30 protein-coding genes and 2 pseudogenes are annotated in these 40,839 nt (G+C 44.6%); 21 read left to right on the top strand and 11 right to left on the bottom strand.

The genetic code is table 11. The features are described from left to right. The first annotated feature begins 972 nt into the window (after window positions 1-972). The 10 genes from V7K97_RS27870 (at window position 973) to V7K97_RS27825 (ending at window position 15,548) form a co-directional block, all read left to right on the top strand. Window positions 973-2,337 carry an LLM class flavin-dependent oxidoreductase gene (locus V7K97_RS27870; protein WP_334804213.1) on the top strand — a complete coding sequence of 455 codons (1,365 nt, stop codon included), beginning with the start codon at window positions 973-975 and terminating at the stop codon, window positions 2,335-2,337. Window positions 2,338-2,733: 396 nt separating this feature from the next. Continuing rightward, a complete protein-coding gene (locus tag V7K97_RS27865) occupies window positions 2,734-4,272 on the top strand; it encodes an amidohydrolase family protein (RefSeq protein ID WP_334804212.1) in 1,539 nt (512 codons plus the stop codon). Between the two features lie 125 nt (window positions 4,273-4,397). After that, the gene (locus V7K97_RS27860; RefSeq protein ID WP_334804211.1) at window positions 4,398-5,840 is read left to right on the top strand and encodes an FAD-dependent oxidoreductase; all 1,443 of its coding nucleotides are present in this window, start codon (window positions 4,398-4,400) and stop codon (window positions 5,838-5,840) included. 152 nt (window positions 5,841-5,992) lie between these two features. Continuing rightward, complete coding sequence (locus V7K97_RS27855; RefSeq protein WP_334804210.1) at window positions 5,993-6,661, top strand: dienelactone hydrolase family protein; 669 nt, start codon at window positions 5,993-5,995, stop codon at window positions 6,659-6,661. A 374-nt stretch (window positions 6,662-7,035) separates the two neighbouring features. Continuing rightward, window positions 7,036-7,656 (top strand): GDSL-type esterase/lipase family protein, encoded by a 621-nt coding sequence (locus V7K97_RS27850; protein WP_334804209.1) that lies wholly within the window; start codon window positions 7,036-7,038, stop codon window positions 7,654-7,656. A gap of 349 nt (window positions 7,657-8,005) precedes the next feature. Continuing rightward, window positions 8,006-9,004, top strand: a complete 999-nt coding sequence (locus tag V7K97_RS27845; protein ID WP_334804208.1) for an aldo/keto reductase — start codon at window positions 8,006-8,008, stop codon at window positions 9,002-9,004. An 89-nt stretch (window positions 9,005-9,093) separates the two neighbouring features. Continuing rightward, the gene (locus V7K97_RS27840) at window positions 9,094-10,974 is read left to right on the top strand and encodes an ABC transporter ATP-binding protein (protein ID WP_334804207.1); all 1,881 of its coding nucleotides are present in this window, start codon (window positions 9,094-9,096) and stop codon (window positions 10,972-10,974) included. Between the two features lie 770 nt (window positions 10,975-11,744). Next, complete coding sequence (locus tag V7K97_RS27835; protein ID WP_334804206.1) at window positions 11,745-12,368, top strand: (2Fe-2S)-binding protein; 624 nt, start codon at window positions 11,745-11,747, stop codon at window positions 12,366-12,368. Continuing rightward, window positions 12,355-13,338, top strand: coding sequence for an FAD binding domain-containing protein (locus tag V7K97_RS27830; protein WP_334804205.1), 984 nt, complete (start codon window positions 12,355-12,357; stop codon window positions 13,336-13,338). The genes V7K97_RS27835 and V7K97_RS27830 overlap by 14 nt, the downstream gene beginning before the upstream one ends. Continuing rightward, the gene (locus V7K97_RS27825; RefSeq protein ID WP_334804204.1) at window positions 13,335-15,548 is read left to right on the top strand and encodes a xanthine dehydrogenase family protein molybdopterin-binding subunit; all 2,214 of its coding nucleotides are present in this window, start codon (window positions 13,335-13,337) and stop codon (window positions 15,546-15,548) included. Before V7K97_RS27830 ends, V7K97_RS27825 begins: the two co-directional genes overlap by 4 nt. Window positions 15,549-15,972: 424 nt before the next feature. Here the strand turns inward: V7K97_RS27825 and V7K97_RS27820 are convergent, their stop codons facing one another. Next, complete coding sequence (locus V7K97_RS27820; protein WP_334804203.1) at window positions 15,973-16,332, bottom strand: hypothetical protein; 360 nt, start codon at window positions 16,330-16,332, stop codon at window positions 15,973-15,975. A 116-nt stretch (window positions 16,333-16,448) separates the two neighbouring features. Here V7K97_RS27820 and V7K97_RS27815 point away from each other — a divergent pair, with 116 nt between their 5' ends. The 6 genes from V7K97_RS27815 to V7K97_RS27790 all read left to right on the top strand — a co-directional run bounded on the left by V7K97_RS27815 (window position 16,449) and on the right by V7K97_RS27790 (window position 23,940). Next, window positions 16,449-17,519 carry an aldo/keto reductase gene (locus V7K97_RS27815; RefSeq protein WP_334804202.1) on the top strand — a complete coding sequence of 357 codons (1,071 nt, stop codon included), beginning with the start codon at window positions 16,449-16,451 and terminating at the stop codon, window positions 17,517-17,519. A 45-nt stretch (window positions 17,520-17,564) separates the two neighbouring features. Next, a complete protein-coding gene (locus tag V7K97_RS27810) occupies window positions 17,565-18,455 on the top strand; it encodes an NAD(P)-dependent oxidoreductase (RefSeq protein ID WP_334804201.1) in 891 nt (296 codons plus the stop codon). 586 nt (window positions 18,456-19,041) lie between these two features. Beyond that, window positions 19,042-20,358 carry a Gfo/Idh/MocA family protein gene (locus V7K97_RS27805; protein WP_334804200.1) on the top strand — a complete coding sequence of 439 codons (1,317 nt, stop codon included), beginning with the start codon at window positions 19,042-19,044 and terminating at the stop codon, window positions 20,356-20,358. 19 nt (window positions 20,359-20,377) lie between these two features. After that, window positions 20,378-21,955, top strand: a complete 1,578-nt coding sequence (locus V7K97_RS27800; RefSeq protein WP_334804199.1) for an MFS transporter — start codon at window positions 20,378-20,380, stop codon at window positions 21,953-21,955. Between the two features lie 89 nt (window positions 21,956-22,044). Beyond that, complete coding sequence (locus V7K97_RS27795; RefSeq protein WP_334804198.1) at window positions 22,045-23,202, top strand: XdhC family protein; 1,158 nt, start codon at window positions 22,045-22,047, stop codon at window positions 23,200-23,202. Window positions 23,203-23,214: 12 nt separating this feature from the next. Beyond that, a complete protein-coding gene (locus V7K97_RS27790) occupies window positions 23,215-23,940 on the top strand; it encodes a nucleotidyltransferase family protein (protein ID WP_334804197.1) in 726 nt (241 codons plus the stop codon). Between the two features lie 177 nt (window positions 23,941-24,117). Here V7K97_RS27790 and V7K97_RS27785 read toward each other — a convergent pair whose 3' ends face one another. Next, window positions 24,118-24,672 (bottom strand): Uma2 family endonuclease, encoded by a 555-nt coding sequence (locus tag V7K97_RS27785; protein WP_334804196.1) that lies wholly within the window; start codon window positions 24,670-24,672, stop codon window positions 24,118-24,120. Window positions 24,673-24,774: 102 nt separating this feature from the next. On the opposite strand from V7K97_RS27785, the pseudogene V7K97_RS27780 reads away from it, so the two are divergent. Further along, window positions 24,775-24,870 (top strand): annotated as a pseudogene (locus V7K97_RS27780) (glutaredoxin domain-containing protein); the annotation flags it as partial. A 41-nt stretch (window positions 24,871-24,911) separates the two neighbouring features. On the opposite strand, the gene V7K97_RS27775 reads toward V7K97_RS27780, so the two are convergent. From V7K97_RS27775 to V7K97_RS27765, 3 genes are all read right to left on the bottom strand, one after another. Continuing rightward, the gene (locus V7K97_RS27775) at window positions 24,912-26,804 is read right to left on the bottom strand and encodes a glycoside hydrolase family 15 protein (protein WP_334804195.1); all 1,893 of its coding nucleotides are present in this window, start codon (window positions 26,802-26,804) and stop codon (window positions 24,912-24,914) included. 417 nt (window positions 26,805-27,221) lie between these two features. Further along, on the bottom strand, window positions 27,222-28,088 hold the full coding sequence (locus V7K97_RS27770; RefSeq protein WP_334804194.1) for a DUF4435 domain-containing protein: 867 nt from the start codon (window positions 28,086-28,088) through the stop codon (window positions 27,222-27,224). Continuing rightward, entirely contained in the window at window positions 28,085-29,434 is a 1,350-nt protein-coding gene (locus V7K97_RS27765) for an AAA family ATPase (RefSeq protein WP_334804193.1), read from the bottom strand. The genes V7K97_RS27770 and V7K97_RS27765 overlap by 4 nt, the downstream gene beginning before the upstream one ends. Before the next feature lie 312 nt (window positions 29,435-29,746). Between V7K97_RS27765 and topA the strand changes: the two genes are divergently transcribed. Continuing rightward, window positions 29,747-31,915: a type I DNA topoisomerase gene (gene topA / locus V7K97_RS27760; protein WP_334804215.1), complete on the top strand. Its 2,169-nt coding sequence runs from the start codon at window positions 29,747-29,749 to the stop codon at window positions 31,913-31,915. Between the two features lie 36 nt (window positions 31,916-31,951). Here the strand turns inward: topA and V7K97_RS27755 are convergent, their stop codons facing one another. The 3 genes from V7K97_RS27755 to V7K97_RS27745 all read right to left on the bottom strand — a co-directional run bounded on the left by V7K97_RS27755 (window position 31,952) and on the right by V7K97_RS27745 (window position 34,899). Continuing rightward, window positions 31,952-33,580 carry a DNA sulfur modification protein DndB gene (locus tag V7K97_RS27755; protein ID WP_334804192.1) on the bottom strand — a complete coding sequence of 543 codons (1,629 nt, stop codon included), beginning with the start codon at window positions 33,578-33,580 and terminating at the stop codon, window positions 31,952-31,954. A gap of 2 nt (window positions 33,581-33,582) precedes the next feature. Then, window positions 33,583-34,137 (bottom strand): GIY-YIG nuclease family protein, encoded by a 555-nt coding sequence (locus V7K97_RS27750; RefSeq protein WP_334804191.1) that lies wholly within the window; start codon window positions 34,135-34,137, stop codon window positions 33,583-33,585. A gap of 243 nt (window positions 34,138-34,380) precedes the next feature. Then, on the bottom strand, window positions 34,381-34,899 hold the full coding sequence (locus V7K97_RS27745) for a phosphoribosyltransferase (RefSeq protein WP_334804190.1): 519 nt from the start codon (window positions 34,897-34,899) through the stop codon (window positions 34,381-34,383). 77 nt (window positions 34,900-34,976) lie between these two features. Here V7K97_RS27745 and V7K97_RS27740 point away from each other — a divergent pair, with 77 nt between their 5' ends. Next, a complete protein-coding gene (locus tag V7K97_RS27740; protein WP_334804189.1) occupies window positions 34,977-36,428 on the top strand; it encodes an MFS transporter in 1,452 nt (483 codons plus the stop codon). An 89-nt stretch (window positions 36,429-36,517) separates the two neighbouring features. Here V7K97_RS27740 and V7K97_RS27735 read toward each other — a convergent pair whose 3' ends face one another. Beyond that, a complete protein-coding gene (locus V7K97_RS27735) occupies window positions 36,518-37,330 on the bottom strand; it encodes a class I SAM-dependent methyltransferase (RefSeq protein WP_334804188.1) in 813 nt (270 codons plus the stop codon). Between the two features lie 989 nt (window positions 37,331-38,319). Then, complete coding sequence (locus tag V7K97_RS27730) at window positions 38,320-39,096, bottom strand: response regulator (protein WP_334804214.1); 777 nt, start codon at window positions 39,094-39,096, stop codon at window positions 38,320-38,322. A gap of 246 nt (window positions 39,097-39,342) precedes the next feature. Here V7K97_RS27730 and V7K97_RS27725 point away from each other — a divergent pair. Beyond that, window positions 39,343-39,867, top strand: a pseudogene (locus V7K97_RS27725) (transposase); the annotation flags it as partial. Window positions 39,868-40,102: 235 nt separating this feature from the next. Beyond that, window positions 40,103-40,255: a hypothetical protein gene (locus V7K97_RS27720; protein ID WP_334804186.1), complete on the top strand. Its 153-nt coding sequence runs from the start codon at window positions 40,103-40,105 to the stop codon at window positions 40,253-40,255. 112 nt (window positions 40,256-40,367) lie between these two features. Here V7K97_RS27720 and V7K97_RS27715 read toward each other — a convergent pair whose 3' ends face one another. Next, on the bottom strand, window positions 40,368-40,652 hold the full coding sequence (locus tag V7K97_RS27715; protein WP_334804185.1) for a ribbon-helix-helix domain-containing protein: 285 nt from the start codon (window positions 40,650-40,652) through the stop codon (window positions 40,368-40,370). Between the last annotated feature and the right edge of the window lie 187 nt (window positions 40,653-40,839).

The raw sequence follows: 40,839 nt of genomic DNA, 5'->3' as shown, positions 1-40,839 counted from the left end.
TTGGAGTTTGGAGTTTGGAGTTTGGAGTTTGGAGTTTGGAGTTTGGAGTTTGGAGTTTGGAGTTTGGAGTTTGGAGTTTGGAGTTTGGAGTTTGGGACTTCCAAAGAATAAATCATTCCAAAAAAAAACAAGAGACAGGATTTTTCAAGAATGATAATCATTTTTAGGAGGGAGAAAAGAGAGTTCAGCCATCAACTCACCCTCGTAAATTGGCAAAGGTATTGAGTAATTATTGGTCAAACCTGGAAAGCTCGCCAATCCTAGCTTCTACGTTAAGTTGACACCAATGGGCAGTGCCGTGCCCCTACGGGTACCTGACGTAAACGAGAACCGCTATATATACACCGTAGATATCTAAAGCCAGGGGCTTCCCTACCCTTGATAATGCGGTTAGCAATCAATCAGTTTGCAATACTTAATGTTCGAGAAACTAATAATTAGTTTCTCATGATATTGTGATTTCCAACACTTATTTTTTTGTATCCATCGTGTAAACTCTATCTGCGGAGTAAGATTACTAGATAAATTTATGGTGATTCGAGCGCCAAGCAGCAGCATCCCTAGTTCTGCCGTGGTATTAACCTTACTTACATTTCGGTTATTTCATTCCTTGTAGAACAATTAGTAGGCAACGGAAGCACAAGTTTAGTTGCTGCCAAAGTATTCCATTATTACATTCAGTGTCTAGCAAGAGGTGAACACCTGAGAGCCAGACACGAGTACCTTAAAGCTATATGGGGAAAGGATTCTATCGCTCTGTCATCCGAGTAATTTTTGGGCGGATGTCGGCCAGTGAAAGCAAACATACTGTTGTTTTCTTATAAGTCACTTACCAAGGTGTGTCAGGCATTTGAGCAGTTAGAAATTAGCCAACCGATGACAGTAGCAGTCCAATTATAACTGACGCAGCTATACGCAAATTAACGATACCGACCCTAGAGCTACCGCTAACACACTATAGAAAAGAAAAAAATGAGTAAAATACGCAAGTTTCGTTTAGGTGCATTTATTCAAGCCACCGGACATCATGTTTCTGCTTGGCGACACCCGGATTCACAAGCTGATGCTGGTCTGAATTTCGAGCATTACAAGGAAATTACCCAGACAGCCCAACGCGGCTTGTTCGATGCAGTTTTCCTCGCAGATAGCCCAGGAGTCTGGGGCGGCGCTCCAGAAACTCAGCATCGCAACGGTAAAATCGCTCATTTCGAGCCTGTTACCCTCTTCTCGGCCTTGTCCTCTGTAACCCAAAATATCGGCTTCATTTCCACCGCCTCGACCACTTATGAAGAACCGTACACCTTGGCACGTAAGTTTGCTTCCTTGGACTATTTGAGTAAAGGCCGGGCGGGGTGGAATGTAGTCACTACAGGCAATGAGAATGCTGCACGTAATTTCGGCCTTGAGCATCACCCAGAACACAGCCAGCGTTATGAGCGAGCTGAAGAGTTTGTGGAAGTGGTGAAAGGACTATGGGATAGCTGGGAAGACGATGCCTTCATCCGTGACAAAGAATCTGGTATCTATTTCGATCCAGATAAACTGCATACACTCAACCACAAGGGCAAATATTTTTCTGTAAAAGGCCCTTTGAACGTCGCTCGTCCGCCCCAAGGCTATCCCGTGATTGTTCAGGCTGGAGCCTCCGAATCTGGACGGGACTTGGCTGCACGCACTGCCGAGGTGATTTTCACCGCCAATCAAACCCTAGCCGATGCACAGGAATTTTATGCTGATGTCAAAAGTAGGCTAGCACAATATGGGCGATCGCCAGACGAGCTCAAAATCATGCCTGGTGCTTTCCCCATCATTGGCCGTACCGAATCAGAAGCTCAAGAGAAGTACGAATTCCTGCAATCGCTAATCCATCCCGATGTCGCCTGGGGGATTTTAAAGAACTATTACAAAGGTGTAGATTTATCAAAATATTCTTTAGATGATCAGGCTCCTGAACTACCCAGCGACACCAACACTAACAAAAGTCGTCTCAAACTAGTTAGAGATTTGACGACTCGTAGCACTCTGACACTGCGCCAGTTGTATCTTTCTCTTGCTACCGCACGAGGACATCGGACTATACTTGGTACTCCCGAAACCATTGCCGACCAGCTAGAAGAATGGTTCAACAACGGTGCCGCAGATGGCTTTAATATCATGCCGCCAATCCTCCCCACAGGATTAGATGACTTCGTTAACCTAGTCGTTCCCGTCTTACAAAAACGCGGACTGTTCCGTACCAAATATGAGGGTAGTACCTTGCGTGAAAACCTTGGTCTACATCGTCCGGGTAATCGTCTTGCCGCTAAACAAGTGGATGAGAGATTGGTGTTGGCATAAAAGATTTTTCATCTCTGCACTGTGCTTATATAAATTTTTCACAGATGCTTAAACCATACTTTTTAAACAGCAACTTCTGTAGATCACCACCCTACAGAACTCTATAAAGGAATGGCACTAAGAAAAGCCTAAAGGCTTGTGTAGCCTCGTTCTCAGCCTCCAGGCTGGGAACTGATTCTGAATGGGCTGCTGCCTCTGGTCAAGAAAGAGGAGGCGGCAGCCCTTCGGGAATGGGTTCCCAGCCTGGGGGCTGGGAACCAGTTAGGGTAAGGGCTGTATCTTAACTTAGTGCCATTCCTCTATAAAGTTTGTTTGGCGAACTACTACCAGCATTGGATGCTGAGAAAAACCTGTAATTTTTTGTTTGGATAATGTGCCCTAGGCAAGGAAAAAAACATGACTGAATATAGCCGATTAAAGACCTCACGCTCCGCCGCCATCAGAGCAACCCTTGATTATCCAGTAATCGACACCGACGTTCACACCAATGATTTCACCCCAGCTTTTGAAGATTACATCGCTAAGTATGGCGGCGTGAAACTTGTAGATGAGTTACGTAAAACTGAAGCTTCTCGTCTCAACTCTAAGAGCAACGGTAAAGACTGGTATCAACAAACCCCAGAAGAACGTCAGTACAACCGCACAATTCGATCGCCTTGGTGGGCCAGAGTGACCAAAAACACACTGGATCTCGCTACTTACACCCTCCCCGAATTACTCTATGAGCGTCAGGCGGAGCAAGGGTCAGACTATTCGGTGCTGTTTCCCAACAATGTGCTGGCACCGGCTGGAGCTAGTGCAGAGAACCGTCAGGCGCTGCAACGTGCAGTCAATCACTATCATGCTGATATTTACCGGAAATATAGCGATCGCTTGACACCGGTAGCTGGCATTCCCTTGACCAATCCCCAAGAAGGCATTGAGGAGCTAGAGTTTGCCGTTAAAACACTGGGTTTAAAGGTGATTAATATCACTGGCGGGGTGAAACGTCCGGTAAAAGCGATCGCTGATAAATATCCAGCCGATCAATTCCCCGAAATCGCCAAATATGCTTCTTATATCGACTTCTACGGATTAGATAGTGAATACGACTACGATCCTTTCTGGGCGAAAGTCGTGGAACTGGGTGTACCCGTCACCACCCATTACGGCAGTCAGGGTTGGACTGGACGCTCCTCAATTAGTAACTACATGAACAACCATATCGGCCACTTTGCCGATGGTTCAGAAGCATTTGCTAAGGCGTTGTTCTTCGGTGGTGTTACCAAGCGTTTTCCACAGTTGCGAGTAGCTATGCTCGAAGGTGGTGCAGCTTGGGGTGCCAACGTCTACATTCATTTGGTAGATCGTTTCTCCAAGCGCAATCTGAAGGCACTGCAAAACTACAATCCAGCACTGACCAATGCCGATGAGCTATTTGAGATATTTGAGCAATATGGGGCTGAAATTACTCAAGGGCATTCCCTCGATAAGGATGAATTGACCAAGACAGTACTCGGAGCTTCATTCAGTCGTCATAGTCGGGCACCCATTGGTAGCGAACTAGAGGATTTTGCAGCAGCAGGAATTGAATCAACTGAAGACATCCGCGATCGCTGGGTGAACAGTTTCTTCTTTGGTTCCGAGTCCGACGATCGCACCATCGCTACGGCATTCAATGACAAAGCCAATCCCTTGGGAGTCAAAATCAACGCGATTTATTCTTCCGATGTTGGTCACTGGGATGTACCAGACCTGACTTCCCCCTTGGCTGAAAGCTGGGATTTGGTTCAAGAAGGCGTTATTACCGAAGCCGACTTTAAATCCTATGTATTCGCTAATCCCTACAAGTTTTACACCCAAGCTAACCCCGAATTTTTCAAGGGTACAGCGATCCAATCTAAGGTAGGTAACACCGAATTTAACCAATTGGACAAGAGCCTAGTGGTGGCGTAAAAGGCGAGATGAGGGAGTGGGGGGAGATGATCATCCCCGTCTGAAATGTCTTTAATTTTGAATGCGTGAATTGTTAATCTTCCTCATTACCCTCATTCTCATAGTGTTTCACCCTGGAGATCGATATGACGATAACGACTGACCCTGATGTTGGGCCCCGCGAGGCGCTACGCTTAATCGGCCCCGATCCCGATAACTGGATACCCGATCGCGAAGGTGTCGATCACAACGTAACGGTTGTGGGTGGTAGCGGTAGCGGCAGCACCTTTGCATTTGCCCTGCGACGCGCCGGCATCGGCCGCGTGACGGTAATTGATGCCGCCGATGATGAGGCTCATGCTGGCGTGTGGCTCAATCGAGCGCGAATGAATAAGCTACGCACGCCAAAGAACTTGCCAGGCCCTGAATTGGGCATCCCCGCGTTGTCATTCCAGTCCTGGTACGAGGCGCGGCACGGTGCCGATGCATACGCAGCATTCGACCGTATACCAAGGTTGTTATGGGCTGAGTACCTTAACTGGTATCGGCAGTTTTTGGGCATCCAGGTTCGCTACCGGACGCGGTTGGTGCGGATCGAGCCAGTGGAAGGTTTCTTTCGCCTGCACCTGGAGGTGAACGGTTTCCCCCAGGTGGAAACTACGCGCAAGATCATCTTCGCCAACGGTGTGGCTGGCACTGGTGGTCCCTACGTGCCCCCAGTGTTAGATGGTCTGTCACCCACGCTGTATGCTCATACCGCCGAAGCCATCAATTTCGCCGCATTGCGCGGTAAGACCGTAGCGGTGCTAGGCGCTGCGGCCTCAGCCTTCGATGCCGCAGGAGTGGCGCTGGAATCGGGAGCAAAGGCGGTGCATCTGTTCGCGCGGCGGTCGGCGATCGCATCGCTGCCGATAAATCGCGTGCGCGGGTATCCTGGAGCTTACTACAACTATCCAGAATTGCCCGATGCAGCCCGATGGTTCCAGGCTTGGCGTTTTCGCCAAGTTGGTTCTACACCCCCAGCCGATGCGATTGAAAGGGCGATCGCATTCCCGAACTTCCACCTCCACCTGTCTGCAAACTGGAGATCGGCGCACGAGCAGGGCGGCCGCATCGTCGCGCAGGTGAACGACGATGTATTCGAGTTCGATTTTGCGATCGCAGGCACCGGCTACTTCGTTGACCCGACAAAGCGGCCGGAACTGGCTGACTTTGCACAGCATATTGCACTTTGGCGCGATCGCTACCAGCCACCATCTGACCAACGCGCCGACGATCTGGGCACACACCCCTACCTCGGCAGTGCCCACGAATACCAGGAGAAAGTACCCGGTAGCGCACCTTACCTGAAGGATATCCACGTCTTCAACCCAGCCGGTTTTGTGAGCTTCGGTCTGCCCATCGGCGACGTACCCAGCATTCGGCGCGACGTGCCGGCAGTGGTGACACGCATCACCCACGACTTATTCTTCGCCGACTGGGTACTGCACGAGACACGCATCACAGGCGATAACATCGCGCCAGACTTCGATGCTTCACTGTACGCAGCCGCAGTGTGGAAACAGCCTGTCAAGGCGGCAGTTAGCTAGTACACAGGGGATGGGGACTGGGGTATGAGGAAGCAAGGGATAAGGGAAGCAGCAAGGGAGAATTATTGAACAAATTTCTTTCTTGTCTCTTCCCAATGCCCAATGCCCCAGGCCCCATCCCCCATCCCCAAATCAAATTAGGAGTCACAACAATGCCTGTGGAACAACGCTCTTACAACACCAAGAATGGTTCCTTGCCTTATCTTTTCTCGCCTGTTTCTGACAATGCCAAACAACCTGCAACTCTTGTGCTGTTTCTGCATGGAGGACGCGATCGCGGGACGGATTTGAATGTGCTACTAAAATGGGGTTTACCTCGTTTCGTGGATTCATCTAACTCCTTACCTTATGTCTTCGCCGCACCCCAGATTCCGGCTGAACAGACTTGGGCAGATCGAGCCGATGATGTGCTTGCTTTGCTTGATGAACTGATCGTTTCCCAACCCGTCGATCCAGCGCGGGTGATCTTAGCTGGGTTCAGCTTAGGCTCGGCGGGGATTTGGCATATCGCGGCTTTGCATCCCCATCGCTTCGCAGGTTTAGTACCTGTGTCTGGACGTGTACCCAAGACATTAGAAGAAAGCGAACTAGCTGCACTCAAAGACATTCCTGTTCAGATATTCCAAGGTGGACAGGACAAAAATCTGCCGCTTGAGGATACAGAGCATTTTGTTGAGCGCCTACGCAAAGTCGGTGGGAAAGTTGATTTGACAGTGCTGCCGGAAGGCGATCATTTTATTGCAGATGAGGTATACGGCGATCCCAAGTTGCAACAGTGGTTAATTTCACAAAGCCGTCGTGAAATTTCTGTAGTCGCTTGAGGCGAAATGTCCAAAAACTAACTTTGTAATATTCTGTTAGGTAGGCATCTTGCCTGCCTAGTATATTGTGAAAATTACTATTTTTAACGAACCACAGAGGCGCAGAGAACACAGAGAGAAGAATTAATAGAAATTTTCACGAATGATTTAGGACTGCTATAACAATATATTAATATCTTCGGGAGATGGCAAATAGAATCATGAACGAATGGCACTAAGTTAAGATACAGCACAGCCCCCAATTGGTTCCCAGCCTGGAGGCTGGGAACGAGGTTACATAATTTTTTGGGCTTTTTTTAGTGCCATTCAATCATGAACATAATGCTTCTTTCCAAGTCAAAACCGAACTTTTTCACCAAAACTTCAGTTGACTTATGTCAGACTCTCGCAAAGAAATCAGAATTTGTTTTATTGGTGAATCCTTTGTCAATGGCACAGGTGATCCAGAGTTTCTGGGTTGGACAGGTAGAGTGTGCCGCAATGCTGAGTCAAGAGGATACGCTATCACCCATTACAATTTGGGGGTGCGGGCAGAGACGAGTCGGTATCTCAAACAACGTTGGTACTCAGAAGTCTCCTATCGTCTCCCAAGAGAATCCGATGGTCGAGTAGTGTTTTCCTTTGGGGCAAATGATTCAGGATGGGCGGGTAAACAGCAAGGAATCGAACTATCAGAGTCGATCGCAAATGCTCGCAGTATCTTAAGCCAAGCAAAACAACTCTATCCGAGCTTAATGGTTAGTCCGCCACCTTGTGGTGATGTCGCTCAAGAAAAAAGAAATCAAATTCTTGCAAATCTGTCACAAGAATTCGCATTGGTTTGCGATCAACTAGATGTTCCATATCTTGATGTATTTTCCAGTTTGGTAAAGTCACCAATCTGGCTAGCAGAAGCAAAAGCCAATGACGGCGCTCACCCAAAAGCAGAAGGTTATGCAGAATTTGCTGCCATCGTACAAAACTGGCAAGGTTGGTTAAATTGGTTCACGCCTTAAAAAATATCTATCCTATTGGCTATGTGTCGAATGGCACCAAGAAAAGCCTAAAGGCTTGTGTAGCCTCGTTCCCAGGCTGGGAACGGATTCTGAGGGGCTGCTGCCTCTGGTCAAGAAAGAGGAGGCGGCAGCCCTTCGGGAATGGTTTCCCAGCCTGGAGGCTGGGAACCAGTCAGGGTAAGGGCTGTATCTTAACTTAGTGCCATTCAGCTATGTGTCCTATAGGCTTTTTGTTCTGCGTTAGCGTTCGCGTAGCGTCTCGTAGAGAAGCGGGGCGGAACGCACGTCGCATTCTATTTAAAAATTTCAACCCTTTCTCAATCAACTACTTTCAATCAACAACATATCTATGACTTTACCAACTACCAATTTCGGCAAAACTGGATTGACCGTTTCGCGCCTTTGTCTCGGCACCATGACCTTTGGATTGCAGACCGACGAAGAAACTTCCAGGCACATCCTCGACACCGCCGCCGATGGCGGAATCAATTTTTTGGATACAGCCGACGTTTATCCCCTTGGTGGCGGACTTACCACTGCTGGACGCACTGAAGAAATCCTTGGACGCTGGCTCAAAGGCAAACGCGAACATTTTATCTTGGCTACTAAGTGTGTCGGTCGGGTTGGCCCTGCACCTTGGGATCAAGGGGCTTCCCGTAAACATATTTTGGATGCGATCGATGCTTCCCTACGACGGCTAGGAACAGATTATATCGATTTGTACCAGTTGCACTCCGACGATGCTTCAACCCCTCTCGATGAGACTCTGGAAGCGCTGGATGTGGTGGTTCGTGCTGGCAAGGTGCGCTACATCGGGGTTTCCAACTTCTTAGCCTACCGACTCGCCCGCGCATTGGGTCGGGCCCAAACGCGCAATTTAACCAGGTTTATCTCAATTCAGCCCCGCTACAACCTGTTATTCCGCGAAATAGAGCGAGAACTATTGCCCCTAGCGAAAGAAGAAGGACTCGGTGTAATTTCTTATAATCCTTTGGCGGGCGGTTTGCTGACTGGCAAACACATTCTCGCTCAAGGTCCCACCTCAGGCACCCGTTTCACGCTAGGTGCTGCCGCAGAACGTTATCAAGATCGCTACTGGCACGATCGCGAGTTTAATACTGTTGAGGAATTACGCACAGTCGCGGATCTCGCCGGATTGTCTCTCACTACCCTAGCAGTAGCTTGGGTTTTATCTAATCCGATTATCACTGCGCCCATCATTGGCGCTAGTCGCCCAGAACAACTTGCTGACAATCTCAAGGCAGTAGAACTAAAACTCGACGACAGTTTGAAACAAAAGTTAGACGACTTAACTGCCGAATATCGAAGAGGAGATTCTCTTCGTTAGGAATGATTTTATTTAACACCACCGGACGGCTAAATTAAGCCGTCCATTTTTATTTTACAGAAGAGCTTAATGCTACGAGATCGACTTTCATGAAGAAAAAGACCAGCCAATCCAAATCCTTTCAACGTGCTGCCGATGCACCAGATTTGCCATCAACTCCATTCAGGTTCATTTGCTATTTCGTTAACCAGTTTCGCTGGTGGTATGTGTTAGCGGTGATCCTGGAAATCATCCACGCAACCTGTGGCATTATGTTGCCCTATGCCATTGGCCAGATCATCCGGGGCGTAACGGGATCGGCGGGACACAGCCAGCCCATTTTTGATGCCATGAAGCAACCCCTGATGCTGTTCATCGGCTTGAGTGTGGGTGAAGTGGTATTCGGGCGATCGGCTGGACTCTTGCAAACTATTCTCCATCCAATCCATCGACAGCATATTGTGCGATCGCTATATGCCTACTTGCAACACCATTCGCATCGCTACTTGAGTAGCAGTTTTTCTGGAGCATTGGCACATCGAATTAGCGAAACTTCTCTGGGTGTTACCCAAACGATGCAAATGATGATTACTGAATTTATGCCAGTAATCGTTGTGTATAGCGTCGCTACAACGATACTATATCGCGCCTATCCTCCCCTAGCTGCACTCGTGGGAATATGGGCAGTTCTCTTCATCAGTATTTCCTTCTGGCTGGCAACTCGCTGCCGATTTTACTCTCGGAAAGCCGCAGCCGCTAGAAGTGAGACAACTGGTATCATCGTAGATGCGGTAACAAATCTCACTAGTAGCCGACTATTTGCTCGCTTTGGTTTTGAACGACGCTATTTAAATGAGCAATTAAGGCGGGAAATCAAACACGTGAGAGAGTCCAACTGGTACTCGGAGCGAATTCGCTGGTTTCAGTTTATCTCAGCAGCCATTCTAAAAATCAGCACCCTGTATTACTCGCTCTCTCTCTGGAGTCAAGGAAAGATCGGTACTGCTGACTTTGTTGTAGCAACCAGTCTTTCGCTGTTGATCATCAGTGAAGCCCGCAATTTGAGCCGCCGCTTTCTGGAATTTTTTGAACACGTCGGTAATGTCGCCAATGGTGTCTTCACCATCATTCAACCGCACGAGTTAGTTGATCGCGATCAAGCGATCGCCCACTCAATCACCCAAGGTAAGATTGAGTTTCGGCGGGTGAATTTCAACTACACAGATGAGAAGAAAGTTTTCAACAACCTTTCTGTCACCATCCAACCGGGACAGCGTGTAGGACTGGTGGGCTTCTCCGGTTCTGGAAAATCCAGTTTCGTGAATCTGATTCTGCGTTTGTTTGACCCCCAATCTGGACAGATTATCATTGATGGGGTCGATATTCGAGATATGACTCAGGATGCACTACACGCTCAGATCAGCTTGATTCCCCAAGATCCGTCTCTGTTTCATCGCACTTTGCTAGAAAATATTCGTTACGGACGTTTGGATGCAACCGATGAGGAAGTGATTGAGGCATCACGAAAGGCTCATGCTCACGATTTCATCATCCAAAGTCAGGATGGTTACGATTCTCTGGTGGGCGAACGTGGTGTCAAGTTGTCTGGAGGGCAGAGACAACGCATTGTGATCGCGCGGGTAATCCTCAAAGACGCGCCGATCCTGATCTTAGATGAAGCCACCTCTAGCCTCGATTCAATCACCGAAAAAGCGATTCAGGATACTCTCGACTTAGCAATGAATGGGAAAACGGTCATTGTGGTAGCTCATCGGCTATCTACCATCGTCCATCTAGACCGGATTTTGGTGTTCGACAAAGGTCGCATTATCGAAGATGGTTCTCACGCCAAACTACTGGCACTTGGTGGCGCTTACTATAGATTATGGAAAATGCAAGCAGGTGGATTTTTACCAGAAAATCTCGACGAGGAACGGATACGTGAGGTTCGCACTGGCACAGATAACATCGAAGAAGGAATGATCGCTTAACAGTTCGTAGTAAGGACTAAAGTCCTTACTACGAACTTCCTTACCCATAAAACAAAGGTAGAGAAAGAGTAGGTTAAGTTATGCAAGCCGATGCATTCACAATGCAAGTAGAAGTAGGGTGTGTTATGCCGGCGGCTAACCAGGGGAAACGCATCTTATTTAGCTATAGCAAATAGTGCGCTCGCTCAATACTTATGGCATAAATCTTCTGATAGAGACACCATAACAAGATGAAATTGTATTCTATTAACAATGTAATTTTGAAGAAAACGCCTATAAAAAAAGTGGTTTTCTATAAAAAATTGAAATGTGGATTGGGCATTGGGGAATAGGGATTGGTGACTGGGAAGATTTGGATGCGGATTCAGACCCGAACCAAAACAATCAAGAAATTTATTGCTCAGTACCCAGGTACCAATCCCCAGTCCGGGATGGGAGCAACGCGAAAAAGTGAGATCATCGTGAAAAGAGCTTTCTTAGGCAGGGGGAGCAGGGGGAGTGAAGAGACAATTTTCGTATTTTTTACTACCGCGATAGCCCGGAATACACTTATTTCTTTGTCTCCCGTTGCCTCAAGAGCCTCCCCTGCTCCCCCTGCTCACTGTTAGAGCGTTGCTCCCGTCCGAGATCGTCTAGTATTCCCCAATTTCTCTACGAGACGCATTTATGAACAGGGCAGCAAGTTGGGCAATCGTGGGCGCGACCTGTTGAATTCTAGAGAATTACTCAATATTAATTATTACTCAACAAAAACAGAATGGAGTAAACAGATGAGGTTTGTCCTAAGACGCCGCAAGTTAGGTCAATTGATGATTATCAGCACAGTAGCAGCAACGATCAGTAATTTTGTAGAGAAAACTGTAGCACAAACTCAAGTCAGAAAAACTACTCCAATGCTGTCAACTTCGACACCTGAAACTGTGAAGGTGACGCTGCAAGTGAACGGAACAGCACATAGTTTGCAGATTGAACCACGTGTTACTTTACTTGATGCGCTTCGGGAATACATAGGACTAATTGGGACTAAAAAAGGTTGCGATCATGGACAATGCGGTGCTTGCACGGTGCTGATTGATGGAAAACGGATTAATTCATGCCTGACATTTGCGATTATGCACACCGACGCAAAAATCACAACTATTGAAGGGCTGGAGCAAGGAAACAATTTGCACCCGATGCAAGCCGCCTTTGTAGCCCATGATGCATTTCAGTGCGGCTACTGCACACCGGGACAGATTTGCTCGGCGGTGGGTTTGGTAAACGAGGGACACGCTAAATCAGATGCCGACATTCGGGAACTGATGAGCGGGAATATCTGTCGTTGTGGCGCTTATCCAAATATCGTGGCTGCTGTCCGCGATGTCTTAGAGGGAAAAAAAGATGCAGCCGTTTAATTATAAAAAAGCAGGACAAGTGGACAATGCTGTGGCGTTGGTTACTCCAGAGGTGCAAGCTGCTTACTTAGCAGGGGGTACAAGCTTAATTGATTTAATGAAGTTGAATGTCCAAACGCCAACACAGGTAGTTGACATTAACCCACTACCGCTAACCAAGATAGAAATACAGGGTAATGGTGTGCGGATTGGAGCAACGGCAAGCAATAGCGATGTTGCTTATAATCCGATCATTCAAGAACGTTACCCTATGCTGTCAGAGGCGTTGCTGTCTGGGGCATCACCGCAACTGCGAAATATGGCGACGGTGGGCGGAAATTTGCTGCAACGTACCCGGTGTTACTACTTCCGCGATACTTCGATGCCCTGTAACAAACGCGTTCCGGGTTCAGGTTGTGCGGCAATCGAGGGTTACAACCGGATTCACGCGATTCTCGGTGGTAGCGATCGCTGTATTGCCACCCATGCTTCTGATATGGCGGTGGCAATGGTAGCACTTGATGCCGTTGTGCAAACACGCGGTCCGAAAGGAGACCGCAGCATTCCCCTTGTAGATTTTCATCTTGTACCGGATAATACACCAGAAAGAGAGACGGTTTTAGAACACGGAGAGTTAATTGTTGCCGTTGACTTACCGGCTTCAACCTTTGGGAAGCGATCGCACTATTTAAAAGTCCGCGATCGTGCCTCCTATGCCTTTGCAATGACATCGGTTGCAGCGGCATTAGATATTCAAAATGGCATCATTCGCTCGGCACGCATTGCCCTTGGTGGCGTAGGAACAAAACCTTGGCGCACCTTTGAAGCGGAAAAAGTGCTTCTGAACAAGCCCGCAAACCAGGCAACATTTCAAGCCGCAGCCAATGCTGCGATCGCCGGAGCTAAACCTCAAAAATACAACGGGTTTAAGGTCGAACTGGCTAAACGCACAATTGTTAAGGCGCTGACAACGGTAGGAGGGATGGCATGAATACAGGGAACACAAATAGAGTTGTCGGCAAACCGCTCAATCGAGTTGATGGATACCTGAAGGTGACTGGTGGCGCACGTTACGCGGCTGAGTTTCCGGTAGCAAAAATGACTTATGGCGTGACAATTCAAAGCACGATCGCCAAAGGGAAGATAGCCCAAATCGATACAAAGGCGGCGGAGCGAGTACCAGGTGTATTAGCAGTTATTACCCACCTCAACGCGCCCAAAGCGTCTGGAGAAAAGGGCGGCGGTCGCAAGCTGCAAGTGCTGCAAGATAACATTGTCCTGTATAGTGGTCAGCATATTGGTGTCGTCGTTGCTGATACATTTGAACGAGCTATGTATGCTGCCTCACTCGTACAAGTTCGTTATGAAGAAGAGAAACCAACCATCAATATGCGGGAAAACCTCGCTAAGGCATACTTGCCTAAAGGAAAAATCCCCAAAGAGGAGCCGCCCGATTCAACTCATGGCAATGTCAACCAGGGACTAGCGGCGGCGGCTGTCCGCGTCGAGCAAACCTATACGACACCGATCGAAAATCACAATCCGATGGAGCCTCATGCCACAACAGCAGTTTGGCAAGGCGATCAACTGCTGCTCTATGACGCAACTCAGGGAATCTTTCAGGTTCAACAAAAAGTTGCGGGGGCATTGGGAATCGATCCAAAGAATGTCCGCATTATGTCTTACTTTGTGGGCGGTGGCTTCGGTTGTAAAGGATCGGCTTGGTCGCACGTGCCACTAGCTGCGATCGCCGCACGGCAGGTTAATCGCCCAGTAAAATTAGTTCTGGGACGGATACAGATGTATGGGCCTGTCGGCTTCCGACCAGAGACAATTCAACAAGTTTCTCTCGGTGCAACCCACGAAGGAAAATTGACTGCACTCCGACACGCTGGCACTTCCCAAACTTCAACTTTCGATGAATTTATCGAACCTGTTGGTAAAAGCGCCCGGATGATTTACGCTTGCCCGCACATCGAAACCAGCCACCGTTTGGTTCAGCTGGATCAGGGTACACCAACCTTTATGCGGGCACCAGGAGAAGCTTCTGGGTCATTCGCCTTAGAATCGGCAATGGATGAACTAGCTTATGCGCTCAATATCGATCCCATCGAGCTGCGTTTGCGTAACTATGCTGAAGTTGATCCTACTAAAAAACTCCCTTGGTCGAGTAAATCACTGAGAGAGTGTTACAAATTAGGGGCAGAAAAGTTTGGCTGGCAAAAGCGCAATCCCAAGCCCCGTTCGATGCGAGACGGTAATTATTTGATTGGTTGGGGTATGGCGACAGCAACTTATCCTACCAACCGTTCTCCGGCATCGGCGATCGCTCAGATTATGGCAGACGGTACAGCCGTTGTACTGAGCGGTTCGCAAGATATTGGCACAGGGACTTATACTGTAATGACTCAAGTTGCAGCCGAAGCACTTGGTTTACCAGTTAACAAAGTCCGCTTTGAACTAGGCGATACGAAGATGCCAGAAACCCCCGTTTCTGGTGGTTCGCAAACTGCCGCCAGTGTCAGTTCGGCGGTGTATTTAGCGGGAAATCAAGCTCGCAGTCAGCTTTTGCAACTAGCACTTGCCGATCAAAAATCGCCACTTTATAGTTCAAATCCTGAAGATGTGATTGCCCAAGATGGCAGCTTTTTCTTAAAAAATAAATCCTCTGCAACCGAAACATATCAGGCTATTTTGGCACGACATGGAATGAAAATGATCGAAGCGCGTGCAGATGCCAAGCCTGGAGAAGAACAAAAAAAGTTCTCAATGCACGCATTTGGAGCGCAGTTTGCCGAAGTTCGCGTTGAGCCTGATTTGGGTGAAGTGCGAGTATCGCGTTGGGTGGGAACTTTTGGGGTTGGACGCATCCTCAATGCTAAAACAGCCAACAGTCAACTGATTGGTGGGATTATTTATGGCATTGGTATGGCGTTAATGGAACATACGGTAATAGACCCCAATCTAGGACGCATTGTTAATCATGATTTAGCTGAGTATCACGTACCAGTAAATGCAGACGTTCCCGATATTCAGGTGTTGTTTGTCGATGAACACGATCCACATATCAACCCGCTTGGTGTCAAGGGAGTTGGTGAAATTGGCATTACCGGCACTGCGGCAGCGATCGCTAACGCTGTTTATCATGCCACAGGTAAGCGCGTCCGTGATTTGCCAATTACATTAGACAAACTGCTGTAGATATAGCGATCGCTACATTACCAGTATGAGCAAGAAGTTCATACGCGGCGATGATACCTGACTTTTCACGTTATGTACAAAAGTCCACCTAAAACCTAACCCCCTTCCCGATGCGGGAAGGGGGAAATTCAAAGTCTCTCTCCTTTTAGGAGAGAGATTTAGAGAGAAGTTTTCCAGATGCCGTGAAAAGTCAGCAATGATACACTTGTAGAGACGCGATTGATCGCGTCTTGGATTGATCGTGTCTTGAAATACCAATCAGTAGAAGTCTCAAGACTGATGACCACTCAAGTAAAATTTGGTACTCTTAGCTCGGAATCACTGTAATTACGTCCGTGACCGAGATGAGTAGTCCAACAGCCCGATCCTACGCTTTCTTGTCGATTGCAGCGGCAATCATCACTATTGCCCTAAAATTTGGCGCTTACCAGCTAACCGGGTCAGTAGGTTTGCGGTCTGATTTTTTCTTCAGTCCTACTGCTTGAGCTTGATCGCTATCTGAGCCATATTGTCCACGTACAACTTCTTTCATCGCTAATACAGCATTATGAAATTCCCACTCTGCTAATCGGGCAGCATCAGCAGCCGCTCGGTATAAAGCTAGTTTCTCGGTTTCGGTTTGCTGAGAAATCAACATCGCCTGATAAACTTCCTCTAAGTTTGCAGCTGAGGCATCAGCATGAGTTGTGTTATAGGTGCTGACGGTTTGCAAACCGTGGAATGAGTCAATATCTTGACTAATGGCTTGAGGACGCAAACGGCGTGTTGTGTCTTGGATAGTCATAGATGTCTAATGTATCTTGCGGAGTATATTTCAAAACACACCTTAGTTAGAGTCTCCATGTCAGATTGCCGTGATAGTATACGGCTCATTCCTGTTGTTGGTTGTAGGAGACAATTATGGAAATTAGTAGACGCAGCTTATTAAAAACTGCTTCTGCTTCGGGATTAGTGGCAGCAGGACTTGCAGTTTCGGAAGGATTTTTGCAACCGATTCTCGCTCAAACAAAAACTGTTGATGAAAATACTCAACTGTTAGCCCAAAGTTCAGCCACTCCAATTCGACGCGGCGAAATGTTGTATCGCCATCTCGGACGCACCGGAGAACAAGTATCTGTGATTGGCTTGGGGGGGTATCACATTGGAAAAATTCAAGAAGAGCAAGAAAGTATCAAGTTAATCCGCAGTGCGATCGATCGCGGCATCAACTTTATGGATAACTCTTGGGACTATCACAACGGACGTAGCCACCGTTGGATGGGAAACGCTCTTAAGGATGGTTATCGCCAAAAAGTTTTCCTGATGACAAAAATCGATGGTCGCACCAAAGACGCTGCCAAAATGCAGATTGATGAATCGCTTAAAGATTTGCAGGTCGATCACATTGATTTATTGCAGCATCATGAAATACTACGCTTTGAAGACCCCGATCGCGTCTTTGCTCCCGGTGGCGCAATGGAGGCAGTTGTTGAAGCCCAGAAAGCAGGTAAAATTCGCTATATCGGCTTCACAGGACATAAGAATCCCCAAATTCACCTGCAAATGCTGGAAACTGCGGCACAAAATGGTTTCCGTTTTGATACCGTGCAGATGCCTTTGAATGTGATGGATGCCCATTTTAGAAGTTTTGAACATCAGGTTTTACCTGTGTTAGTGAAAAACAATATTGGTGTGCTGGGAATGAAATCTATCGGGGAGTCTTACATTCTCAGAAGCAACACCGTCAGTGCAATCGAGTGTCTGCATTACGCAATGAATTTGCCAACGTCAGTGGTAATTACAGGCATCGACAGCATGGGAATTTTAGACCAGGCGTTTGAGGCAGTCCGCACCTTTAAGCCAATGGATCAAGCACAAGTTACAGCACTGTTAGCGCGGACTCGTGAGGCAGCAGCTAAAGGGCAGTACGAACGATATAAAACTACAACCCAAAATGATAGTACAGCCATGAATCCAGCTTTTCTTGGCTAAATATTAATCCGATTTTTTTGAAGTAAGACACTATACGAGAACATCATGAGCAAACGCATTGCATATTTAGGACTCGGCATCATGGGCAGTGGTATGGCAACCAACTTGCTCAAAGCTGGTTACGATCTACGGGTTTGGAATCGCAGCCCAGAGCCTTGTAAGCCTCTAGTAGAACAAGGTGCAACTCAAGCACAAACACCTGCACAAGCTGTAGAAAATGCCGAGGTGATTATGTACTCGCTAGCCAATGATAATGCTATTGAAGAGGTTGTCTTTGGCGAAGATGGCATTTTATCAAAGGTGCAATCGGGACAAATTGCGATCGACATGAGTACAGTTCATCCTGACACCTCCCGCAAAGAAGCCGCAGCTTATGCCCAAAAGCACGTTGAATTTCTTGATGCCCCTGTTTTCGGCAGCAAAAACGAATCTGCAAATGGGGGATTGTGGATTGTGGTTGGTGGCAAACAAGAGGTATTTGAGCAAGTCAAACCAATTTTAGAGCCGTTAAGCGAAACGATCCATTACCTGGGTGATACTGGCAAAGGCGCATCAATGAAACTCATTGGTAACTCTATAGTGGCAACCCAAATTGAAGCTTTAGGGGAAGCGTTGATTTTGGCAACCAAAGCCGGACTGAATCCACAAGACGTTCTTGATGTCCTGCACGTAGTAGATTTTCGCTCTCCGATTTTTGACGGTATGGGCAAGATGCTGTTGAATCGAGACTTTACACCGAGTTTTGCGTTAAAGCATCTGTTGAAAGATGCCAATTTGATCGCTAAATTTGCCCAAGATTTAAATTCTCCCACGCCTGCTGCGGCAATTGTCAGAGAAACCATTAAAACAGCAGTTAATCAAGGATGGGGGGAAGAAAATGCATCGGCATTAATCAAAGCTTTGGAGTTAGAAGCAGGAGTAACCATTAAATCATAAGTGTTTGTTTGTAGCTTACTTAACTGTGCTGATGGCACTTGTTTTTCATTCAACGTTTCAAAATATAGCTTTATCCAAGGAGAACACTAATTATATCCAATTTCAAAATATATTCTACTGGTTTAGTAGCGATCGCCTTATCTCTGGCGACTGGTTGCACACCAACTACTCCATGAAGAGTGCTGAGTTCCGAGTGCCTCGGCTTAGAGTTGAAAGACCGCCCACGTTCGCGCAGCGGACGCACCAGAGGGGCGGGGCTTTTACCATAGTGCGAAAGTCAGCCGTACTCAACTTCAAAACTCAGCACTCAGTACTGAGTATGGTAAAACAATACAGTTTAGTTGAGCATATCTTCTTTCCCTTTCACTGGTTCCCAGCCTGAAGGCTGGGAACACATTCTGGGAGGCTCCGCCTCCTATTTCTTGACAAGAGCTAGAACCTCTCGGAATACATTCCCAGCCTAGAGGCTGGGAACGAGGCGATTGCAAGTCGATGCATTGGCATTGCAGGATATTGCCAAATTTAATTTGCGACAAATTGCCCTACTAAGTCCAAAATTTGATCATTTCATCATTAAAAAACCACAATGCCTGAATTGTTTAAAGGAGAATTTTCTCGTCGCCAAATTCTGACTACTGCTGGCTTAGGAGCAATTTCAGCCGCCGCAATTGGTAGTATGGGCGAAGAAGTCGCTGCTCAACAGCCAACTGTGCAAGCCACTCCACGCGGAGGCGAGTTGCCACCTCAGATTCAGTTTCCGCCCATCTCGGAAAAGACAGAGGTTGATACAGGTGGGCCACCAACTGCATTACCCCCAGAGCGACGCTTAGGATTTGCGATCGTCGGACTGGGAAGACTAGCATTAGAAGAAATTATGCCTGCGTTTGCTGAATGTAAATTAGCAAAGCCAACTGCATTAGTTAGTGGTGATGCTGCCAAAGCAAATCTTGTTGCCCAGCAGTATGGCATCAAACCGCAGAACGTTTACAACTATCAGAATTACGACAATCTCCGCAACAATCCAGACGTTGATGTGATTTATATTGTACTGCCTAACAGTATGCACCGAGAATATACGGTGCGTGGTGCAAAAGCTGGGAAGCATATTCTTTGTGAGAAGCCAATGGCAACCACAGTAGAAGATTGTCAGCAGATGATCGATGCGTGTAAACAAGCCGATCGCAAGCTGATGATTGCTTATCGCTGCCAATATGAGCCGCACCATCGCGCCATGATTCAGATGATCCGCAGCAAAGAATTAGGAACTGTGAAAGTGATTCAGGCAGATAATGGACAAAATCAGGGAGGTGACTTAAACCAGTGGCGATTGAAACGCGCTTTAGCTGGAGGTGGTTCTTTACCAGATGTGGGAATTTATTGCTTGAATGCAACTCGCTATTTAACAGGAGAGGAACCGATCGCAATTAGCGCCCAAATCTTCAGCACTCCTGGCGATCCGCGCTTCAAAGAAGTAGAAGAAAGTGTCACCTTCCAGCTGCGGTTTCCCAGTGGAATACTAGGAATTTGCTCCAACAGCTACGGCTTTCACGAAGGGCGGCGGTTTCGCGTCTTTGGCTCTGATGCTTGGGGACAAATCGATCCAGCGTTCTCCTACAACGGTTTGCGGATGATGGTTTCACGCAAATCACCAACAAACAGCATGGCAGAAAACATTAGCGAAGTGCGGATAAGTGAGAAGAATCAGTTTGCTTTAGAAATCGATCACATGGCGGATTGTGTGATTCAGAACAAGCAACCCCATACCCCTGGGGAAGAAGGTTTACAAGACCAAAAACTGATCTCGTTGATTTACGAAGCCGCGCAAACAGGCAAAACGATCACTCTACCTCGTGTCTCAGGATTAGATACCACTCGTGGCCCCGCTCCCAGAATGCTGAAGTAAATATGTGCATACCGCAGTTATGACAACCTCTGCTTGGAGTCCGCTCCGTAAATCTTTGTTTCGCGATCGCTGGATTGCCTCAATTGTCTCCAACATTGGCGGTTGGATGGAGGACACGGCGGGAGCTTGGCTAATGACTTCTCTCACCACCTCTCCCCTATTGGTGGCACTTATGCAAACAGCCGCAACTTTGCCGGTGCTGCTGTTAGGATTACCAGCTGGAGCAACGGCAGATATTTTCGATCGCCGTCGGTTACTAATATTTTGGCAAGTTTGGATGCTGATTGCTGCACTCATGTTGAGTGGATTAATTTTTGCAGGTAGAATTACACCGTGGTCACTATTGGCGCTGACGTTTTTCCTTAACTTGGGAGCGGCAATGAATGGCCCAGCTTGGCAAGCTATTGTACCAGAATTAGTACCGCGATCGGAACTCATGGCTGCCATTGCTTTAAATAGTGCTGGGTTTAATATTGCCCGAGCAGTTGGCCCGGCGATCGCAGGTTTTATACTGGTGGCAGCTAATGCAGGAGTCGTCTTTTTGATTAATGCCCTCTCTTTTATTGGGGTAATTATCATCCTTTATCGTTGGCAACGCAAACCATTTTACGAAAGTGCCCTCCCCGCAGAGCGAGTATTAGGTTCTATGCGGGCTGGTATACGCTATGTCCGTTTCTCTTCAGCCCTGCAAGCCGTGTTAATTCGAGGCGGTGTTTTAACTAGTTGTACCAGTGCTTTGTTTGCATTGTTGCCTTTAGTGGCACAGCAGGATTTGCAACAAGGAGCAGGTGGCTATGGTTTATTACTCGGTAGTTTTGGATTTGGGGCGATTATCGGTGCGATTTTGATGCCACAAGTGCGTCAACATCTTACAGCCGATGGAGTTGTGATTGTAGCAACTCTGGTGTTTGCGATCGCTATATTAATTCTGGCATTCATTCACAACGTACCTTTGGTGTTGCTAGCTTTGGTGGCGGCTGGAATTGCTTGGACAAGTATGACATCCAGCTTGAATATTACAGTTCAGCTTGCTGTTCCGGCTTGGGTGCAGGCGCGGGCGCTAGGAACTTATCAAATGGTATTTCAAGGAGGTTCAGCAATTGGTAGCATTGTTTGGGGTGTAGCGGCGGAACATTGGGGAACGCCAAGTGCCTTATTCGTTGCTGCCCTTGGGTTAATTGGGGGAACTTTCACCGCGTGGCGTTACCCGTTGCTGTCAGGAAAACTTGATTTAGCTCCGGCATTACGGCGGGCGGAACCGCTAGTAGTAATTGAATTGCAACCAGAAGAAGGGCCAGTTTTAGTCACACTTGAATATTGTATTGACCCAGAGCAAGCTGAGGAATTTATAGCAGCAATTCATGTTCTGCGAGTGGTGCGGTTACGAGATGGTGCGATTCGCTGGGGCATCTTTCATGATACATTGCAGCCACATCGCTACTTAGAGACATTTATCGTCGAGTCTTGGGTGGATCATTTACGTCAGTATGAACGCTTTACAGTGGCAGATCGAGAGATTCGCAAAAAGGTTTTTGCCTTTCATCAAGGCGATGAACCCCCAGTTATTTCTCACATGATTTATGCTTACCAATCTTAAGAAGCGCGATCTGAGAAAAAACCATTGTTTTCATTGGGACTACTTGCTCAAATTGACAAACTGCTAGCAACAGGAAAATAAGCAATCAAATGAATGAATTACAAGCAATCTTAGAAGGCTTCGAGTCAAGTCAAAAAAATGGTGAAATCACTTTCCTGGCGACTGTAGTTAAAACTCAAGGTTCAACCTATCGCCGACCGGGTGCTAAAATGTTGATGACAAATACAGGTCGGATGGTCGGAACAATCAGCGCTGGTTGCTTAGAAAACGACGTATTTGAGCATACTCAACAACGAATGTCAGACGGCGAACCAATTGTTGTTACTTACGATAATACTGCTTCGGAAGATATTCTGTGGGGCTTTGGTTTGGGGTGCAATGGGATAGTGCAAGTTCTGATCGAACGTCTTGAGAGAGAAAGTACACCGAATGCGATCGCTTTTATACAGGAGTGTTTTCATCAAAAACATTTAGGTATTATTGCTACAGTCTTTGCCTTGGAAGGCGCAGTCAAGGTCAAACTTGGGTCGCGCTTACTGCTCTATCCTGATGGTAAATTTATCACTGACATCAAAGATGCCAATTTAATTCAATCTCTGATTGCAGATAGTCAAGCAGCCTTTGCTAATCAAAAGTCAAGGGTAAGTAACTATCAGTTACCTTTAGGCAATGTAGAAGTTTTCATCGAAGTTATTCAACCACCCATACATGCAGTAATATTTGGTGCAGGTTATGACGCTGTACCAGTAGCCCAGTTTGCTCAAGCATTAGGTTGGCAAGTTACTGTAGTCGATTGTCGAGCGAATGAGGCAACTAGAGCGCGATTTCCTCTGCCTTGTGATGTGATTCTTAGTCGGCGAGAAATTGTCCATAAACAGGTATTTATAAATGCCTATACAGTTGCTGTGGTTATGACGCATAATTACCTTGATGACAGGGAAATTTTGAAAATGTTGCTGCCATCTCCTGCACGTTACATAGGGGTTTTAGGGCCAAAGGTGCGTACTGAGAGATTGCTTGAAGATTTGCGCTTGCAAGGAATAGTTTATAATACTGAACAATTAAGAAGATTGCATAGCCCGATAGGGATTGATATCGGAGCAGATACACCTGAAGGAATAGCGATCGCCATTATTGCGGAAATTCAAGCAGTGCTAACAAACCGCAGTGGTAATTTTTTAAGAAATCGCAATCAACCAATTCATCAATGCGATGAAAGCAACTTAAAATTACTACTTACCACATAATTTTTGTCTGTTATGGAATTTAACACTGAGCAAATAGACAATGAAAAATCAACCATAGCCATTATGATTCTTGCTGCTGGTGCATCGACTCGGATGGGTACACCAAAACAACTACTGCTTTACCAAGGACGTAGCTTTTTGCAATACATTACAGAAATGGCGATCGCTTCAGTTTGTCAACCTGTGGTAGTAGTACTTGGAGCCAATGCAGAACAGATTCATCCCCAAATTAAACAACTTCCCGTTAAAGTAGTTAAAAACTTGGATTGGGCTTGTGGAATGAGTACTTCAATCAAGAGCGGTATTGAATTGTTAAATAATCTTCCGCAAAAATTAGAAGCAGTAGTTATTACACTTTGCGACCAGCCATTTGTTTCTCAGCAAATTATTAATCAACTTGTTGATACATATTATTCAACAAGAAAACAGATCATTGCTTGTGAATATGCGGGTACATTAGGTGTACCCGCTCTATTTGGTCAGAGATTTTTTTCAGAACTTGCTGCTTTGAAAAATGCTTCAGGAGCCAAAATAGTTATTAATAATAACCTGAATGAAGTGTTTTCCATTCCGTTTCCTCTAGGGGATATCGATGTTGACACACCAAAAGATTATGAACAATTGCTATCAATTACCAGAGCTACTGATTCTGCTCGTAGCGTAGCCACCGATTATTGTGCTCTACAGCAGTCAACCAAGGCCGATTTACCTTCCCCAAAGACTGCAACAGATTTTTGACTGTCTCCTCCAGTGAGTCTGAATACAGTTAGGTGCAACTAAACTCATTCACTGCACTAACAATCGCCCAGCACCCACCCTTGCCTCTGAGTTCCAGATTGTCCTTAACTAGGATTTGGCAGACTTCGCCGATTTGGTAGGTGTTTGGTACTTTCGTCCTTTCAATTATGCGCTGCACTACATCTTACTTATAAGGCGCTCAACTTGGACAGATACATCAGGAAAGGCTAGGGGTGAAATAGTACCTGTGGTTAGTGTCATCTCGGTTTTGTATTCCCCATTTTTTAGGTCACGAAATACTTTTAACTGCGGAGTCTTCAGGTTGACAACCCAGTATTCAACAATACCAGCCTCACCATAAATGTCTTTTTTGTCACCTAAATCTTTGCTCAGGGTGGCTTTGGAAAATTCAATTACCCAGAAGATATCTTCTGGGTAAGGATGGTGTTCTAAGTAGACCTCACCTAAAGGTTTGACAATCGCAACATCGGGAGCCGGTTCGGAATCGTTGGGTAAGGTAATGGGTTTGGCATCACGGATTTTTACCCGTTCACCGAGCAGTGTGCGAAGATAATCAGCTGCTTCTGTGTTGTAGTAGGCGTGAGGTTCTCGTTCTGGGGGCATAACAATCAGGTCGCCGCGCAATAGTTCAATGGACTGGTCGTCAAAGATACCTGCCTCTATTGCTTGGTGATAACGTTTAATTGTCCATTTATAGGTAGTTACAGTCATAACCATTATTTAGCTTTTTTCTACCAATTAGACATTCTTGTTTACTTTGATTTTAGAATGAAGCACTGGCTAGTTCATCAGACATTGTTGCTTAATTACTTTATGTCTATTCAAGTCTACGGCATTCCAAACTGCGGCACTTGCAAAAAAGCTTTGACGTGGCTCCAACACAACAATATTGATTATCAGTTCATTAACCCCTATTTTTATGCTCGTTTTCCCAAGTTTGTAGTTGACTGTTACTGAATACCACCGCCACCTCTTGATGCAGCATTTGCTGCATCAATATGCACCCGCTCAACTGTTCCGATATTACCTGTATGTGCTAAGGAAACGGCAACGTTAATCACGCCAATATGCGAAAAGGCTTGGGGAAAGTTACCAAGATGCGCCCCTGTCTCAAAGTCAATTTCTTCTGCAAATAGTCCCAACGAACTGCTTCGTGCCAGCATTTCCTCAAACCAAACACTAGCCTCTGTAGCCCTTTGAGCCAAGATAAGTGCGTTGATCAGCCAGAAGGTGCAAAGAACAAAGGATGCCTCTTTACCACTCACGCCTTCTGGTGCATCTCGGTAACGGTAACACAGTCCATTCTCAACTAAATGTTCGATAGTCGCATCAATTGTTGACACCATGCGCGGGTCAGTTCCATCAATGAAGCCAACACTAGACATTAGTAAATTAGAGGCATCAAGAGTTTCATCTTCGTAGGATTGCTTGAAGGCACCAAGTTTTTCGCTCCACCCTTTTTCAAACACTTCATTGCGGATTAGTTGGCGCTCCTGTCGCCAACGGGTAGTATCACCAGTTAGCTCAAGCGCCTCAGCCATTTCGATGCCACAGTCTAATGCCACCCACAGCATCACTTTCCCGTAAACAAAATGTCGCAAACCCCCACGCACTTCCCAGATGCCGCTATCTGGTTCGTGCCAGTGTTCAGCAGCCCAATCTACTAGTGGGCAGATGTGTTCCCAAATTGCAGTTGGATCGTACTTTCCAACCTTCCAGGCGAAATGTAAAGCACTAAGCACCTCACCATAGACATCAAGTTGAACTTGTCCTGCTGCACCATTGCCGATCCGAACTGGCTGCGAGTCTCGATATCCTCGCAAGTGATCTAAGGTTTGCTCAACAACCTGTCCACTTGATGTAATCGGGTAAAGGATTTTGATTCCAGTTCCTTCCATCTTCACAGTCTGGGCGATCCAATTGAAGAACTGACACTCATCATCAAGATAACCAGCTAATAGCAATGCATAAAGAGTAAATGATGAGTCCCTAATCCAGGTGAAGCGATAATCCCAGTTCCGCCCCCCACCAATTTCTTCTGGCAACGAAGTTGTCGGTGCAGCTACAATTGCTCCTGAAGGGGCATAAGTCATCAACTGTAAGGTCAGCGCACTGCGAACAACCGCGTCTCGATACGCTCCTTGATAAGTACACTTATTCGCCCAACCCCGCCATTCGGCGCAAGTTGATGCCAGGGCATCCATTGGGTCTAGATTTGGCAGTTGTGCATCCTCATCCTCCTCAGTCAAAAGCGTGAATGCAACTCGCTCTCCGGCGTGGAGGATGATCTGACAGATAAATGTATTGCTTGTTGTGTCCAGATGCCATTCAACAGGTCCAGTAACGGTGAATGAATCAAACCTGACTTGGTTGCCAGATTTGACTAACTTGGGAATTGTGCGCCCATAGTCAGGGCGAGGAGAGCAAGTACTAATAAGTTCAACTGTTCCTTCACTAACCTCGACAATTCGGATTAGCCTGCCAGGTGCTATTCGGCTTTGTTGCTGCTCCTGGTTGCTAATATCCATAAAATCCAGCAGCGAAATTCGTCCTGACTCACACCTAAAAATTGTTTCTAGTACATTAGTTTCGTTCAGATACTGATGACTACTTGACCAAGCAGTAGTTGGCTGGATACTCCATCTCCCGCCACATTCTAGATCCAAAATTCGAGCAAACAAAGACGGCGAATCAAACCGAGGTAAGCAAAGCCAATCAATCGAACCACAACTACTGACAAGAGCTGCGGTATGGCAATTCCCGATCACCCCATAATCTTCTATGGGCAGAAAGGATTGGGTCGAAACTGTTGGGTTGCTATTGGAATCAGATGTAATACTCATTACCGTCTTTAGCTGCTGATAACCTTTTACAAAAATCTTATTGGCAATTGGGATTTTTTTACAGATTTTATTCCTTATATAGTTTACGAATTTAGTATTTATTGTAAATTCAAGGGTTTAAGACCCCAACCATTACATATCAATACGGTTCAGTTAACGAAAAATTTGAACTTTTGTAATGTTGAAAGACTTATTCTTACGTTCAACTATTGAGAATAATCTCAATTAACAACCTTAACTGAACCGTATTGCATTACATATAGCGCGGAGTCGGAGACACTCCGCCTCCGATCAGTTTCAATCGGGGTTTATTTAAATCCCCCGAAGTTGCCACAACGCTCTTAACTTATCGCTTGGCACTTCTCAACTCTTGGAGACGCACTCGCGTTCGTCTGAAATGTCTTTAATTTTGAATTGTTAAGTGTCATTCCGCAAAACCCTAAATGGCTGATTATTGCTTTCCCATGTACGGATGTCCAAATAGAGTTGTGTCTGGTGAAAGTAAATTTCTTCATAAGCAAGCCGTAAACTACGCTCAAGACTGTTCGGTTCAACATCAGCAGCTTTGTTAGAGCCAAGTGCTTTGCGTAAACCAAACGACAAAATTTCCACCAAATGATGACCACAGCAGATTTGCCAAGGATCGTGATTATTGCTTTTTTGACTCTTTAACCGTTCTTGCAGATTTTTCTCGTTCAAAGAGAAAGCTTGGGATTTATTTTTAATCTCCTGAATCAGCTTGAGTTCATCAATTTGCAGAGTTTGCTCATCAATGAACTTGCTAAATGTAACACCCTCAAAGGTTAGATTTAATCCGTCAGATTTAGATATCCAAAGCAAATAACCTACCGACATCCCATTTTCAACTAATACTAATTTTACATCTCTCTTAAACTGAGCAATTTTCTCTTCAGAACCAAATTCAGCGAGTACTTTGTTAAATGCTGGTGATTTAATCAGCATAGTTTCAAGGTCATGGCTGTCAGTGTAAAGAAGATTAAGACTTGTGTATAACAAAGTTTCAAGGCGATCAAAATCTGCATCAACAATCGCTAAAACTCCCTGAAAATTTGAGTGTTCAAAAATTTTTAAAATTTCAATAGCACGCTGTTTACTAGAGGGTTTTCCTGATGTTTCGACTAACTCACAAACTAATTGGTCAACAAATCGCTTATAGAAAGTTTTATCAGAACTTCCTTCCACTAATAAAAAAGTTCCAGTATATGTGCTTCGTCGTAATCGTATTTGGTTTTCAACACGGTCAACTGTCAGAAAATCTCTCACTTTTGTGGCCCTTTCAGTTCAACCGTCAAATCCCAACGATCTTGAATTATATCTGGTGAATGAGTAGCCATTAGTATATTTAAATCTGCAAGCTGTGTAATGTCTTGTAAGTCCTTTAAAAACTGAACCTGCCATCCTACATGAAGAGATAATTCCGGCTCATCAATTAAAACTAAAGAATTAGGCTGGACTTTAAATAATAGTTCATATAGAAGAACTAACTCATGTTGCTCACCAGATGATAAATCTGCTGGCGAAAGAGTTTTTGAATTAGATAATGATGATTTATAAAGTGTTGTAAAAACAAATCCCTTTTCTTTACTAAAATTTATTTCTTTGTAGGAGTAGGCAAACTTATTATTAATAATTTTCCTTAATAATTCGATTTTACTTGCTATTTCAGCAAAAACACTCAGCTTCTTTTCCACATCTTCAACATATACCGACAAAGCATTTTTGGTGCTTTCATCTATATCTTGAGGCTGGATTTGAAATTCTGAATCTTCATCTTTATCCAAAAGACCTACTTCTATTAGACGAGAGCGATTTGCTTCAAGTTCGTTTAATTGATCTCGAAGTTGTTCATCTGTTAAATCTACGGATGATTGTTGCTTCACTACTCTAACTGGAAAAGTTCTGTCAAGAGATTGAGATATTGTACCGTATTCCTTAAATTTATCTTGCATTAGTTTAGCAAGTTCATCAGAATAGGCAGACACAGTTGATAACATTGAAGGTGTTTCAGCAGACCATCTGGAACGGTTAGGAACAAAATTAAGTAAACGTTGTGATTCAATGAGGCGAATATGAATATTGTTTTTCAATTTCTCTAACCACTCAGGCTCTTTTTTTAACTTAAATGATGAAGGCAATACATTATCAAAACGTTCTAAAACTTGTTCTAAAGAAAGAGTTTCTCCAGTAGGATCATACAGCCACTTTTGAGGAGATATTCGTTCTAAGCCTGGTATAATCTTATCTAAAGTACCAATCCGAATGTCTATGTCACTAATAATTTTCATTGGTTTTAGAGGAAAATAATCTTGCTCTAAGTCAGGCTGATAAAAATTGAAAACAATATTATTTTTTTTGGATTCCTCTGCATTCTCGGTATTTTTTATTTCAAGACTAGCATTATTATCAAATTCAAATCGGAAAGTTTTAAATGGGATGGTTTTCAATTCTGCGTTTCGGGAGTTAAAAAAACTATTTATAATTCTTAAAATTGCTGTTTTGCCGAAACCATTTGGGCCATGAATAATCGTGATTCGTTCATCCATGTTCAATGGGATAACATGGTCAAAAATTCCAAATAAGCCACTGACGGAAATTTGCTTAATTCGCATAGTCATCTAGTCCTATAGCCATTGGCTTCATCGCTTTAATTCTAACTTCTATCTCTCTCTGGAAAGCACAGGAAACAAAAACTTCAATTCTTTTGTATCCTCTTTCTTAGAAAGTTTTGGTCGTCGATTCGCTTTTAGGCGTTACCGAAGGGTAGCCGGCACACCCTGCGGGATATTGCTACAGATTTTCCCCTGTTTAACTAGGTTGTTGAGGCTAAAATCATAATAGTTGAGCTTGTTCCAAGAGCGATGGCTGCGCCAACGCTCATGGGAATTGCCAGTTTATTGCTCAAAATCGAGAACGCAGTTGCTATGATCAAACGCCTGCTTGTGGTAGAATCTCCGGGAAAAGTCAAAAAACTCAGTCAAATTCTGGGTTCGGATTGGAAAGTTCTAGCCAGTTGTGGCCATATCCGAGAACTCAGCAATGAAGGGGACGATTCCTTGGGCTTTGTCATGGACGGGAGTAATGTACGCTGCAATTACATCCCGCGTGACCAACGAGCGAAAGAAACAATTCAGAAACTCAAGTCTGCGGTGAGGCAGGTTGATGAAGTTGTTTTAGCAACTGACCCAGACCGGGAAGGTGAGACAATCGCTTGGCATCTCAAAGAAACGCTAGGTTTAAGGGAACCGAAACGAGTAATTTATACTGAGATTACAGCATCGGCGGTGCAGAGTGCGATCGCTAATCCCAGAAAACTAGATCAAAATTTAATCGGTGCTGGGCTATGCCGAGATTGCCTAGATAAGTTGGTAGGTTACAAGGGTAGCCCTTTAGTTTGGGCATTGAATAACGGCGCCAAGAGTGTTGGCAGAGTCCAAAGCGCCACGTTGCACTTGATTTGTCAGCGAGAAAACGAAATTCTGGCCTTTGTCCCCCAAGATTACTGGAGTGTTTGGGTCGATTATGCTGAAGGATTCCGAGCTTTTTACAAAGGGACGGTCGATTCTGCAAAAGATGCAGCAGACCAAGAAACTGAAACTCACGATGACGCAAAGGTAGGTAATAGTCCAGAAACACCGGAGTCTAAGCGTGTTCTTTCGGAAGCAGAGGCTACACGTTTAGTTGAAGAAGCACAGCGACATCCTCATCAGGTGATTCATTTTGAAGGAAAAATCGTTAACCGCCAGCCACCGCCACCATTTACAACTTCCAGCCTTCAGCAAGCAGCTGGTTCAAAGCTGAGGTTTGCTCCTGACAAAACTATGGTTGTTGCTCAAAAGCTTTATGAGGCTGGGTTAATAACATATATGCGAACAGACTCAGTAATGCTGAGTCCAGAATTTTGTGCCAGCGCCCGCCAATGGTTAGAGCAAAATGACCCGCAGAATGTACCGCAGCAAGTCGCCAAACATCGCAGTAGCAAATCGGCTCAAGAAGCACATGAAGCGATTCGTCCAACGGATGTTTTTCGTCCCTCAGTTCAATTGCGCTTAGAACTTCCTGATGATGAGTTTAATTTGTATGTGATGATTTGGAAACGGTCAATTGCTTCTCAGTGTCGTGCTGCTCAATTGCGTAAAACTCTGGTGATTACTCAGTCTGGTTCTCTATTGTGGTCAGCTAGAGGGCAAGTGATTGAATTTTACGGTTATGCCCGATACTGGAACAATCTCAGCAAGGATAGTATTTTACCTTCATTACAACAGGGACAAGCATTGAAACTAGAGAATGCTGGACATGAGCAGAAGCAAACCCAGCCACCACCTCGTTATAGTGAACCAAAATTGGTACAACTGATGGAACGTAAAGGAATTGGTCGCCCAAGTACTTATGCTCCTACTATTGCTACCTTAAAAAAACGAAATTATGTGGAGTTGAAAAAAGACCATCTGCAACCGACAGCGTTAGGCTTAGAAGTTGATGCGTTTTTGCTCAAAGCACTGCCAGATTTACTAGAGGCGGAATTCACAGCGAAAATGGAAGATGCCCTTGATGCCATTTCCGAAGGAAAAAACTCTTGGCAGCATTATTTAACTAGTTGGAATCAGAATTATTTTATACCAGCGCTTTCCAAAGCTAAAACTGTAGTTGTGAGTTGTTCAACAGGTAAAGCTAATGTGATAACTGAGCGCAAATATGAAACTTCCAAAACGCGATGCCCTGAATGCAACAATTTTCTCGCCAAAATTCCGAGTAGTAAGGTTAAAAAGAAATATTTCCTCAAATGCACCAAAGGCTGTGAAAATGTCGTGCTATTTTGGAGCGACTTTAACAAAACTTGGCAGCCACCACAAACTAAAATAGTTCCGGCTGAGAATCAACAAAAGCCTCCCCTGAAGATGACGGCATATCCCTGTCCAGTATGTAAGAAACCTCTTGAGGAGTACAGTTATATCAAAGAGGGGCAGAGTAAGACAATGTTGCGATGTTCTGACCCGCGATCGCGTAAAGATACGAAACATAAAGATGTAGCTTATTTCAATACGCCAAAAGGGTGGTGGAGTCCGAAGTTTGGGGAAATATTAAAAACTTAACTAATTTTAGCTATTAGTGTTGCAGGTCATTAAATTTTAATCTTTTACTTCTTCAGTTTCTTTAAAAATATCCTCATCATCTTCAATTTCATCAGATTCCTCTTCGTCCTCCTCAGAAGAGTCAAGCAAATCTCGAACTTCAGCAAAAGAGTCATCTGATTCAGAAGATTCCTTTATCTGCTCATCAATCAAATCAACTTTAGGTAATTCCACGTGAAAATCTTTTCTCCAAGTGGAAATCAAATTTTCATTCCAGTTAACCTCATTACTGACATCATCTTTAGTACGTTTTATCAAATCTCTCACCCCATCAGAAGAATCAAGCAATATCATTCTGACAAGATCAATACATCTTTCAACTCCAGATCCTGTAGTGATAATGGTTAGGTTTTGATTTGGGCGTACTAGAACATTAGACCAATGAGATTGATCTCGACTGAAAAAACCATCTTTATCCATTTTAGTAATACTAAGCGATATCGCATTAAGAATTGCTGGAATACGATACTCTATTCTTATCTTAAGCAAGAACCTTGAAACAGCAAAGAAAAGAATTTTTTGTCCTAGAAGAGTATAAAGAATGCTGGAATCTCGTAATTTTTTTATACTTGCTTTTTGACTTGCGTTTAATCGAGATTGCTCTGGTTGAATAGGAATATCTATACCTACGTGACTAATCTGTGATACCCAATCTTTGAATGGCTGAAGTTCAGTGAAAAACCACTTAAGCAATTCTTTTGTACCTATTTCTGGAAGTTTAGGATGAGACTCATAATAAGTCTCCAAAGCAATATTACGCTCAGTTGGTGAATTAAATGATTTCTTTAAAGCTTGCTTCGGATAATCTTTTAATAGTTCAATAGTACATTGGCTAACCAAATCTAGAGTCGTTAAGTAAGGTTCTGATTGGTTTAGGCTTCTTGCTGTGGAAGACCATTTAACGAATCTATCTTCAAGCACTCCTTCCTCTAAAAGCTTTCTAGGAATCAATGCTGATATTTTACTATCATCAAGCAATAGTTGAGTTTGTTTATCAATTGATTTTGCAGTCTTGTTTATCACTGTAAAGATATTACGAGTTGCTTTAATGATCTCATCTCTTACAGTTTCACTTAAGTCTGAATGGCCAACTCTGCCTAGATTACCAAACACTAGATAAACAACTGGTATGTCAAAAGTTTCTGAACAACTAAAGTTTTCTTTTATTTGTTGAGAGTTTAAAGGCTCTTTTCCAGTATGGGCGTTCCAATATCTTCTTAATGAAAGAAGTCTATGTTGACCATCAATTACAATTCTAGCTACATTCTTATATAGCTTTAAATTGACCCATTTTTCGACAGTTTTTCCCTGACTACTAACTGTAGAGAAGTCCCAAAATTCTCTCTGGTCATTTGAGTTTGGTAAAAGTACAACTACAATTGAATTAAAAAAGCGAATTCCACCCTGTGCTAGGTAAGAAAATATTTCTGTATTCGCTCTGTTTTCATCTAGTTTTCTTTGAACTCGTTCAGAGAAGCTCCAACTGCCTTGAATTTCATCAGCAAATCTAATGTTTTCAACTGCATCACTTTGATCAAGAGTTGTTATGAAGTACCTAACCTCACCAAACTCACCACTAATTGCCTTATATTCAATAGTCTCTGGAGACTGATTATCTAATTCCATTTTTAACTTCTCTGTGTATTAAATTTAGGCTGACATAGCTGAATTAACAGGCTTTCTAACTCTCTAGAAATGTTTTTTGGGCAAGGTAAAAATACGAACAGAAATTCATCATTGGGTCTTAAGTTTGCGTACTTTGAGAAAAATCCATCATCTCGCTCCAAATGCTGAATAAATCTATCTCTTAAGTTGCTTGCAGTGCCAATGTAATCTGGGCGTTGGAGAATGCTACATGAGATCAGAAGATTTTTTAATATTCTTCGTTCTTTAGGCTGAGAAACAGCTTTGATAAATTGAGCCATTTTTTGAGATAAACCAACGGACTCTCCACAAGTATCGACAATGAACTTACTTCTATTATCTTTCTCAGAAAACTTTGTTTTAAATACCGTATTTTTCATACGAGTATCTATATGGTCAGATAATTTATTTTCTAAAAAATCAAATGCATGATATAAGGCATAAATACCTGATGTTTCAGGAATATAATCTGCGGCAGATATAGTTGCCGTTACTACGGTAAAGTTTTTGAAAAAGTTGTCGTGAACTGTTTCTTCCATAGATAGAAATCACAAAAAATTTAGATGAAAAAGCTGTGTTCTATCCCCATGAGCAGAAAGCTATGCCTTTCCCCAACACCTAACATTTAAGACGGCATCTACTCACGCCTTGAAGAACAAGAGTACGTCTCAAAGATAAACGATGCTCCTAGAAGAGAATATAGACTATTTAGAGGTTGCAATCTGGGCTTTAGCATAAGTAAAGAACAGCTAAAAGCTGGTGAATATGAGCCTATGTATCTTTTAACACAGTTTCCTTGCTTTAGCCGCAAGTTCTGCGATGTTCATCTGCTCGTAGTGTTCAAAGGGTTGGTGAATCCAAGGGTTGTCAGCCAAGTAATCGACATAGTAATCGGGTGCCATAACTGAACAGGCTTTATACCAAAGTACGGCGGTGCGAATTTCCTCAATGGGGAAATCAATATTTTGTTTGAGCCAAGGTATAGTTTCTTGCAGTGTGATTCCAGAGTCTACTAAGTCATCAACTAGGAGAATACGCGAACCTAACTTTTCAGCAGTCATCGTCAAGTGGCGTGAGAAAATTAAATTACTTCTTTCTTGCTTGCCAGTGCCACTGTAAGATGAGGTTGCTAAAATTGCCAGTGGTTGCTGGTATATACGGGAAAGAATATCTCCAATTCTTAGTCCTCCTCTGGCCAGACAGATAATCTGGTTAAATTTCCAACCGGATTGATAAATCTGAATCGCCAGTTGTTCAATTTTCTGGTGATAATCTGACCAAGAAACATAAAGGTCTGGCATAAGTCTAACAGGAGTGGTAGATAACTAGTATTGAAGGGAATTGCAAGTTTTTTATTTTAGTATGAGTGCAAGTTATTATGAACGATTCTGTTGCTGATGGCGATGCCCAACGAGATATTCTCAGTGAAAAACTCGACTTAAAAACAAAGCTGGCTTACGGTGCAGGAGATTTAGGCCCAGCAATTACTGCAAATATCTCGGTCTTTTATCTGCTGTTTTTCTTTACCAATATCGCTGGTATCCCTGCGGGTTTAGCTGGCAGCATTTTGATGATTAGCAAAATCTGGGATGGTGTAAACGATCCGCTTGTTGGGTTCCTGAGTGATAAAACGAAATCTCGTCGCTGGGGTCGTCGTCTTCCTTGGATGTTTTATGGGGCAATTCCCTTTGGAATTTTCTTCTTCTTGCAGTGGATTGTACCGCAATTTAGTGCAAATCACAGTGATAATGTTTGGCCGTTATTCTGGTATTACGTAGCGATTGGGGTGATATCTCAGTCTTTCTACACGGTTGTGAATTTGCCTTATACGGCGATGACTCCAGAACTAACTCAAGATTACGACGAACGCACTAGCCTTAACACCTTTCGCTTTACATTTTCCATTGGTGGTAGCATTTTGTCATTGATTTTAGCGCAAATTGTTTTTTCCCAAATTGCCGATCGCCAACAACGATATGTCTTTTTAGCAGCAATTTGTACGGTAATTTCGATTTTAGCATTATACTGGTGCGTTTTTGGAGTCCGCGATCGCATCTTGGCTTTTGAGACCAAACGCATCCAAGCCGAGGAACCTGCATCTCTCCCCTTCCCCGAACAGCTAAAAATTGTCTTCAGCAACCGACCTTTTCTATTTGTTATTGGTATATATCTTTTTTCTTGGCTAGGTGTGCAAATTACAGCCAGTATTATTCCCTATTTTGTAGTAAATTGCATGGGTCTCAAAGAATCAGATGTGCCTACAATACTGATTGCAGTGCAAGGAACTGCCCTGCTAATGCTATTTGTCTGGGGGGCGCTGAGTAAAAAACTCGGCAAAAAAGTTGTTTATTTTCTGGGAATGAGTTTATGGATAATAGCCGCCGCAGGACTATTTTTCTTACAACCTGGTCAAATAGTTTTGATGTATGTGATGGCTGTCATGGCTGGTATTGGTGTCTCCACAGCTTATCTAATTCCCTGGTCGATGATTCCCGATGTGATTGAATTAGATGAACTCCAAACCGGACAACGCAGAGAAGGCATTTTTTATGGCTTCATGGTTTTGCTACAAAAATTTGGTTTAGCTTTCGGGCTGTTTTTGGTGGGAAATGCTTTGCAAGTAGCCGGTTTCAAAGAATCTGTAGCCGGAAGTCCATCACCCATCCAACCGGAATCGGCACTGTTTGCGATTCGCGTTGCCGTTGGCCCCATACCTACCGTTTGTTTGCTTTGTGGCTTAGTTTTAACGTATTTTTACCCAATTACCCGCGAGATGCACGCAGAGATCATGCTGAAACTCAAAGAACGACAAGAGAAGAGGGAGAGTTAAGGGAGCAGGGGGAGCAGGGGGGAATTTTGGAAGTTGGTGACATACTCCCGCTTTCTCTGCAACTCCAGATTTTTTGTGTTATGGCAACCTCACCTTTCTAGCTTACGGCCAACCATATACCACAAACCCACGGCATAGGGAATGTAATGAAGTTCTGTAAAACCTGCTTTTGCAAACTCGTACTCAAAGTTGAAATGGATAAAGTCATCCAACCACGGTTCTTGAAAAGAAGCGCTTAGGGCGTATTCACCACGATAGGTGTCAGCGTATAGTACCCAACCTCCGGGTTTGGTAATCCGGTACATCTCTTTAAGAATCTTAGGTGTCCACTCTTTAGGAGTTTCGTGCAAGAGTAGTGATGACGTGACAAGATCAAAGGAATTGTCAGGGTAGCCAGTGTGACGGGCATCCACCTGCTCGAAGGAAACCCGCTCACTAAATCCAACCTTGTTAAACTTGTGCTGACTGATGACCAGCATATAAGGCGAAACATCAGTAACGCGAAAAGTTGCCTGGGGAAACCGCCGTGCTAGGGTCAACGCTCCACCAGCCGTACCTGCACCAAGCTCTAGCACTGTCTCAATTTGAGCGTCTTCAGGAATTAGTTCAGCCATTTTCTCGCGCAGCTGCTGGCAACTAACATTGTGGCTGAGAGGAATAATGGCATCCATCGCCGCATCCCACCCTAAACACGACTGAGGGTTGGTGTAGGAATCCGTTGTCCCATGAATGGGAGCGTGGATGTAGTCAGGGTAATATTCATGGTCGGTATGGTAGCCTTTGAGTTCCTCTTCCCAATTAATTGAGGCATATTCCTGCATTACTAAGGGCATCGCTGCGGTAATGCGTTGAATCACCTCGGTTCGATACGCTTGTTTCTCCTGTGCAGTCCATCTTGGCATAAATGAATATCTCCTACTTACACTCGTTGCTGGCCTTCCTAGACTCCAACTTGGAAACGAGAAATAAACTGCAAATACACTGATATTCTAGTCTTTTTTTTGTATGAAATGCAGGTGATGCTTGGCAGATTGCCCCATACCCAATTAGCAGTCCCTTGTATTTGCGATCGCAAACTGACTTAACCTAAATATATGCCTTTAGCAGAGGTAAATTTAAAGGCTATGTTCGATTTTTAAATAAATAGTAAGTATCAGGAAGGACTGAACTCAGTCTTAGAGGTTGTTTGAAAAGTCTACTTCTTGGTAGTAAAACGTTTAGATCCCCCTAAATCCCCCGATAAATTGGGGGACTTTGACTCCGGTTCCCCCCTTTTTAAGGCAGGGCTGTTTCATTCGATCTCTTAGAGATTTTGTCAATAGTATAAGTCAGAAATTTGCTTGATTTGGTTATCGAAAAGATACCACCTCAACGAGTAAATTTCAGTGCGATGTCTACGACGGGCTACGCCTACGCGATTTTCTCGCCCAATCAGATTTTTTAGTCACCTGACTTTTTTGCTTGAAACGCTTGTAAATCAGAGCCTTTTAGGGAATGAATCAGCCCTGCCTTTTTAAGGGGAGCCAGCGCGGTCTTCTCCCTTGGCGCTAGCCTCTCCCTTTGGGAGAAGGGGAGACGCTAAAAGCGATGGGGTCTCCCCAAGTAGAGCGACTGGCGTGGGTTAGGGGGGATCTAGAAGTGCCTAAAATCACAGCTAAAGACTTTTCAAACAACCTCTTAACCATAAGATCCCCGACAACTTTTACGAAGTCGGGGATCTGAGTCTCTCGATTTTCACAACTCATTTAGGATTCCTATGGTAGATTTATTGTTGAAGTGCGATCGCTTTTGCGACAATACACTTGCGTGAACATAAGCAGAAACAAAAACCCTCTCCCGTTAACTTTTTACTTCTCTTTCTATCTCCTTTGCTCCCCTACCCCTACCTCCCCTAATCTTTAACCTCACGCACGGTAATTGAAAAGCCATCTCCCAACTTAACAGCTATCAAGTCATAGCATTTCTTTTTCATCTCCGTTTCCCAAAAAAATTCTTGTTGGAGTGGTTCTCCTGTTTCAACCACCTGCACTAACTTTTCAAAAAATCCTGGAGTGAGTCGATTGAGCAGTTTCTTTTGCATTGAATTATTAGTGATTTCTTGTCGTTTTTTCCCCAAGAGTTTGGCAAAGACAGGATTAACTAAGAGATAGCGAAAGTCTTCGATTTCTCCAGTTACCATATTCCTCATGGACTGCATGGCGGCAATTCCATCTCTGGAACTGTTCAACACACTGGCGAGAAGGGCGCGAGATTGGTAGAGAATTTCTGCGGTTTGTCGATGCTGCTCGATTTCTCGTCGAAGCTCGTGTTTTTGCTGTTGGAGGGTGAGGTGAGTTTGAATGCGGGCGATGAATTCTTCGGTTTGAAAGGGTTTGGTGATATAACCCACTCCCCCCACTTGAAAGGCTTTGACTTTATCAAAAACTTCGTTTAATCCACCGAGAAAAATAATGGGAATGCTTGAAGTTTCTTCTTCAGCTTTCAGGATTGAGCAGACTTGATAGCCATCGATATCTGGCATTTTTATATCGAGTAAAATGACATCTGGGGGGTTGTTGCGGACGGTTCTTAATGCCATTTTACCGTTGGTGACACTGCGAACTTTATAGCCCTGTTTGGTTAAGATGTCGTTTAAAAAATGCAGGTTTTCGATGAGGTCATCAACAATTAAGATATTGCCTTTGGGGTCTTCAGTTTGATAGGTGTCGCTTTCTGCGATTTCTAGAGGGGACTGAGTGGGGGTGGCGCTTCGTTCTAAAAGTAAATTGCGAAAGTTATTCTTGCTTACTTTTTTTTCGAGTAAGTCTGAAAGGTGTTTCCATAATAACCCAAGTTGCTAGTTACTCTGATGGGCGATCGCAATGGGTGTGTTAAGCAATAAAATGCCCTCCAAGAAGAAAATTAGGAGGGCTATATGCTAAACGAAATAATTGCCATATATGCTATCACAGACGATCTGTTAAAGGCGATTGGGCATCATGAAGACAGTCGTCGAGAGATGAATGACGCAGAAATTATTACAACTGCAATAACAGCGGCGATGTTCTTTAATGGTAATCATAGCAAGGCTTGTAGCTATATGAAAGACCATAAGTTAATATCTAATATGTTAGAAAAGTCACGTTTTAACCGGAGATTACACAGTGTCTCAATGTTAATCAACGACTTGTTTCATCAAGTGGGAATGGTACTGAAGGAAATTAGTGATTCCACGGAATACCTTTTAGACTCGTTTCCAGTGCCGATCTGCGATAACATCCGGATCTTTAATGTCAAAATAATCCAGTCGGCGCAGTATAGAGGTTACATCGCATCGAAAAAACGATATTTTTACGGGGTTCGAGTTCAGTTATTAACCACCAAAAATGGTATTCCCGTAGAATTTGTGTTTATGCCTGCTAGTGCCAACGATGTACGTGCGTTAAATGCCTTACCTTTAATGTCTTGATGATTGAGCGATCGCTTTTCTGGTTGCACCCAAAGCCACGCGATCGCTTTTTTGTGGAGAGATAGCTAATTATCGCTTTGGGGAATTTGGTCGGGCGATCGCCTTTCTTTCATCAATGCCATTTTAACCGGAGAGCGATCGCTCTCTCTAACAGATAAAGTAGAGCGATCATAGCTCTTCCTGCATGATGGAATCGTAATCCTGCCCCCCGTAAAAAACGCCGTGGATGATCACCCTATGGGCTGTTACCGAAAAGGCGATGGTGGCACGTTTGGCATACTCGATAGTTCGCAAATGCGATCGCAGATCATCACGTTTGGTTCCGCGTTCCGGGAAGGTGGAAAGACCTTGGCAAAAGGCAATAATGCCGCTTATGTAACGCTTATGTAACGCTCTGCCCGTTCCTAAGAGCCACGATCAGCGATATAGCTGTAGAGATTGCTAAGGTGTTGCTCTGCCCGTGGCGAAAAGATGACGCTGTATTGTTTCATCTAGCGTTGCTCTTCGGTGGTGCGCTTGTGGTACTGCGAGCGGATACGCGCCATGATCTGTTCTGCGGGAACCCCAAGCTTGGCATCAGCTTCACAGTCGTCATAGCTTTTCACCACTTCTTCACGCAGCCACTTCTCAAGAGCGGCATCACGCGCCTGGAGGGTACGAAGACCATCGCGGATAACTTCGCTTTCTGTAGCATATTCACCCGAAATGACCTTAGCCTTGACCATTTCCAACATATCATGAGGCAAGGTGATCGTGAGGGCTTGTGTAGTTCTCATAAATGATTCTCCTGCTTGAAGCCAATTGAGCGCAGCGTATGATTTAACGTATCGCGGAAGTCCCCACCCTCAATGTACTCATAGGGTGGGGATAGGGAGCGGGTTGGATAAGGAGTCGTCAATCTTGTGGCTAGGCAATTTGTCAATGTAATCTTCAATCATTTGAGTCACTGTTTTTTCCTTGAAA

The sequence above is a fragment of the Nostoc sp. genome, from assembly GCF_036917815.1.
Classification (GTDB): Bacteria; Cyanobacteriota; Cyanobacteriia; order Cyanobacteriales; family Nostocaceae; genus Nostoc.
Note: the sequence above shows the minus strand (reverse complement) of the source record. Positions and strands in the feature narration are given on the sequence as shown.

Coding starts and splice junctions, on each gene's coding strand:
- V7K97_RS27795 (WP_334804198.1), top strand. CDS start 22,045: ATGAATGAATTACAAGCAATCTTAGAAGGCTTCGAGTCAAGTCAAAAA.
- V7K97_RS27820 (WP_334804203.1), bottom strand. CDS start 16,332: ATGACTATCCAAGACACAACACGCCGTTTGCGTCCTCAAGCCATTAGT.
- V7K97_RS27740 (WP_334804189.1), top strand. CDS start 34,977: ATGAACGATTCTGTTGCTGATGGCGATGCCCAACGAGATATTCTCAGT.
- V7K97_RS27790 (WP_334804197.1), top strand. CDS start 23,215: ATGGAATTTAACACTGAGCAAATAGACAATGAAAAATCAACCATAGCC.
- V7K97_RS27720 (WP_334804186.1), top strand. CDS start 40,103: ATGATCACCCTATGGGCTGTTACCGAAAAGGCGATGGTGGCACGTTTG.
- V7K97_RS27750 (WP_334804191.1), bottom strand. CDS start 34,137: ATGGAAGAAACAGTTCACGACAACTTTTTCAAAAACTTTACCGTAGTA.
- V7K97_RS27850 (WP_334804209.1), top strand. CDS start 7,036: ATGTCAGACTCTCGCAAAGAAATCAGAATTTGTTTTATTGGTGAATCC.
- V7K97_RS27870 (WP_334804213.1), top strand. CDS start 973: ATGAGTAAAATACGCAAGTTTCGTTTAGGTGCATTTATTCAAGCCACC.
- V7K97_RS27840 (WP_334804207.1), top strand. CDS start 9,094: ATGAAGAAAAAGACCAGCCAATCCAAATCCTTTCAACGTGCTGCCGAT.
- V7K97_RS27815 (WP_334804202.1), top strand. CDS start 16,449: ATGGAAATTAGTAGACGCAGCTTATTAAAAACTGCTTCTGCTTCGGGA.
- V7K97_RS27860 (WP_334804211.1), top strand. CDS start 4,398: ATGACGATAACGACTGACCCTGATGTTGGGCCCCGCGAGGCGCTACGC.
- V7K97_RS27810 (WP_334804201.1), top strand. CDS start 17,565: ATGAGCAAACGCATTGCATATTTAGGACTCGGCATCATGGGCAGTGGT.
- V7K97_RS27830 (WP_334804205.1), top strand. CDS start 12,355: ATGCAGCCGTTTAATTATAAAAAAGCAGGACAAGTGGACAATGCTGTG.
- V7K97_RS27800 (WP_334804199.1), top strand. CDS start 20,378: ATGACAACCTCTGCTTGGAGTCCGCTCCGTAAATCTTTGTTTCGCGAT.
- V7K97_RS27805 (WP_334804200.1), top strand. CDS start 19,042: ATGCCTGAATTGTTTAAAGGAGAATTTTCTCGTCGCCAAATTCTGACT.
- V7K97_RS27735 (WP_334804188.1), bottom strand. CDS start 37,330: ATGCCAAGATGGACTGCACAGGAGAAACAAGCGTATCGAACCGAGGTG.
- V7K97_RS27765 (WP_334804193.1), bottom strand. CDS start 29,434: ATGCGAATTAAGCAAATTTCCGTCAGTGGCTTATTTGGAATTTTTGAC.
- V7K97_RS27865 (WP_334804212.1), top strand. CDS start 2,734: ATGACTGAATATAGCCGATTAAAGACCTCACGCTCCGCCGCCATCAGA.
- topA (WP_334804215.1), top strand. CDS start 29,747: ATGATCAAACGCCTGCTTGTGGTAGAATCTCCGGGAAAAGTCAAAAAA.
- V7K97_RS27755 (WP_334804192.1), bottom strand. CDS start 33,580: ATGGAATTAGATAATCAGTCTCCAGAGACTATTGAATATAAGGCAATT.
- V7K97_RS27785 (WP_334804196.1), bottom strand. CDS start 24,672: ATGACTGTAACTACCTATAAATGGACAATTAAACGTTATCACCAAGCA.
- V7K97_RS27845 (WP_334804208.1), top strand. CDS start 8,006: ATGACTTTACCAACTACCAATTTCGGCAAAACTGGATTGACCGTTTCG.
- V7K97_RS27715 (WP_334804185.1), bottom strand. CDS start 40,652: ATGAGAACTACACAAGCCCTCACGATCACCTTGCCTCATGATATGTTG.
- V7K97_RS27825 (WP_334804204.1), top strand. CDS start 13,335: ATGAATACAGGGAACACAAATAGAGTTGTCGGCAAACCGCTCAATCGA.
- V7K97_RS27775 (WP_334804195.1), bottom strand. CDS start 26,804: ATGAGTATTACATCTGATTCCAATAGCAACCCAACAGTTTCGACCCAA.
- V7K97_RS27855 (WP_334804210.1), top strand. CDS start 5,993: ATGCCTGTGGAACAACGCTCTTACAACACCAAGAATGGTTCCTTGCCT.
- V7K97_RS27745 (WP_334804190.1), bottom strand. CDS start 34,899: ATGCCAGACCTTTATGTTTCTTGGTCAGATTATCACCAGAAAATTGAA.
- V7K97_RS27835 (WP_334804206.1), top strand. CDS start 11,745: ATGAGGTTTGTCCTAAGACGCCGCAAGTTAGGTCAATTGATGATTATC.